Annotated in this window: 51 protein-coding genes and 1 other annotated feature (1 of these 52 only partly in view); of the genes, 38 read left to right on the top strand and 13 right to left on the bottom strand. The window is 53.4% G+C overall.

What is annotated here, in order from left to right; genetic code table 11:
* Positions 1-142: 142 nt before the first annotated feature.
* From E1757_RS16450 to E1757_RS16410, 9 genes are all read left to right on the top strand, one after another.
* Entirely contained in the window at positions 143-442 is a 300-nt protein-coding gene (locus tag E1757_RS16450; protein WP_133230006.1) for a YlmC/YmxH family sporulation protein, read from the top strand.
* 151 nt (positions 443-593) lie between these two features.
* Positions 594-1,457: a peptidoglycan editing factor PgeF gene (gene pgeF, locus E1757_RS16445; protein WP_133230004.1), complete on the top strand. Its 864-nt coding sequence runs from the start codon at positions 594-596 to the stop codon at positions 1,455-1,457.
* 14 nt (positions 1,458-1,471) lie between these two features.
* Positions 1,472-2,155 carry a YggS family pyridoxal phosphate-dependent enzyme gene (locus E1757_RS16440; RefSeq protein WP_133230002.1) on the top strand — a complete coding sequence of 228 codons (684 nt, stop codon included), beginning with the start codon at positions 1,472-1,474 and terminating at the stop codon, positions 2,153-2,155.
* A gap of 47 nt (positions 2,156-2,202) precedes the next feature.
* Positions 2,203-2,625 carry a cell division protein SepF gene (locus E1757_RS16435; protein ID WP_133230000.1) on the top strand — a complete coding sequence of 141 codons (423 nt, stop codon included), beginning with the start codon at positions 2,203-2,205 and terminating at the stop codon, positions 2,623-2,625.
* A 21-nt stretch (positions 2,626-2,646) separates the two neighbouring features.
* Entirely contained in the window at positions 2,647-2,928 is a 282-nt protein-coding gene (locus tag E1757_RS16430) for a YggT family protein (protein ID WP_425464846.1), read from the top strand.
* 9 nt (positions 2,929-2,937) lie between these two features.
* The gene (locus E1757_RS16425) at positions 2,938-3,720 is read left to right on the top strand and encodes a YlmH family RNA-binding protein (protein ID WP_133229998.1); all 783 of its coding nucleotides are present in this window, start codon (positions 2,938-2,940) and stop codon (positions 3,718-3,720) included.
* A gap of 126 nt (positions 3,721-3,846) precedes the next feature.
* Complete coding sequence (locus E1757_RS16420; RefSeq protein ID WP_133229996.1) at positions 3,847-4,326, top strand: DivIVA domain-containing protein; 480 nt, start codon at positions 3,847-3,849, stop codon at positions 4,324-4,326.
* A gap of 131 nt (positions 4,327-4,457) precedes the next feature.
* Positions 4,458-4,708, top strand: a binding site (T-box leader).
* A gap of 212 nt (positions 4,709-4,920) precedes the next feature.
* Positions 4,921-7,695 carry an isoleucine--tRNA ligase gene (ileS, locus tag E1757_RS16415; protein ID WP_133229994.1) on the top strand — a complete coding sequence of 925 codons (2,775 nt, stop codon included), beginning with the start codon at positions 4,921-4,923 and terminating at the stop codon, positions 7,693-7,695.
* A gap of 38 nt (positions 7,696-7,733) precedes the next feature.
* Positions 7,734-8,087 (top strand): DUF5665 domain-containing protein, encoded by a 354-nt coding sequence (locus E1757_RS16410; RefSeq protein WP_133229992.1) that lies wholly within the window; start codon positions 7,734-7,736, stop codon positions 8,085-8,087.
* Here the strand turns inward: E1757_RS16410 and E1757_RS16405 are convergent.
* Entirely contained in the window at positions 8,084-8,836 is a 753-nt protein-coding gene (locus E1757_RS16405) for a TraR/DksA C4-type zinc finger protein (protein WP_133229990.1), read from the bottom strand. The two genes, E1757_RS16410 and E1757_RS16405, sit on opposite strands and share 4 nt — an antisense overlap.
* 300 nt (positions 8,837-9,136) lie before the next feature.
* Here E1757_RS16405 and lspA point away from each other — a divergent pair, with 300 nt between their 5' ends.
* The 5 genes from lspA to E1757_RS35835 all read left to right on the top strand — a co-directional run bounded on the left by lspA (position 9,137) and on the right by E1757_RS35835 (position 13,119).
* The gene (gene lspA, locus E1757_RS16400; RefSeq protein ID WP_133229988.1) at positions 9,137-9,628 is read left to right on the top strand and encodes a signal peptidase II; all 492 of its coding nucleotides are present in this window, start codon (positions 9,137-9,139) and stop codon (positions 9,626-9,628) included.
* A gap of 4 nt (positions 9,629-9,632) precedes the next feature.
* Positions 9,633-10,580 (top strand): RluA family pseudouridine synthase, encoded by a 948-nt coding sequence (locus E1757_RS16395; RefSeq protein ID WP_133229986.1) that lies wholly within the window; start codon positions 9,633-9,635, stop codon positions 10,578-10,580.
* Between the two features lie 15 nt (positions 10,581-10,595).
* The gene (locus tag E1757_RS16390; RefSeq protein WP_181956656.1) at positions 10,596-11,750 is read left to right on the top strand and encodes an aminotransferase A; all 1,155 of its coding nucleotides are present in this window, start codon (positions 10,596-10,598) and stop codon (positions 11,748-11,750) included.
* 194 nt (positions 11,751-11,944) lie between these two features.
* Positions 11,945-12,961 carry a TIR domain-containing protein gene (locus E1757_RS16385; RefSeq protein WP_133229981.1) on the top strand — a complete coding sequence of 339 codons (1,017 nt, stop codon included), beginning with the start codon at positions 11,945-11,947 and terminating at the stop codon, positions 12,959-12,961.
* Positions 12,958-13,119: a hypothetical protein gene (locus E1757_RS35835; RefSeq protein ID WP_165972152.1), complete on the top strand. Its 162-nt coding sequence runs from the start codon at positions 12,958-12,960 to the stop codon at positions 13,117-13,119. The genes E1757_RS16385 and E1757_RS35835 overlap by 4 nt, the downstream gene beginning before the upstream one ends.
* Before the next feature lie 265 nt (positions 13,120-13,384).
* Here the strand turns inward: E1757_RS35835 and E1757_RS16380 are convergent, their stop codons facing one another.
* Both E1757_RS16380 and dapD read right to left on the bottom strand, forming a co-directional pair.
* A complete protein-coding gene (locus tag E1757_RS16380) occupies positions 13,385-14,545 on the bottom strand; it encodes an N-acetyldiaminopimelate deacetylase (protein ID WP_133229979.1) in 1,161 nt (386 codons plus the stop codon).
* 95 nt (positions 14,546-14,640) lie between these two features.
* The gene (dapD, locus tag E1757_RS16375; RefSeq protein ID WP_133229977.1) at positions 14,641-15,351 is read right to left on the bottom strand and encodes a 2,3,4,5-tetrahydropyridine-2,6-dicarboxylate N-acetyltransferase; all 711 of its coding nucleotides are present in this window, start codon (positions 15,349-15,351) and stop codon (positions 14,641-14,643) included.
* A 481-nt stretch (positions 15,352-15,832) separates the two neighbouring features.
* On the opposite strand from dapD, the gene pyrR reads away from it, so the two are divergent.
* From pyrR to helD, 8 genes are all read left to right on the top strand, one after another.
* Complete coding sequence (pyrR, locus tag E1757_RS16370; protein ID WP_181956655.1) at positions 15,833-16,408, top strand: bifunctional pyr operon transcriptional regulator/uracil phosphoribosyltransferase PyrR; 576 nt, start codon at positions 15,833-15,835, stop codon at positions 16,406-16,408.
* Positions 16,405-17,313 carry an aspartate carbamoyltransferase catalytic subunit gene (locus E1757_RS16365; RefSeq protein WP_133229975.1) on the top strand — a complete coding sequence of 303 codons (909 nt, stop codon included), beginning with the start codon at positions 16,405-16,407 and terminating at the stop codon, positions 17,311-17,313. Before pyrR ends, E1757_RS16365 begins: the two co-directional genes overlap by 4 nt.
* 41 nt (positions 17,314-17,354) lie before the next feature.
* Positions 17,355-18,641 (top strand): dihydroorotase, encoded by a 1,287-nt coding sequence (locus E1757_RS16360; protein WP_133229973.1) that lies wholly within the window; start codon positions 17,355-17,357, stop codon positions 18,639-18,641.
* Positions 18,642-18,790: 149 nt separating this feature from the next.
* Positions 18,791-19,978, top strand: coding sequence for a carbamoyl phosphate synthase small subunit (locus tag E1757_RS16355; protein WP_133229971.1), 1,188 nt, complete (start codon positions 18,791-18,793; stop codon positions 19,976-19,978).
* Entirely contained in the window at positions 19,965-23,180 is a 3,216-nt protein-coding gene (gene carB, locus E1757_RS16350; RefSeq protein WP_133229969.1) for a carbamoyl-phosphate synthase large subunit, read from the top strand. Before E1757_RS16355 ends, carB begins: the two co-directional genes overlap by 14 nt.
* A 257-nt stretch (positions 23,181-23,437) precedes the next feature.
* Positions 23,438-24,163, top strand: coding sequence for an orotidine-5'-phosphate decarboxylase (gene pyrF, locus E1757_RS16345; RefSeq protein WP_133229967.1), 726 nt, complete (start codon positions 23,438-23,440; stop codon positions 24,161-24,163).
* A 20-nt stretch (positions 24,164-24,183) separates the two neighbouring features.
* The gene (gene pyrE, locus E1757_RS16340) at positions 24,184-24,840 is read left to right on the top strand and encodes an orotate phosphoribosyltransferase (RefSeq protein ID WP_133229965.1); all 657 of its coding nucleotides are present in this window, start codon (positions 24,184-24,186) and stop codon (positions 24,838-24,840) included.
* 321 nt (positions 24,841-25,161) lie between these two features.
* Positions 25,162-27,519 carry an RNA polymerase recycling motor HelD gene (helD, locus tag E1757_RS16335; protein WP_133229963.1) on the top strand — a complete coding sequence of 786 codons (2,358 nt, stop codon included), beginning with the start codon at positions 25,162-25,164 and terminating at the stop codon, positions 27,517-27,519.
* On the opposite strand, the gene E1757_RS16330 is transcribed toward helD, so the two are convergent.
* The 7 genes from E1757_RS16330 to proB all read right to left on the bottom strand — a co-directional run bounded on the left by E1757_RS16330 (position 27,509) and on the right by proB (position 34,345).
* Positions 27,509-28,039, bottom strand: a complete 531-nt coding sequence (locus E1757_RS16330; RefSeq protein ID WP_133229961.1) for a GNAT family N-acetyltransferase — start codon at positions 28,037-28,039, stop codon at positions 27,509-27,511. The genes helD and E1757_RS16330 overlap by 11 nt on opposite strands.
* Positions 28,040-28,200: 161 nt before the next feature.
* On the bottom strand, positions 28,201-28,842 hold the full coding sequence (gene mtnB / locus E1757_RS16325; RefSeq protein ID WP_165972151.1) for a methylthioribulose 1-phosphate dehydratase: 642 nt from the start codon (positions 28,840-28,842) through the stop codon (positions 28,201-28,203).
* On the bottom strand, positions 28,839-29,498 hold the full coding sequence (locus E1757_RS16320; RefSeq protein WP_133229959.1) for a 2-hydroxy-3-keto-5-methylthiopentenyl-1-phosphate phosphatase: 660 nt from the start codon (positions 29,496-29,498) through the stop codon (positions 28,839-28,841). The genes mtnB and E1757_RS16320 overlap by 4 nt, the downstream gene beginning before the upstream one ends.
* The gene (locus tag E1757_RS16315) at positions 29,495-30,868 is read right to left on the bottom strand and encodes a 2,3-diketo-5-methylthiopentyl-1-phosphate enolase (protein ID WP_133229957.1); all 1,374 of its coding nucleotides are present in this window, start codon (positions 30,866-30,868) and stop codon (positions 29,495-29,497) included. Before E1757_RS16315 ends, E1757_RS16320 begins: the two co-directional genes overlap by 4 nt.
* 35 nt (positions 30,869-30,903) lie before the next feature.
* Positions 30,904-31,767 carry a pyrroline-5-carboxylate reductase gene (proC, locus tag E1757_RS16310; RefSeq protein WP_133229955.1) on the bottom strand — a complete coding sequence of 288 codons (864 nt, stop codon included), beginning with the start codon at positions 31,765-31,767 and terminating at the stop codon, positions 30,904-30,906.
* Between the two features lie 145 nt (positions 31,768-31,912).
* Positions 31,913-33,196 (bottom strand): glutamate-5-semialdehyde dehydrogenase, encoded by a 1,284-nt coding sequence (locus tag E1757_RS16305; RefSeq protein ID WP_133229953.1) that lies wholly within the window; start codon positions 33,194-33,196, stop codon positions 31,913-31,915.
* 27 nt (positions 33,197-33,223) lie between these two features.
* The gene (gene proB / locus E1757_RS16300; RefSeq protein WP_133229951.1) at positions 33,224-34,345 is read right to left on the bottom strand and encodes a glutamate 5-kinase; all 1,122 of its coding nucleotides are present in this window, start codon (positions 34,343-34,345) and stop codon (positions 33,224-33,226) included.
* A gap of 594 nt (positions 34,346-34,939) precedes the next feature.
* Between proB and E1757_RS16295 the strand changes: the two genes are divergently transcribed.
* From E1757_RS16295 to E1757_RS16270, 6 genes are all read left to right on the top strand, one after another.
* Complete coding sequence (locus E1757_RS16295; protein WP_133229949.1) at positions 34,940-35,668, top strand: amino acid ABC transporter ATP-binding protein; 729 nt, start codon at positions 34,940-34,942, stop codon at positions 35,666-35,668.
* Positions 35,669-35,711: 43 nt separating this feature from the next.
* On the top strand, positions 35,712-36,560 hold the full coding sequence (locus tag E1757_RS16290; RefSeq protein WP_133229947.1) for a transporter substrate-binding domain-containing protein: 849 nt from the start codon (positions 35,712-35,714) through the stop codon (positions 36,558-36,560).
* Between the two features lie 72 nt (positions 36,561-36,632).
* A complete protein-coding gene (locus tag E1757_RS16285) occupies positions 36,633-37,286 on the top strand; it encodes an amino acid ABC transporter permease (RefSeq protein ID WP_133229945.1) in 654 nt (217 codons plus the stop codon).
* An 11-nt stretch (positions 37,287-37,297) separates the two neighbouring features.
* Entirely contained in the window at positions 37,298-37,948 is a 651-nt protein-coding gene (locus tag E1757_RS16280) for an amino acid ABC transporter permease (RefSeq protein WP_133229933.1), read from the top strand.
* A 185-nt stretch (positions 37,949-38,133) separates the two neighbouring features.
* Positions 38,134-39,426, top strand: a complete 1,293-nt coding sequence (locus tag E1757_RS16275; protein WP_246079224.1) for an ATP-binding protein — start codon at positions 38,134-38,136, stop codon at positions 39,424-39,426.
* Between the two features lie 8 nt (positions 39,427-39,434).
* Complete coding sequence (locus E1757_RS16270; RefSeq protein ID WP_133229931.1) at positions 39,435-40,343, top strand: response regulator; 909 nt, start codon at positions 39,435-39,437, stop codon at positions 40,341-40,343.
* Positions 40,344-40,646: 303 nt separating this feature from the next.
* On the opposite strand, the gene E1757_RS16265 is transcribed toward E1757_RS16270, so the two are convergent.
* On the bottom strand, positions 40,647-41,852 hold the full coding sequence (locus E1757_RS16265) for a pyridoxal phosphate-dependent aminotransferase (protein ID WP_133229929.1): 1,206 nt from the start codon (positions 41,850-41,852) through the stop codon (positions 40,647-40,649).
* A 361-nt stretch (positions 41,853-42,213) separates the two neighbouring features.
* On the opposite strand from E1757_RS16265, the gene E1757_RS16260 reads away from it, so the two are divergent.
* Positions 42,214-43,011 (top strand): carbon-nitrogen family hydrolase, encoded by a 798-nt coding sequence (locus tag E1757_RS16260; RefSeq protein WP_133229927.1) that lies wholly within the window; start codon positions 42,214-42,216, stop codon positions 43,009-43,011.
* Between the two features lie 162 nt (positions 43,012-43,173).
* Here the strand turns inward: E1757_RS16260 and E1757_RS16255 are convergent, their stop codons facing one another.
* Entirely contained in the window at positions 43,174-44,076 is a 903-nt protein-coding gene (locus E1757_RS16255) for a LysR family transcriptional regulator (protein WP_133229925.1), read from the bottom strand.
* Between the two features lie 378 nt (positions 44,077-44,454).
* Here E1757_RS16255 and leuC point away from each other — a divergent pair, with 378 nt between their 5' ends.
* From leuC to E1757_RS16215, 8 genes are all read left to right on the top strand, one after another.
* Positions 44,455-45,873 (top strand): 3-isopropylmalate dehydratase large subunit, encoded by a 1,419-nt coding sequence (gene leuC, locus E1757_RS16250; RefSeq protein WP_133229923.1) that lies wholly within the window; start codon positions 44,455-44,457, stop codon positions 45,871-45,873.
* Positions 45,874-45,948: 75 nt separating this feature from the next.
* Positions 45,949-46,554 carry a 3-isopropylmalate dehydratase small subunit gene (gene leuD / locus E1757_RS16245; protein ID WP_133229921.1) on the top strand — a complete coding sequence of 202 codons (606 nt, stop codon included), beginning with the start codon at positions 45,949-45,951 and terminating at the stop codon, positions 46,552-46,554.
* Between the two features lie 541 nt (positions 46,555-47,095).
* Complete coding sequence (locus tag E1757_RS16240; RefSeq protein WP_133229919.1) at positions 47,096-48,421, top strand: extracellular solute-binding protein; 1,326 nt, start codon at positions 47,096-47,098, stop codon at positions 48,419-48,421.
* A 69-nt stretch (positions 48,422-48,490) separates the two neighbouring features.
* The gene (locus tag E1757_RS16235; protein WP_165972150.1) at positions 48,491-49,393 is read left to right on the top strand and encodes a carbohydrate ABC transporter permease; all 903 of its coding nucleotides are present in this window, start codon (positions 48,491-48,493) and stop codon (positions 49,391-49,393) included.
* The gene (locus tag E1757_RS16230; RefSeq protein WP_246079223.1) at positions 49,393-50,274 is read left to right on the top strand and encodes a carbohydrate ABC transporter permease; all 882 of its coding nucleotides are present in this window, start codon (positions 49,393-49,395) and stop codon (positions 50,272-50,274) included. The genes E1757_RS16235 and E1757_RS16230 overlap by 1 nt, the downstream gene beginning before the upstream one ends.
* Before the next feature lie 32 nt (positions 50,275-50,306).
* Positions 50,307-52,094, top strand: a complete 1,788-nt coding sequence (locus E1757_RS16225; protein ID WP_133229917.1) for a cache domain-containing sensor histidine kinase — start codon at positions 50,307-50,309, stop codon at positions 52,092-52,094.
* Positions 52,072-53,646, top strand: coding sequence for a response regulator transcription factor (locus tag E1757_RS16220; protein WP_133229915.1), 1,575 nt, complete (start codon positions 52,072-52,074; stop codon positions 53,644-53,646). The genes E1757_RS16225 and E1757_RS16220 overlap by 23 nt, the downstream gene beginning before the upstream one ends.
* Before the next feature lie 36 nt (positions 53,647-53,682).
* Positions 53,683-56,190, top strand: a complete 2,508-nt coding sequence (locus E1757_RS16215; protein ID WP_133229913.1) for a beta-mannosidase — start codon at positions 53,683-53,685, stop codon at positions 56,188-56,190.
* 90 nt (positions 56,191-56,280) lie between these two features.
* On the opposite strand, the gene E1757_RS16210 is transcribed toward E1757_RS16215, so the two are convergent.
* Complete coding sequence (locus E1757_RS16210; RefSeq protein ID WP_133229911.1) at positions 56,281-57,135, bottom strand: AraC family transcriptional regulator; 855 nt, start codon at positions 57,133-57,135, stop codon at positions 56,281-56,283.
* Positions 57,136-57,287: 152 nt separating this feature from the next.
* Between E1757_RS16210 and E1757_RS16205 the strand changes: the two genes are divergently transcribed.
* On the top strand, positions 57,288-57,671 hold the beginning of the coding sequence (locus tag E1757_RS16205; protein WP_133229909.1) for a sugar phosphate isomerase/epimerase family protein. Its footprint extends 390 nt past the window's final position; 384 of the gene's 774 nt are visible here — the first part of the coding sequence; the start codon lies at positions 57,288-57,290; the stop codon falls past the right edge of the window.

Genomic DNA, 57,671 nt, shown 5'->3' with positions numbered 1-57,671 from the left:
CGACCCGACATACAAGACCATTCCGCTGCTTGAAGCGATAGGTCTTTTTTTCATGCGTAGGGACATTTTGCCCAAGTCGCACATACATATAATAGTAGCAGTTCGGATCACAATCCAAACGGGAATACGTGGTGGTTGCAACGTGAAAATATCGGATTTTCAAACCAAGGACGTAATCAATATCGTGGATGGAAAAAAGCTCGGTCAAGTGAGCGATCTGGAGCTGGATCTTCGGAACGGCCGGATTGAATCGATTGTCGTCCCGAACGGCAGCCGTTTTTTCGGGATGTTCGGCGGCTCGACGGATGTGGTTATTCCTTGGCGGAATATCGTAAAAATCGGGATGGACGTTGTGCTGGTCAAAATTGACGATGTCCGCAGTTTCCGCCAGCAGGAGGAAATCGACCCGTCAAGCGAGTACAATCGACAGTTTCGCGGTTAATCCGTTTAACGAAAGCCGGGGCTACAGCGCACAGACGATGGCAGGCCGCCTATAGCGGTCTTTGCATCGTTGTGTGCTGTTTGCCGTTGTATCGTGTATACTGATAGAGAACGAGTAGGAGCGGGTAATGCTTAGAGGGGAGCGAACACATGTGGAACCGTTTGTATGGCAGGAAGAGCGCAACGGCTGCGGACTGTTTTTCATAAAGGGATGGATGGAGAAAGATTCCGGTATAACGGCCGGCTTCACGTCGCGCCACGGAGGGATAAGCGGACAGCCGTTCGGCAGCTTGAACTGCGGCCTGCACGTGCAGGACATTCCGGGTCATGTGATCGGCAACCGGGAGCTGTTGGCTCATGCGCTCCATACGCAGCTGCGCGACTGCACGTATGCGGAGCAGGTGCACGGCAAAGAGGTAGAGGTCGTTACGGAGGCGCATGTAGGCGCCGGCATTTATTCGCGGGAAAGCGCAATTCAGGCGAAGGATGCATTCGTAACGAACAAGATGGGAATATTTATTCATGCACTGTTTGCCGATTGTGTGCCGCTGTTTTTCTATGATCCGGCTCACAGAGCGGTCGGCTTGGCTCATGCCGGCTGGAGAGGGACGGTGCTTCAGATTGCCAGGGAGACGATTGAAACGATGCGGCGGCAATTCGGCTCGCGGCCGGAGCAGCTGCTCGCGGCCATCGGACCGTCGATTCAAGGATGCTGTTACGAGGTCGATGAGAAAGTAATTTCCAAAGTCCGCGAGGTGCTGAATGAGTTGGGGGCGGATCGGTCCTCGAATTCGGCAAACGGCGGCGGCTCGGTTTACACGGACATAGGCAACGGCAAATTTAAGTTAAGCTTGCAACATTTAAACCGACAAATTATGATAAAAGCAGGAATTATGCAAGCACATATCGAAATAAGTAGTTTATGCACCAGCTGTCGTACCGACCTGTTTTTCTCGCATCGCAAGGAAGGCGGAAGGACCGGCAGAATGGCTGCTTGGATCGGGTTGTATGAATAGAGGTGACGGGCATTTTGCTGCTAACGCATAATATACAGCATGTTGAGGACAAAGTATCGGAGGCGTGTGTTCGGGCCGGCCGCAGCCGCAGTGAAGTACAGGTCATTGCGGTCACCAAATATGTGTCGTTGGAAACGACAGGACAGGTGCTGCAGCAAGGGCTGCGCCATATCGGCGAAAATCGCTGGCAGGATGCCCAGGCGAAATGGGAAGCGTTCAAGGATCGGGGCACTTGGCATTTTATCGGTCATTTACAGACGAATAAGGTTAAGGACGTTATCGGGAAATTCGCCTATATCCATTCCCTGGACCGGCTTTCGCTGGCTGCAGAAATTGAGAAAAAAGCAGCTGCTCTGAATATTCAAGCCGAATGCTTCGTACAGGTCAACATTTCGGGCGAGGAGAGCAAATACGGCATGCGGCCGGAAGAGGTGCCCGCTTTTATGGAAACACTTCGGACGTTCAGTCATCTCCGGATCGTCGGATTAATGACGATGGCGCCATACGAGGCCGAACCGGAATCGACAAGGCCGGTGTTCCGCGGGCTTCGCCAGCTTCGGGACGAGCTGAACCGCAATCCGCTCCTGGGATACGAGATACCGCATTTGTCGATGGGCATGTCCAACGATTTCGAAGTGGCGATTGAAGAGGGAGCGACCTGGGTACGATTGGGATCCATTTTAGTCGGCAAAGAGTAACGCTACGATACCGGTTTCGCTGAAGCGAAATTTAAGGAGGAGATTACATGGGAATGATGAATAAGTTCATGAATTTCATAGGTATCCAAGAGGAAGAAGAAGTGATTGAGCGTGAACGGGTCGTGGACCAATCGGAGGAGCATGAAACCAATCCGGCCGAGCTGCGTAAAAACAAGGGAAACATCGTAAGCATCCATTCGCAAAAAAATGTGAGGGTGGTGCTGAATGAGCCGAAGTCTTACGAGGATACGCAGGAAATTGCCGACCATCTGCGTTCGCGCAGACCGGTTGTCGTGAATCTGCATTTGGTCCGTTCGGATCAGGCAACCAGGATCGTTGACTTTTTAAGCGGTACCGTGTATGCGCTCAACGGCTCCATTTCCAAAATCGGCCCCAACATTTTTCTGTGTACGCCGGATACGGTTGAAATTCATGGGGCCATCTCGGAAATAATAAATCACGAGGGATAGACTACCACACATGAGATCGAGGTGAATAGCTTGGTTTTAGGCACGATTTACGGTTATATCAATACGCTCATCGAAATTTATACATACATGCTGATTGCATACGTGCTGTTGTCTTGGCTTCCAAGCGCCCGGGACAGCTTCATCGGCGAAATATTAGGCAAGCTGTGCGAGCCGTATTTGTCCATATTCCGCCGGTTTATCCCGCCTATTGGCGGCATGATCGACATTTCTCCGATCGTAGCGTTGATTGCGCTTCGTTTTATCGGAGAAGGCATTCGTGCGGTGTTGGCTTTTTTTGTATAGGTGAGCACGTTGAGTACGGACAATATTTACAGCCACTTTCACCCCGATGAGCACCGGTTTGTCGATAAGGCGACCGAGTGGGTGGAGCGTGCGGAACAGCATGCGACCAAGCTGACCGATTTTTTGGATCCGCGCCAAGCATTTATTTTAACAACGTTGGTCAACCGGAGTGCGGATGTGCATATCCGCTGGGAAGGCGGTCATGACGAGGCCGAGCGTAAACGCGCCTTAATTGCGCCCGATTACCGCAGCTTGGACGATGAGGATATGGGAATCGCGCTGATCGCGGTGACATCATTGGACGATAAGCTGAAGGAGCTCGATCATGGCGATTACATGGGGTCCATTCTGGCGTTAGGTATGAAGAGGGAAAAGATCGGCGATATTCACGTAACGCCCAACGGCTGTCATTTTCTGGTTGCATCGGAAGTCGCCGATTATATGAGGCTGAATTTGCAGCAGGTGCATCGTGTTCATGTCCAGACCGAACAGCTGCCTATAGAACGATTGCAGGTTGCGGCGACGAAGCTGGAGGAGATTAACCTGTCGGTCGCTTCGCTCCGTTTGGACGGCATTGCGAGCGATGTGTATCATTTGAGCCGCGCCAAAATTTTAATTCCGATCAAGGCCGGACGCTGCAAAGTAAATTGGAAGCAGGAAGAAGACCCGAGCAAGCCGCTCAGCGTCGGCGATGTCGTTTCTATGCAGAGCTTCGGTCGGTTTAAAGTTCTGGATATTGAAGGGCTTACAAAAAAAGGAAGATATCGTGTGAAAATCGGCAAATATGCGTAGCTGCCGATTTTTTTTGTTATGCAATGCAGGAAATTGGAAGGAACTGTCGAAGTATAGCAATACGCGATGAGAGCGCTAATTATTGAACTTAATCGATTGGTTTTATCATATTCAGGAGGTGCAGCAATGCCTTTAACACCGTTGGATATACATAATAAAGAATTTGGCCGTTCGTTCAGGGGCTATGACGAGGACCAGGTTAACGAGTTTTTGGATTTGGTCATCAAGGACTACGAGGCGCTGATCCGGGAAAATAAAGATTTGCAAAACCAATTGGCAGCCATTCAGGAGCGCCTTGATCATTTTGCCAATATTGAGGAGACATTAAGCAAAACTATCATCGTCGCGCAGGAGGCGGCTGATGAGGTTAAAAACAATTCGAAGAAGGAAGCGCAGTTGATTATAAAGGAAGCGGAGAAAAATGCGGATCGTATCATCAACGAATCTTTAACGAAATCGCGCAAAATTGCCGTGGAGATCGAAGAGCTGAAAAAGCAGGCGTCCATTTACCGCACCCGGTTCCGTACGCTGCTGGAGGCTCAGCTGGAGCTGCTCAGCAAAGAAGACTGGAGCTCGTTGGAGCGGATGGAAATCGAGCAGACTTAATCGGCCTTGTCGAATACGGGCTTTGCCGGTTAGTTGACGCAGGTCTTCATTTTCGCTATACTCCTGTATAAGTGAGTCGACCGGTCCGGCAGGGCATGGAACATGGCTGCACATCAATTCAAGTAATCATATGGAAAGCGATGACTGGGACGAGTAATTTACGTACGCAGTGTCAGCGAGTCGGGGATCGGTGGAAGCCCGGCCATTGCAGTAAATGAAAATCACCCATGAGCGTCTCTTGAATAGCAGTAAAGAAGATCGGCTGATCCCGTTATCGATCGATGAGCGAAGGCTATACGTCCGGCCCCGATGCGCGTTTGCATCCGGCCTGCCGGTTTGTTGCCTTAATCAGGGTGGTACCGCGAGACTTCTCGTCCCTTTGGGGATGGGAAGTTTTTCTTGTTGCTAAGGAAATTATGCGCAGCCGTTTCTGTGGATAACCTGGGGCTCCCCCAAAAGCAAGGTCAAGAGCAGCTAGCCTCTTGAAGAAACCCGGTGGATACGGGTTAGCGGAATTCGCTTCAGGGCTTCTAATCAATTTTGGGGGGGCTTTGTTGTTTCCGGGTAATGAATATTTGAGGAGATGAACCGAAGATGGATTATGGAAAAACATTGAATCTGCTGCAAACGGAATTTCCGATGCGAGGCAACCTGCCTCAGGCTGAGCCGAAGCTGCAGCAGCATTGGGATGAAATCGATATTTATGCGAAAGTGCAGGAAAGCCGCAAGGGCAAGCCCAAATTTATATTGCATGACGGGCCTCCTTATGCGAACGGCGATATTCATATCGGCCATGCGTTGAACAAGGTGCTGAAGGACATTATCGTCCGGTTTAAAACGATGCAAGGCTACGACGCTCCTTACGTACCGGGCTGGGATACGCACGGGCTGCCGATCGAGCAAGCTATAGCGAACAGCGGCAAAGTCGACCGCAAAAAGATGAGCGTACACGAATTCCGCAAATATTGCGAGGAGTATGCGCTCCAATGGGTCGAGAAGCAAAAGTCGCAGTTCAAGCGGTTGGCCATTCGCGGCGATTGGAACCATCCTTATATTACGCTGCAGCCGAAATATGAGGCGCAGCAAATTCGCGTGTTCGGCGCGATGGTCAATAAAGGGTATATTTATAAAGGCTTGAAGCCGGTCTATTGGTCCCCGTCGTCGGAGAGCGCGCTTGCAGAAGCGGAAATCGAATATAAGGATAAAACCTCTTCGTCCATCTATGTCGCTTTTCCGGTAAAAGACGGCAAAGGCAAGCTGCCGGACGATGCGTCGATCATCATCTGGACGACGACGCCTTGGACATTGCCGGCCAACCTCGGCATCAGCGTCCATCCGGAATTCGATTATGCCGTTGTGCAAACGGATGGCCGCAAATATGTCGTTGCGCAAGGGCTGCTGGACAGTGTCAAGAACGAAATCGGCTGGACCGATGTCCAGGTATTGTCGCAAGTGAAAGGCAGCGAGCTGGAGCACATCTTGTGCAAGCATCCGTTCTACGATCGTACCTCGCTGGTCATGACGGGCGAGCATGTCACATTGGATGCGGGAACCGGCTGCGTGCATACAGCTCCCGGGCATGGCGAGGACGACTTTGCCATCGGTCAAAAATATGAGCTGGGCGTGCTGTGCCCGGTTGATGACCAGGGTCATTTTACAGCGGAAGCGCCCGGCTTTGAAGGCGTCTTTTATGAAAAAGGCAATAAAATGATCATCGACATGCTTCAGGAATCGGGCCATTTGCTTCAGGTAAGCACGATTCAGCATCAATACCCGCATGACTGGCGGACGAAGAAGCCGGTTATATACCGGGCAACCGAGCAATGGTTCGCTTCCGTAGACAAGTTCCGTCAGGAAATGCTGGAAGAAATTAAAAGGATCGACTGGACGCCGAACTGGGGCGAGGTACGTCTGCACAATATGATCGCCGACCGCGGCGACTGGTGTATTTCCCGTCAGCGCGTGTGGGGCGTGCCGATTCCGATTGTCTACTGCCGCAGCTGCAACGAGCCGCTCGTTAATAATGAAACGATCGAGCATGTGGCGCAAATTTTTGAAAAAGAAGGCTCGAACGCCTGGTTCCAAAAAGACGAGAGCGAGCTGCTGCCTAAGAATGCGATATGCGCCAAGTGCGGGCATACGCATTTCCGCAAAGAAACCGACATTATGGATGTTTGGTTCGATTCGGGATCCAGCCATGTGGCTGTTTTGGAAACCCGCGACGAGCTGCAGTGGCCGGCCGATCTGTATTTGGAAGGCTCCGACCAGTACCGCGGCTGGTTCAACTCCTCGCTCATTACAGGCGTGGCCGCTAAAGGCCAGGCGCCGTATAAAGGTATTTTAAGCCATGGCTTTACGCTTGACGGCGAAGGACGTAAGATGTCCAAATCGCTCGGCAACACGATCGATCCGAACAAAGTGTGCGATAAGCTGGGAGCCGACATTTTAAGGCTGTGGGTGTCGTCCGTGGATTACCAGCAGGATCATCGGATTTCCGATAACATTTTGACGCAAACAACCGAGGTTTACCGGAAAATCCGCAATACGCTCCGCTTCCTGCTGGGTAATTTGTACGATTTTAATCCGGCGGCAGACCGCGTCGCATATGACAGCATGGATGAACTGAACCGTTTTGCGCTTGTGCGGTTGAACCGGATGACGGATCGGGTACTGAAGGCATACGACGCTTATGAGTTCCATGTCGTGTACCAGGCTGTCCATCATTATTGTGCGGTGGAGCTGAGCTCGTTTTATTTGGATATATTGAAAGACCGGTTATATGCCGACGCTGCGAACGATCCGGCGCGGAAGGCAGCCCAAACCGTATTATATGACGCTCTCACGGCAATAACTAAATTGATTGCTCCAGTACTGCCGCATACGGCCGATGAGGTGTGGAAGTATATTCCGGGCGTTGAGCCGGACAGCGTGCAGCTGAGTGAATTGCCGGCGGTCGACAGCTCCTTGTTCAATGATCAGGCCGAACGGAAATGGGAACAATTTATCGATGTGCGCGACGAAGTGTTAAAAGCATTGGAGCAAGCGCGTAAAGATAAAATGATCGGAAACTCGCTTGGCGCCGCGGTTCATTTGTATCCGGATGCCGAAACTGCGGAGCTGCTGCAGAGCTTCCCGGCCTTGGATCAGCTATTCATCGTTTCGGCGGTTCAGATTCATGCGCCGGGCGCCGCTGTTCCAGCCGAAGCATCGCAACATAAAGGCATCGCTATACAGGTTGCGATTGCGGAAGGCGAGAAATGCGAACGCTGCTGGATCGTCACTCCCGAGGTTGGACATGACCATGAGCATCCGACCTTGTGCAAACGTTGTGCCGGTGTAATTAAGCTCGGAACCGCAGCGACATCATAATGGAAATTCCGGCGTAAGATTCCGTATCTTAAGCCGGAATGCATTCATTGAACGGGTGGAGGGATAGCGTGAAGGAGCAAAAGGACTTGACGGATGACCGGAAGCTGTTGAACAGCATTCACGAGCAAATAACCAAGATGGCTGTTGAGATGGAAAGAACGCAGATTGCCGATTACGTCCAGCTGCTGAACCGGCCAAGAAGATTGATTTGGGTCAATCTGTTGACAGGGCTGTCCAGAGGCGTGGGCATCGCGATCGGATTTACGATTTTTGCGACGACGATTTTATATTTTTTAAAAGCGCTTGGAGCGTTGAATCTGCCCATTATCGGCGATTATATTGCGGACATTGTAAGGCATGTGCAATACCAGCTCGAAGGCAGAACGTATTAGATGTAGTCGGATTCTGCATCGGGGTCGGGCTCAAGCAGACCTTCCCCCTCGCCGTTGTGCATATATTCCCGGTACGCGCGGTTGCGTACGACGGTTACATGCTGACCGTACATGTCGGTAGCCAAAAAGCTTTCAAACGGTTCGACATATCCGACCTGCTCGTCCGCCTCGATTTCCATATCGTTATAGTTGTCCGAGACGTTGGGATTTTCGGCCATCGCAGGCGTATTGGATGTGCCCCAGCTCTCGACAATTTGCCAGGCATCCTCGCCGTCGAATTGATTTTGCTCGGGCAGCTCATCCAGGCTGGTCCGGCCGAACGGAGGAGCCATGAGCTGTTCTTCGACAGGCCTGCGATCGGATGAATGCGGGTCGGGCACATGCTCTTTGCAGTACAGCGTTGTAGGCACGGCTTGCAGCCGCTCGTAAGGAATCGGGGCTCCGCATGTATCGCACAAGCCGTAGCCGCCCTTTTCGATACGCTGCAAAGCAACCGTAACGTCGGTAAGATGACGTTCCCGGTTTTCATTCAGGGCGATATCTTTGCTGCGCTCGAACATTTCCGTAGCGAGATCGGCAGGATGGTTATCGTAGGCGGACAATTCCCCGGTCTGTGTTCGTAAAGATTCATTGAGTCCGAACCGGTCGTTAGCTTCCAGCTGCTCCTCCAGCCATTGCTTTTCACTTTGCAAAACGGCTTGCAATTGTTGAAGCTGCTCTGAATTTAATGAATTTGGCTGATTCGTCATGGGAGGCCTCCTTATATAGATCGCATTGCTCCTATTTTTTACGAAAGCTTTGTTTTTTAGCTAGGAAAATCCTTGTATCGGGGAAAAAGGATGCTTACGAAGAAAGTTTTGCTCATGCGAAACAAAGCGTATGCTTACGAAGTCAGTTTTGCTAAAGCAAAACTAAGCGAATGCTTACGAAGAAAGTTTTGCTTATGCAAAACAAAGTGTATGCTTACGAAGTCAGTTTTGCTAAAGCAAAACTAAGCGTATGCTTACGAAGTCAGCTTTGCTAAAGCAAAGCTTGGAGGAGATGAAACATTGAGATATTACATCTATGCGCTGATCGTACTGCTGCTGGATCAGGCGACCAAATGGGCCATTGTCAACAATTTGATGCTCGGGGAGTCCCGGCCGGTGATCGGCGAGTTTTTTCAAATTACTTCACATCGGAACCGCGGCGCCGCCTTCGGCATTTTACAGGAACAGCGATGGTTTTTTATTGTCATTACCGTAGTGGTCGTTACCGGAATCGTTTGGTATTTGCGTAAAACGGTGAAGGACGGCCGCAGATTGCTGCCTTTTGCTTTGAGCTTGCTGCTGGGCGGCGCTTTGGGCAATTTTATCGATCGCGCGCTGTTTGGCGAAGTCGTGGACTTTCTGCAATTCCGCTTTCAATTCAACTGGTTAGGCACTCCTGTCGATTATACATACCCTATTTTCAATGTGGCGGATTCGGCGATTGTTGTCGGGGTGGCGTTAATCTTCATCGATTCGTTAATCAGCTGGAGAAAAGAGAAAAGAGGCGCTTAAACGAATGTCAGTTTCGGAACAAGAAAGCATGGACAATATCAAGGAATGGGTAGCCGAAAGCGAAGACCGCGGAGAGCGGATCGATAAATTTATTACCGAGGCTTTGGAGGAAGACGTTTCGCGCACGCAGGTGCAGCAGTGGATTAAAGACGGCAGTCTGACCGTAAACGATGCAGCCGTCAAATCAAATTACATGCTGGTCGAAGGCGACCGGCTCGTTCTGACCATCCCGGAGCCGGAACAACTTGATGTAGTGCCGGAGCCGATGCCGCTCGACATCGTCTACGAAGACTCCGATGTAATCGTCGTGAACAAGCCGCGGGGGCTTGTCGTCCATCCTGCGCCCGGACATTACAGCGGCACGCTGGTCAATGCGCTGATGTACCATTGCAAAGATTTGTCCGGTATTAACGGTGTGATGAGACCGGGCATCGTGCACCGGATCGATAAAGATACGTCGGGACTGCTGATGGCCGCCAAAAACGATAAGGCTCACGCCTCATTGGCCGCGCAATTGAAAGAGCATTCGGTCAACCGCAAATATGTAGCGGTCGTCCACGGCAATGTCGCGCATGAGCACGGCACGATCGATGCGCCGATCGGGCGCGATCCGCATGACCGCAAGCTGTATACGGTGACGGAGCGCAACAGCAAGCAAGCGGTGACGCATTTCGTAGTGCTGGAGCGCTACGGCGATTATACGCTGCTCGAGCTCAAGCTTGAAACCGGAAGGACGCATCAAATTCGCGTCCATATGAAATTCATCGGTCACCCGCTTGCCGGCGACCCGGCTTACGGTCCGTCACGCAGCAAAAGCGTGACCATTGAAGGGCAGGCGCTTCACGCCGCCGTGCTTGGGTTCAACCATCCCCGGACAGGCGAGCTGCTTCAGTTCGAAGCGCCGCTGCCGGAAGACATGCTGCATTTGCTGCATGTACTAAAAAATCGATAAGGATGGATGCAGAGGATGGAACATTTAGTGAATCCCAGCCTGAAAAATATTCAAATTTCAGGTATTCGTAAAATTTCCAATCTGGTCGCCACATACAAGGATGCGCTGACATTGACGATCGGACAGCCGGATTTCCCGACGCCCGAGCATATTATGCAGGCCGCCTATGCGGCAATTGATGCGCATAAAACAACATATACGCCGAATCCCGGCCTACTGGAGCTGCGCCAAGCCGCCGCGGCTTTTGTCGAAAGCAAATACAGCCTTCAATACCGGCCGGAATCGGAAGTCATCGTAACCTCGGGGGCAAGCCAAGCGCTGGATATTACACTGCGTACCGTATTGCAGGAGGGCAGCGAAGTCATACTGCCGGGCCCGATCTATCCGGGCTATGAGCCGTTGGTCCGTTTATGCGGAGGCGTGCCGGTTTATGCGGATACCCGGGCGAACGGCTTTAAGCTGACGGCCGAGCTGCTAGAACCGCATATTACCGAAAATACGCGCTGCATTATTTTATGCTATCCGTCAAATCCGACAGGCCGCGTATTAAGCCGTGAAGAGCTGGCCGATATTGCCCGGCTGCTGGAAAACAAATCGATATTCGTCATCTCCGATGAAATATACAGCGAACTTATTTATGGACAGCATCATGTTTCCTTGGCTTCATTCCCGTCCATGCGCGATAAAACGATCGTCATCAACGGTTTGTCCAAATCGCATTCGATGACCGGATGGCGCATAGGTTTTACATTCGCCCCGGCCGCGATTACCCAGCATATGGTCAAAGTACACCAGTACAATGTGACCTGCGCCAGCTCGATCAGCCAATACGCCGCTTTGGAGGCGTTGACGAACGGGGTTGACGATGCGCTTCCGATGAAGGAGGCTTATATACAGCGCCGGGATTATGTGTATGACCGACTGCTGCGTATGGGTTTCGAGCTGGAAAAGCCGGAAGGGGCGTTCTATTTATTCCCGTCCATCGAAAAGTTTAAGCTGTCCTCGATGGATTTCACAATGAGGCTGCTGGAGGAGCAGCGGGTTGCGGTCGTGCCGGGGGATGCATTTTCCAGCTTTGGCGAGGGATACATTCGTATATCCTACGCTTATTCCATGGATGTGCTTGAACAGGCTTGCGACCGTCTGGAAGCTTTTGTACGCAAGCTGTAAAAGTTAAAGTAAACACAACATCATGCATCGCAGCACAAAACGCGCTGGCTATTCAATTTGCCGCAAGCCGGGACGGCTTTGCAGGAAGGAATAGAGCAGCGCTTTTTTAATGATTGATAATCTGGTATGTCGTAAAAATGTTCCATTTTTAGTATAGTTATAGAAGGGCAAGTCCAGAGGGAGGGGGCAATCATGTGGAGAAACCAAGGCTTTTCATCGGATCGGCGAGAGAATCGATCGCATTGGTTTCGGCCATTCAGCAGCAGCTAAGCTATTACGCGGAGGTCACGCCATGGTCGGCCGGCGCTTTCCGGGCGAACCGGTATCCCATGGAAGATTTGGAGGAGCAGCTGGAGAGCAACGATTTTGCCGTATTCGTTTTTTCCGCCGATGATATCGTTTACATGCGGGACCAGGTTTATTTATCGCCGCGGGATAATACCGTATTCGAAATGGGAATGTTTTGGGGGCGCTTAAAGCGGGAACGCGTTTTTTTTGTGGTTCCGAATCTCGTTCCTCTGCATAGAAATGGTATTAACATTCATGAATTTCATATCCCTTCCGATTTGAACGGGCTGACGCTGCTGAAATACGAAATGCGTACCGATAAAAATAACGCGGCGGCGGTCAATGTCGCTTGTGCGGAAATCATCAGCCGGATTGAGGAGCTCGGCGTGTACAAAGATCCGGTGAGGCAGCTTGAAGCGGTAAAAGCGGAAATGAACCGGAAACAGCAAATTTTGCACTTTTTCATTGAATTTATCGATATGAACGTATCGGGCAAACCCGGCTTGTTCGACAAGCTGTACGAAGCGTTCCGCAACGCATTCGATCCTTCGGCCCTGCGCGGCTTTAAAGTCCGTGGCGTTTCCGTCTGGCACGTGGAAGGGAATGACGGTCTCCGGCAGGTCGCCGGCAATGTGGGCAAAGGCCGGTTTTATACGTTGGGAGCGAATGACGGCAAGCAGGAGGGCGAGCAGCGAATCGGGGTGCTGGACGCGTACTTGAACAGCAAGGTGCAATTTTTTCTGTATCGGCAGCATGTTGCTTATGAGTATTTACTGTGTTATCCTGTAGACAAGAAACTTGTGTTGACGGTCCATCTGACGGGTCCCTCGGTCGTTGCCGAGGACGATCTAAACCGGGTGTACGAGGATAATCAGGATTTGATGGGCACGGTCAACTATTTGTTTGGAGGGGATTCCATATGAGCAAGCTGTACTCCGATAAGAACAAACCGGATGGCCGCGCTGCCGCTGCGAAATCCGGCGTAGTCATTGCTCCGTCGGTCGTAGGAGGAGCGGACAAAGAATATACGATCGTTTTCGAGAAAGAAGCCGCCTACAAAAAGCCGTCTTTCGCAAGATAATCGGATTTGAACCGGCATTTTGCAATTATAATCGAATATAGCTGCAAGTATAGCCTCCAATTGGTGCGAAGCGTGGATTGGAGGCTTTTGGCATGCGTTATTGACATCACGCTTCCGGAGGGAGAAACATGGGAAAATAGAAAAAAAGCGGGGAAAACGTGACTTAATTTTTTCCCCGCGACATAGCGACAGGCGAAGCCGGCAAACCGGATGAAAGGCACAGCCGACGTGCCCTCAGTAGCCGGCTCCGCAATTTGTGCGTCTGTTACATTTGGGATTTCCAGGTTATATAGCGGCTGATCATATTTATCGCCAAATCGATCGCTTGCTCGTCCGGTTCGATTTTGGCATGATGCAGGCCATACGGCGTATCGACGCCGAGCCAGAACATGAAGCCCGGAATATCGGCAAGGAAGTATCCGAAATCTTCCCCGGTCATCGCCTCGGTGCATTCGATCAGCTTCACCGTGCCGCTTTGCTCCACCCAATCCATAAATTCGCGGGTCGTTTCCAGATGATTGAACACTTGACGGTAATTTGCGCCGTAGTCGATATCGATTTTGCAATTGAACGAGGTTTCCATCCCCGCCGTCAGCGACTCGATCCGCGACTTGACCAGCTGCATCGTCTCGGCGGAGAGCGAACGGATCGTGCCTTCGAGCCGCGCTTTCTCGGCGATAATATTTTGCTTCGTGCCGCCTTCGATTTTGCCGATGGTGATGACGGCGGAATCGAGCGGGTTGACGTTGCGGGAAATAATCGTTTGCAGCTGCGAAACGAGCTGACACGCCGCAATCACCATATCGTTGGCCAAATGCGGGAAAGCGGCATGTCCGCCTTTTCCGGTCAGGTCGATGAACAGCTCCGAGGTGTTCGCAAACAAAATTCCCGGCTTCGTAGCGACGGTGCCTACCGGATATTCGGGAGCGATATGGAGCGCGATGATTTGATCCGGCATCCAATCCCGCAGCTCTTCGCATGTCAGCATCGGCAGCGCGCCGCCCGGACCTTCCTCAGCCGGCTGAAAAATAAAAGTGATGTCGTCATTGATCGGATGGTTGGCGAAATGGGTCAGAATGCCGAGCCCGATCGCCATATGAACGTCATGTCCGCACGCATGCATATAGCCCTGATGGGCGGAGCGAAATTCGTAGCTCGTATCCTCGGAGATCGGCAGCCCGTCCATATCGGCGCGGTAGCCGAAACGGCGCTTCGGCGAAACGCCTTTCACATTGACGAAGATGCCCGTACGCCACGTGCGCACCTCCAGCCGTTCCTGGGGTAGCGACTGTACATAAGTCAACAAATACTGCTGGGTCTTGAATTCGGCAAAGCCCGGTTCGGGAATTTGGTGCAGCTCCCGGCGAATGGCGACAAACGGGCTTAATGCTTCCGAGCTGCCGTTACGATTGGCTGTTGATGCCATGGTCTAGCTCCTCTCATCAGAAACGGTATCGACACCGCAAAACCTTCGTCAAAAAGGCCCGGCGACATACGCCGGGCCTGCTTGCGACCGGTCCGTTACAGGGTGCGGAGGTCCATCAAAATTTCGGTTTTCGACTTTGTCTTGGCGTCGACGTTTTTGATCACGCGTGCAGGCGCTCCGGCGACAACCGTATATTCCGGCACATCCTGGGTGACGATGGCTCCAGCCGCGACAACGGAACCTTTGCCTACGCGCACGCCTTCAAGTATAACGGCATTGGCGCCGACCAATACGTCATCCTCGATGATGACCGGTTGGGCGGACGGAGGCTCGATAACGCCGGCAACAACGGAGCCTGCGCCGATATGGCACATGCTGCCGATTTGGGCGCGTCCGCCGACGACCACATTCATGTCGATCATCGTGCCCGAGCCGATGGAAGCTCCGATATTGATGGAAGCGCCCATCATGATGATCGCATTGTCGCCGATGGACACTTTGTCGCGGATAATGGAGCCTGGCTCGATGCGGGCATTGATGTTTTTCAGGTCAAGCGTAGGGATGGCTGAGTTTCTGCGGTCGTTTTCGACGACATAGTCTTCGACGCGGCTTTGATTTTCGTCCAATACGCGCTTCACTTCCGTCCATTCGCCGAACAGTACGCCGCTTTTTCCCGAAATGAACGACTGGATGGCTGCTCCGAAATCGATCGCTTCCAGATCGCCTTTTACATATACTTTCACCGGCGTTTTCTTGGTGCTGGTTTTAATAAAATTAATAATTTCTTCCGTGTTCATTTCTGCCATGCTCAATTCCAACTCCTTATGTAAATTGCCGCGTTCGGTAACCCGGACACAGGCGAAGCATTCTTTATTCTTTATAGCATAAAAGACATGTTCTAGCAATGTTATTGACTGACAGGCCTCGACACTACTATTGACATCGGTTGTCGAACATGGGATAATACTGCTAATCGAATAGCACCTTTAAAAACAGTCCAGAGAGGCTGGCAAGGTGAACGAATAGCTGAGAAACGGATGTACGGCGCAGCGGGTCTAATAACGGCCCAGTTTGTCCATACTCGGATCTCTGGTTAAGTCCGCAAACCTTGCTGAAAAGCAAGGTTTTTTCAGTTACAAGGAAAGTATAAGCTTTTATACTTTGCTTCGCACAACCTTGACAAACGCGCACGTCCCCTAAGGACGGCGAAGCCGTTTATCCTGGTGCCAAACGGGAATTTCGCAAGCTGCGAAAAAGCGATATCCAACCTAATGAAGCAGGAGGTCGATGACCTTGGTGCAGGATGTGGAACAGCATGAGCATGTGCTCATGGACGGAACGGGGATGCGGCGCGCATTAACCCGGATCGCCCACGAAATATTGGAGAAGAACAAAGGCTTTGAAAATTGTATGCTGATCGGTATACGAACCCGGGGAATTTATCTCGCAAACCGAATCGCCGAGCTGATTCTCGATATCGAGAATGTGCCGGCGCCTGTCGGCGAAATCGACGTAACCCGATACCGGGACGACCTGTCGGGCAAACAGGAGCAAAACCTGGGCCTGTCAGACGAGTCGGCGGCCATGGACATCCATAATAAGAAGCTGATTTTGTTCGATGACGTGCTCTATACCGGCAGAACGGTGCGGGCCGCGATGGACGCCTTGATGGATCTCGGCAGACCGCAGATGATTCAATTGGCCGTGCTGGTTGACCGGGGACACCGGGAGCTGCCGATACGCCCGGACTTCGTAGGTAAAAACATACCGACATCGCGGTTGGAAACGATCGAGGTGCTGCTGAACGAAGTGGATGGCGTCGATCAAGTCATGATAACGCAACAGAGGAGGCAGAACGGATGACACAGCTGCACGTCGCATCGGAAAAACATTTGCTGGGCACCAAAGGAATGAGCGCGCAAGAAATAACTTCAATATTGGATCGGGCCGCGTATTGGGAACAATATCCCGTAAAGCTGTCGAATCACTTGCAGGGCCGGTTTGTGGCCAATATGTTTTTTGAAAACAGCACGAGAACGCGGTTTTCCTTCGAGGTCGCGGAGAAACGGCTCGGCGCGGAGGTGCTGAATTTCGCGGCGGCGGTATCGAGCGTGCAAAAGGGCGAATCGATCTACGATACGGTCAAAACGTTGGAGTCGATGGGGATCGACGCCGGCGTCATCCGGATGAAGCCGAACGGGCTGCTGCCCGAGCTTGCCGAGAAAATCAAGGTGCCGCTGATTAACGCCGGCGACGGCAACAACGAGCATCCGACCCAGGCGCTGCTCGATCTGTATACGATGCGCAAGCAGTTCGGCGAGCTCCGGGGACTGAACGTATCGATCATCGGCGATATCAAGCACAGCCGTGTGGCACGCTCGAATCTATGGGCTCTGCAGGCTGTAGGCGCCAGGGTGAGCTTCTGCGCACCGGCCGGCATGCAGGCGCCGGAGCTGGCGGCTCATGCGCCTTATATCTCAATGGACGAGGCGGTCAAAGCGGACGTCGTCATGATGCTGCGGGTGCAGCTGGAACGCCATGAGGAGAGCATGTTCAAATCGCCTGAGGAATACCGCGAGGCGTACGGGCTGACGGTGAAGCGGGAAGCGGCGATGGCGCCGCATGCGATCATCATGCACCCGGCACCGGTGAACCGCGACGTCGAAATCGACGATGTGCTCGTGGAATGCGGGCGATCCAAAATTTTCGAGCAAATGAGCCACGGCGTGCCGATTCGAATGGCAGTCATTGAGCGGGCATTAAGCTAGTACCGAACCTTTCATACATTATATATTGCGGGGAGGCTATTATGGGGATTTGGATTTTAAACGCGCAGACGGTTGCTGCAGGCAACGAGCTGGTGAAACGGCATATATTTATGGAAGGCCGCACGATTGGAAGCATAGTGGAAGCGGACGGCACGCTGCCCGATACGGCAGGACATACGGTGATTGACGCCGCAGGCAAGCTGGTCACTCCGGGTCTGATCGATATGCACGTGCATTTGCGCGAGCCGGGCTTCGAACATAAAGAAACGATTGCGAGCGGTACCCGCTCGGCGGCGCGCGGCGGTTTTACGACGATCGCCTGCATGCCGAACACGCGGCCGGTTATCGATACGGTCGATACGGTAAAATACGTGCTCGATAAAGCCGAAACGGAGGGCATCGTGAGGGTGCTGCCTTACGGCTGCATCACGAAGAACGAGCTGGGCCGCGAGCTGGCGGATTTTGATGCTTTGAAGCAGGCCGGCGCGATCGGCTTTACGGATGACGGCGTCGGCGTGCAAAGCGCGCAGATGATGAAGGACGCCATGGCCAAAGCGGCATCCGTCGGATTGCCGATAATCGCCCACTGCGAAGACAATACGCTGGTGGAAGGGGCTTGGGCGAGCGAAGGAGAGTTTGCCCGCAAGCACGGGTTGAAGGCAATTCCGAACGAGTCGGAGGCGATCCATGTCGGCCGCGACGTGCTGCTGGCGGAAGCGACGGGCGTACACTACCATGTGTGCCATGTCAGCACCGAGCAGTCGGTTCGTCTGATCCGCCATGCGAAGCAGTTCGGCATCAATGTGACCGCGGAAGTATGCCCGCATCACCTGCTGCTGTCGGACGAGGATATTCCGGGCATGGATGCCAACTGGAAAATGAACCCGCCGCTCAGGACCCCGAAAGATGTACAGGCTTGCATCGAAGGCTTGCTGGACGGCACCATCGACATCCTGGTAACCGACCATGCGCCGCACAGTGAAGAGGAAAAGGCAAAAGGCGTCGACCTTGCGCCATTCGGTATTGTCGGCTTCGAGACGGCATTCCCGCTGTTGTACACCAAATTCGTAGCAACCGGTCAATGGACGCTGCAATTTTTGGTAAATAAAATGACTTCGCTGCCGGCTCAAGTGTTCGGCTTGGAGCTGGGGACGCTCGAACCGGGCAAAGAGGCGGATATTACGATTATCGACCTGGAAACGGAAAAAACGGTCAACCCTGCGGAATTCGCATCCAAAGGACGCAATACGCCGTTTGCCGGATGGAGCTTGAAAGGCTGGCCGACACATACGATCGCAGGCGGCAAGCTGGTCTGGTCGGAAGCGTAGGCTGCAGACTTTACACATATGTAGAGACTGTCATCTCCCAATCCTGTTCCGACGCACATCGACAGTCTCATATATTTGGCTATATACTTAGCTGAACCAACATTTTTGGCAATGAATCGGTTCTTCATATTGATAAGGAGTTGAATGGCATGCAGGCAAGATTATTATTGGAAGACGGTACGTTGTTCACCGGAAAAGCGTTCGGAAGCGAAGGCGATTCGGTGGGCGAGGTCGTTTTTAATACAGGGATTACAGGCTATCAAGAGGTACTTTCGGATCCTTCCTACTGCGGGCAGATCGTAACGATGACTTACCCGCTGATCGGGAACTACGGCATCGCGCGTGACGACTTCGAGTCCATTCGCCCTTATATTCACGGTTTCGTCGTACGCCAGCACGAGGCTGTGCCGAGCAACTGGAGAGCGGAATACTCCCTCGATAATCTGCTGAAGGAGTACGGTATCATCGGCATCAGCGACATCGACACACGGATGCTAACCCGCCGCATTCGCCACCACGGCGTTATGAAAGGGCTCTTGACGACGTCCGACAAGCGCGTCGAGGAGCTGCTCGAGCAGTTGAACGGCAGTGCTCTTATGAGCGATCAGGTAGCCCGCGTATCGACGCGAAGCGTGTTCAGCTCGCCGGGCTCCAAAGAACGTGTCGTGCTTGTCGATTTCGGCGCCAAAAGCGGGATTTTGCGCGATCTGACCAAGCGCGGCTGCGATGTGGTCGTCGTACCGCAAGACGCAACGGCCGACCAAATCCGCCGCCTTGCGCCGGACGGCATATTGCTGTCCAACGGCCCCGGGGACCCGAAGGATGTTCCGCATGCGGCGAAGATGATTTCCGAGCTGCTGGGCGAGTACCCGATTTTCGGAATCTGTCTCGGGCACCAGCTGTTTGCGCTCGCTTGCGGAGCGGATACGGAAAAGCTGAAATTCGGTCACCGCGGCGGCAATCATCCGGTAAAAGACTTGAAAAGCAACCGCTGCTACATTACTTCGCAAAACCACGGCTACACTGTCAAGGAAGATTCCATTGCGGGCACGGAGCTTGAAGTGACGCACATCAATAACAATGACAGTACGATCGAGGGCTTGAAGCATAAAACGTATCCGGCGTTTTCGGTGCAGTATCATCCGGAAGCGGCTCCGGGGCCATTCGACTCCAGCTACTTGTTCGACGATTTTATCGAGATGATTCAACAGCATAAGCAAAATAACCCGCAGCCGCCGAAACAGGCGCAAATTGCCGCAGCCGCCAAGCTTGCGGGCCTTGCAGACGGCGCTGCCGCGCCTGCATCGAAAGGAGAACTGCAATATGCCAAAAAATAACAGTCTGAAAAAAATTCTCGTGATCGGCTCCGGTCCGATTGTCATCGGGCAAGCGGCCGAGTTCGACTATGCAGGTACGCAAGCATGTCAAGCGTTGAAAGAAGAGGGCATGGAGGTCGTGCTGATCAACAGCAACCCGGCAACGATCATGACCGACACCAACATGGCCGATAAAGTATATATCGAACCGATTACACTGGATTTTGTTACGCAAATTATTCGCCAGGAGCGTCCAGACGGACTGCTGCCGACATTGGGCGGCCAAACGGGCTTGAACATGGCGGTCGAGCTGGCACGAGCAGGCGTGCTCGAGCGCGAAAACGTGAAGCTGCTCGGCACCCAGCTGACAGCGATCGAGAAAGCGGAGGACCGCGACCTGTTCCGCGATTTGATGAGAGAGCTGGAGCAGCCGGTGCCGGAGAGCGTCATCGTCACTACGGTGCAGGAAGCGGTCGATTTCGCCAATGAAATCGGCTATCCGATCATCGTGCGTCCGGCATATACGCTGGGCGGTACGGGCGGCGGCATCTGCGCGAGCGAAGAAGAGCTGCTGGAGACGGTAGCTTCCGGTATCCGCTACAGCCCGATCGGTCAATGTCTGATCGAGCGGAGCATCGCCGGCATGAAGGAAGTCGAGTATGAAGTCATGCGCGACGCTAACGACAACTGTATCGTTGTATGCAACATGGAGAACTTCGATCCGGTCGGCGTACATACGGGCGACAGCATCGTCGTCGCGCCTAGCCAGACGCTGTCGGACCGCGAGTATCAAATGCTGCGCTCCGCATCGCTGAAAATTATTCGCGCCTTGAACATCGAAGGCGGATGTAACGTACAGTTTGCGCTGGATCCGTTCAGCTACCAGTACTATGTCATTGAAGTGAACCCGCGCGTAAGCCGTTCCTCTGCGCTCGCCTCCAAAGCAACCGGCTATCCGATTGCCAAAATGGCGGCGAAAATCGCGATCGGCTACACGCTTGACGAGATTGTCAACCCGGTTACGGGTCAAACCTATGCATGCTTCGAGCCGACGCTGGATTACATCGTATCCAAAATCCCGCGCTGGCCGTTCGATAAATTTACGGCTGCCAACCGCAAGCTCGGCACCCAGATGAAAGCAACCGGCGAAGTGATGGCGATCGGCCGTACATTCGAAGAATCGATCCATAAAGCGATCCGTTCGCTGGAGATCGGCGTTCACCGCCTGTTCTTGAAGGAAACGGACCTGCTTGATAAAGAATCGCTGGAAACGCGCCTTGAGAAGCCGGACGATGAGCGGATGTTCCTGATCGCCGAGGCGTTCCGCCGCGGCTACACGCTGCAGCAGGTTCAGGATTTAACGAAGATCGACTGGTGGTTCCTGAGCAAGCTGGAAGGTCTGATTCAGTTCGAGGAACAGCTGCAGCAGCCGGAAATATCGGAGCAGCTGCTTCGCGAAGCGAAACGCAAAGGCTTTACAGACCGCGCGATTGCGGAAATTCGCACTGCGGCGAACCAGGGACTGAGCTTGACGCAGGAAGCGGATATTCGCGCGCTTCGCTTGAGTCTCGGACTGAAGCCCGTATATAAAATGGTTGACACCTGCGCCGCCGAATTTGAGGCGACAACGCCTTACTATTACTCCACATACGAAACCGAGGATGAAGTCAAGGAGACGACGAAGCAAAAAGTTGTCGTATTAGGCTCCGGCCCGATCCGGATCGGACAAGGGATCGAATTCGACTATTCCACGGTGCATGCGGTGTGGGCTATCCAGGCGGCAGGCTATGAAGCCGTCATCATCAATAACAACCCGGAGACGGTATCGACCGATTTCAACACGTCCGACCGTCTGTACTTCGAGCCGCTGTTCTTCGAGGACGTGATGAACGTCATCGAGCGGGAGCAGCCGATCGGCGTCATCGTGCAGTTCGGCGGACAAACCGCGATCAACCTGGCGGCGCCGCTGGCCAAAGCGGGCGTACGCATTCTCGGCACCGATCTGGAAAACATCGATGCGGCCGAGGACCGTAAAAAGTTCGAAGCTCTGCTGCGCAGTCTGAGCATCGCTCAGCCTCCGGGCGGAACGGTGACTTCCGTCGATCAAGCGGTCGGCATGGCGGCTAACTTCGGTTATCCGGTGCTCGTACGTCCTTCGTACGTGTTGGGCGGACGCGCAATGGAAATCGTCTACTCCGACGAAGAGCTGCTTAGCTATATGGAATATGCGGTCAAAATCAATCCGGAGCATCCGGTGCTGATCGACCGTTACATGCTCGGCAAAGAAGTCGAGGTTGACGCCATCTGCGACAAGGAGACCGTGCTCATTCCGGGCATCATGGAGCATGTGGAAAGAGCGGGCGTTCACTCCGGGGACTCCATCGCCGTATATCCTCCGCAGACGATATCGGAAGAAATCAAGCGGCAAATTATCGATATTACGGTTAAAATCGCCAGAGGGCTGCAGGTTGTAGGCTTGGTCAACATCCAGTTCGTCATTTATCAAAATCAAGCTTACGTGATTGAAGTCAATCCGCGCTCTTCGAGAACGGTGCCTTTCCTGAGCAAAGTGACGAAAGTACCGATGGCGAATGCGGCAACCCGCGTCATTATGGGCGAAAAGCTGGCCGATATGGGCTACCAAACCGGATTGTGGCCGGAAGACGAGCATGTATCCGTCAAAGTGCCGGTGTTCTCCTTCGCGAAGCTGCGCCGCGTGGATACGACGCTCGGACCGGAAATGAAATCGACCGGCGAAGTGATGGGGCGCGACGAAACGTTTGCCAAAGCTCTCTACAAAGGCCTGATCGGCTCCGGCATGAAAATTCCGCCAACCGGCTCGATTATCGCCACTGTAGCGGACAAAGACAAAGAAGAAGCGATTGAAATTTTGAGCGGCTTTTACAAAATGGGCTACAAAATTGTCGCCACCGGCGGCACCGCTAAAGCGCTGGAGGAAGCCGGCCTGCGCGTAACGACCGTGAACAAGCTGAGCGAAGGCTCGCCGAATATTCTCGATCTGATCCGCAACGGGGAGGCGCACTTTGTGGTCAATACATTGACCAAAGGCAAGACGCCCGAGCGCGACGGCTTCCGGATTCGCCGCGAAGCCGTCGAAAACGGCATCGTCTGCATGACCTCGCTCGATACGGTAAGAGCGCTCTGGCATATGCTGGAAGCGATCAATTTCCAATCCAGACCGATGCCTGCGCATCATGTATAACCAATAAACGGCAAGTTTGCGGCCGATAAGAAAACCTCTATCGCGGCCTTTCAAGATGAGCGACCGCGATTTAAATGTAGGTTTTCTTGAAATGATAGAAAGCTTCAGCTCCGCTGAAAACTTATACTTTCTATCATTATAAGATAAAGGCTGCACGCCGTTAGCCTTCATGGATTAGCACAGCCGCCTGTAACGACAGGAACGCTGTGCTAATCCTCTGATTGGGCATATACTAACCAAAACGGGGGCGGGAAGTCATGACCATTCAATCGGGTATTGCAGAACGAATTATGGTTGCGCTGGATTATGCGGAAGCGGCGGACGCGCGCAAACTGGTGGAATCGCTGAAAGGCATTCCGTGCTACATGAAGGTCGGGATGCAGTTGTTTTACAGTGCGGGTCCGGGCTTCGTCGCGGAGCTGAAAGAAAAAGGCTACAAAGTGTTCCTTGATTTGAAAATGCACGATATTCCGAATACGGTCAAAGGCGGCTCGGAGAGCGTAACGCGACTTGGCGTCGATATGTTTAACGTCCATGCCGCCGGAGGCAGAGCGATGATGGAAGCGGCGCTCGAAGGCGTAGACAAGGCTCTTGCCGGAGGAAGCGGCGTCAAGCCGCTGGTTATCGGCGTGACCCAGCTGACGAGCACGAGCCGCATCGTCATGAACAATGAGATTGGCATCGCCGGAGCCGTAGAGGATGCCGTAATACGCTATGCGAAGCTGGCGCAGGCAGCCGGCCTGCACGGCGTCGTCGCCTCGCCGCTGGAAGTAACGCAACTTAAAGCCGCCTGCGGTCCGGGCTTTGTGACGGTCACGCCCGGCATTCGGCCTGCCGGCGCAGCCATCGGCGATCAGTCGCGCGTCATGACGCCGCCAGAAGCATTCGCCCAAGGCACCGATTATGTCGTGATCGGACGTCCGATCACGGCAGCCGCCGAGCCGCGTGCCGCATTGGAGCAAATTATCGAGTCGATACATTAATTGCCAAAGGAGAGTTGTTCATGAGTTCTCAGACGATAACGACCAACCCGCAGCTTGCGGAAAAAATAGCGGCGGCGCTGCTGCAGATTCAAGCCGTCGCCCTGCGGCCGCAGCAGCCGTTTACATGGACCTCCGGCTTGAAATCGCCGATCTACTGCGATAACCGGTTGACGATTTCGTATCCGGAAATCCGCGAACTGATAGCCGAAGGCTTCGTGGCATTGATCCGCGACAATTTCCCGGATACCGAGGTGATCGCCGGGGCGGCGACAGGCGGAATTCCTCACGCCTCATGGGTAGCGCAGAAGCTCAATTTGCCGATGGTCTATGTACGCGATAAAGCAAAGGGCCACGGCAAAGAAAATTTGATCGAGGGTACGATCCGTCCGGGACAAAAGACAGTCGTCATCGAGGATCTGATCTCAACCGGCGGCAGCTCGCTGAAGGTGGCTCAGGCGGTCAACGATGCGGGAGCCGAAGCGCTGTCCGTGTTCGGCATTTTTTCGTACCAGTTTGACAAGGCGGCTGCCGCCTTCGGCGAAGCCGGAATTCCGTTCGAGACATTGACCAATTACAGCGTCCTGCTCGAAGTGGCTTTAAATCAGGGCAGCATCCAGAAGCAGGATCTGGAAGCACTGAAAGCATGGCGCTTGAATCCAAGCGAATACGGGAAATAAAACGCAAAGTTATGATGTACTTATGAAGACCTTAGACCTTGAGCGTTCGGGCGGAACGCTTAAGGTCTTTATTGTTGTTTAAGAAATTATGTATCATTGTTAACGGAATCAAGAATGGAGGGGGAGAAAATAAAAACACAAAAAACTTCCAGGTTGCATTAGGAAGCCGGGGATGTTAAAATGATATTTGGAGTTTAGAATTTTCCGATAAAAAGGGTATAACTTTCTAATTTAATTTTAGCACAAGACACACCCCGTTGTCAATTCGAAAGACGGATTTTTTATCGTGAACAGTTACTTTTCGGAAAAGAGGCGATTGGAATGGGCGTAACCGAACAACAATGGCGCTTAGAGCAAGCGCGCGTAGATGAAGTAACGGATAAAATCGAACAGCGCATTCAAGCGCTGGAACTGGAGACAGGCTCCGTTAAAACCGAGGTCGTTTCGATCCGCAAACATTTTTGGGACGACGTGACGATTAATTTAAGCACGCATGAGGATAAGATTGAATCTTATTGGAGCCTGAGGCAGCAGGCCGAGCTTTTGTCTGAGCGCGAACGCAGCTACCGCCACGCCGCAGAAGCGCTGAGCAAAATGAAGCGGCTGGTTCGTTCGCCTTATTTTGGGAGAATCGATTTTCAAGAGGACGGGGACCGGCGGGAGGAACGCATTTATCTCGGAATTGCCACCTTTTTGGATGAGGAGCAGGGAAGCTATCTGGTCTACGACTGGCGGGCGCCCATATCGAGCCTTTACTATGACTATGGACCGGGTGCTGCGGCTTATGTGACGCCGGCCGGCGATATTCACGGAACCGTTACGTTAAAACGGCAGTACGTCATCAGGGACGGCCATATCCGGCTCATGTTCGATACGGGAGTGACCATTGGCGACGAGCTGCTGCAGCAGGTGCTGAGTCAAAGCTCCGACGCGCAAATGCGGAGCATCGTGGCGACGATTCAGAGGGAGCAGAACCGGATCATCCGCAATGATCACAGCCGGATGTTGATCGTACAGGGAGCGGCGGGGAGCGGGAAAACATCGGCAGCGCTGCAGCGCGCCGCGTATTTGCTGTATAAGCACCGGGAAACGCTGAAGGCGGATCAAATGGTGCTGTTTTCGCCGAATCCGATGTTCAACAGCTATGTGTCGACCGTTCTTCCCGAGCTGGGTGAAGAAAATATGGAGCAGACGACGTTCCAGCAGTATTTGGAGAAGCGGCTTGGCAGACAGTTTCAACTGGAGGATCCGTTCAGCCAGATGGAATACGTGCTATCGGGGCCGGAAGCTGCGGGACCGGGATACGCGGCCAGAATGGAAGCGGTCCGTTATAAAGCTTCTACCGCTTTTTTACACGCTATCCAGACTTACAAACAGGAGCTGGAGCAAGCAGGAATGCTCTTTAAACCGATCCGGTTTAGGGGGCGGGCTGTCGTTTCGCGTGAGAAGATGATGGAAAAGTTTTATGCATACGATTCGTCCGTCCGTCTGCCTAACCGGATTGTGCTGCTGCGCGACTGGCTGCTGAACGAAATCGACGCGCTGGAGAAAACGGAATGGAAGCAGGAGTGGGTTGAGGAGCAGGCTGAATTGCTCGAGCCCGAGGATTACATGCGCTCCTACAAGCAGCTGCGCAAAGGAATGAAAGGGAAGGACGATTCATTCGACGATTTCGACAGGGAAAAGGAGTTGATCTGCCGATCGATCGTCCGTGAGGAGCTGAAGCCGCTTCGCAGCAAAATCCGTAAACTTTTTTTCGTTGATGCGCGCAAGCTATACATGCAGCTGTTCAGCGACGAAAAGCTGTTCGAGCGGCTTGCAGGCAGCGATGCGGTTCCCGCGTATTGGGCTGAAATATGCCGTGAAACATTAGCGAAGCTTGAGCGAAAAGAGCTTGCCTACGAGGATGCGACACCTTATTTATATTTGCAGGAGCTGATGCTCGGCTTTCAAACCAACACGTCGGTTAAACATGTGATGGTCGATGAAATTCAGGATTATTCGCCGTTTCAGCTTGAGTTTTTGAAAAAGCTGTTTCCTCGCGCCAAGATGACCGCACTGGGCGATTTGAACCAGGCGATTTACGCGCATGCACCGGTGTTGGAGGATGTCGGTACGATCATCGAGCTGTACGGGGCGGATCAGACCGAGCTGATCCGTTTGACGCGCAGCTACCGCTCGACCCGGCAGATCGTCGAATTTACGCGGGGAATGGTGCCGGGCGGCGAGACGATTGAACCGTTCAACCGGGATGGCGCGAAACCGACCGTTACGGTAATGCCGGACCGCGAGGGGCTGCCTGCGGCTGTGGCCTCCCGCATAGCGTCGCTGCGGGCCGAAGGCTGCGATTCGATCGCCATTATTTGCAAAACGGCGGCGGAAAGCGCGCAGGTGTACGACGAATTCAAGGAGCAATTTGAATTAAGTCTGATCACGCAATATACGCCGGATTTTGAAAGAGGCACGATGGTGATTCCTGCCTATTTGGCCAAGGGGGTCGAATTCGACGCCGTCATTATATACGACGCCGGCAAGCTCCGTTATTCTCGCGAAAACGAGCGCAAGCTGTTCTACACTGCCTGCACGCGGGCGATGCATCGGCTGCATTTATACGCAGCGGGCGACGTCAGCCCATTTATCGCGGAACAGCATCCGGATACGTACGAGTTTACCGGCTAAGCTCGATCCAAAATCGGCGTACGATTCCGCCGTCCGCTTCCGTGTACTCGGATTCAAATACGCCTCCGTGCTTCAGGATGGTCCGTTCGGAGCCGATGTTGCCGCTGTCGCAGCAGAGGAGCGCTTTCGAGATGCCGAGCCGGGCCGCTTGCTGCAGCGCAAGGCCAAGCAGAGCGGTCGCGTAGCCTTTGCGTCTTTCCGACGGCCGGATGCCATAGCCGATATGACCACCGCTGTTGAGCAGCTTGGGGTTCAGCCGGTGGCGGATGTTGACGGCGCCGACCACTTGGTGTCCGGCGTCGATCAACCAGTAAGTGGAGGCAGGAACCCACCCGTCAGGCAGCAGTTCTTCATTGCGCTCATCGGCCAAATGCTGCAGCATCGTCTGAAACGGATACGGAGCTTTGCAGATCACGAACGGAACCATCTTTTCCTTGCTTTCCAACCATTCTTCATAAAATGAAACATAAGCCTCGCGGTATGCGTCCGAAGGCTCGACAAGATCGACTTGAGCGTTCAATAAATTCACTCTCCCGGTAAAAGGTAAATTTCACCCATCGTACCACAGCAAGCTCGATTGATCCACTCTTTAGTAGCAAAAAATCCCCCTCCGCGTTCATGGGATCCCGCCTCTGACAGCAGCATGTCCGTGATCGGAAAGGGGGATTTTTCAATAAGGCGCTATTTCTTCAGCAGCTCCATCCGGTACACATATTCGAACAGATATTCGAAAGCTTCGAGATGCCGCTTCGCTTCGAACGCGTTGGCTCCCCAGGCGTAAATTCCGTGATTGCGCAGCATAATGCCCGGTATCCGCGGGACAATGGCTTTTTCCACCAGCACGGCGATCCGCGGTATTTCCGCATAGTTGGGAAGAATCGGGATTTCAATCTGCGCATCCTCTTCCCAAATATTAAAGCCCTTAATCAGCTCCACGCCCTGTACGGGAATCGATTGACGCTCCCAGAACAGTTCGGAAACTATATTGTTAAACACGGTATGCACATGAAAAATCGCTCCGCAGCCCGTTGCACGATATATTTCGCAATGAATCAAGGTTTCGGCGGACGGCTTTAAGCCGGTCGTCTCGGTAGGCTTGCCCTGTGCGTCGACTAATAAAAAGTCGGAGGGGGTGTTGACGGATTTGTCTTTTCCGCTGGATGTGATTGCGAATGTAAATTGTTCGGGCGAGAAGTCGCCTACACGGATGGACAGATTGCCGCTCGTTGCCGGAAACCAGCCTCTTGCGGCCAAAGTTGTTTTAATTTCGGTCAGCTCGGCAAATGCCTGCTGCTTTTCTTCCAAACGAAGCGCTGAAATCATGATTCGTTTTCCTCCAGACGTCGAAGTACATCGTGAAAATTGTCGAAGGGGTAATAGTGCAATCCGAGATTTTGGCACAAGCCGATTAAATGGGAGCGTGCGAAAACCGTATCCGCCAGCTTGGCCCCTTCAAAATCGGTTACGCTGTCCCCGATCAAAATGCGTTCGTATTGCTCCTTCGGATAGCCGCGGATGATAGCCGTTTTGCACATCCCGCAATCGTTGCCGCAATGCTCGTCACAAGCGTGCGGCCATAAAATTTGAATGTGACTGCCGCTGAAATCGCTGCCGTTGCAATATATATGGCTGGCCGGTATCGGAAAGGCCGACAAGACGGGATAAACGAAAAAGTCGATCCCGCCGCTCGTCACGAGAAATGTGATATGCCGCGTTCGGCAATAGTCCAAAAGCTCGGCGAAGCCGTCCCGTATCGTCACATTTTGGATCGCATAATCGATCACTTCCTGCTTGCGTGAGGTCGGCAGCAGAGCGAACATTCGTCCGACTCCTTCACGGATCGAAATCGTCTTGGAAATGACCTGATCGACGAGACGGTCCCAGCCTTCGGGTTTAAAATGCTTCATAATGGCGACGATGTTGTCATTAACGGTAATGGTGCCGTCAAAGTCGCAGAAGATGATCCGTTCGCGCTTCATCCCTTGCTCCCCCATGCTTGAATGGCGGCCTGAAGCTCAGAATGGCCGTTCGCGGCGTAATCCTGCAAAGGAATGCCCGACTTGCTAGCATCGATGGCTTGCCGGAACGCTTGTCCGCCCGCTATCGTGCCCATCGGATGGCCATGAATGCCTCCGCCTGCGTTAACGACTGTCTGATCGCCGAAATCTTTCAAAATGAGCGGAACGAGGCCGGGATGGATGCCCGCGGACGGGACGGGAAAGCTTGTTTTGAGCGGCAGAACAGGCGCTGCGGCCGCGCTGCGGCCGGATGTGCCCGCCGGCGTCCCGACTGAATCCGACGCGACAGCTGACGTACCCGCCGGAGCACCGGTCTGAACGTTGTTCGCGCTGCTCGATCCGCTGTATACGTAGCTTTCAGCAGCTTCGGTTAACAGCACTTCTTTGATCGCCATGTTTTCTTCGCGCGGCATCACGACGGAGCCGTAGGGCGAAGGGAACAGCACGAGATCGGCGCCGGCCAGCCGCATCAGCTTGCCGAGCAGCACATTGGCGGCAATGCCATGGTAGGCCGATGGATAGAAGGCGCCCGCCAGGGCGGGATGGGCCATAATCGGCACCTTAATATCCGGATGGCGGCTTAGCTCGCTTAATACGTCAAATCCGTAGGCCAGCACATTGAACAGCAGCGCGTTGGCGCCGTGTGCGATCGCCTTGCGGGCATGATCCAGCAGACCGAAGGTCGGTCCCGTCAGGTTGACGGCGTACAGCAGCTCCTGTCCAGTTTCGCGCTTCGCCTGTTCGGCTGCCTGCAGGCAGGCTTCAACCCGCTTTTCGATCGGAGTCAGCGGGTTTTCGAATAAGATTTCGTCATCTTTGATCAGATCGACGCCGCCTGCGGCCTGCAAATAAAATTGCTCGCGCAGCGCGGCAAGATCGTGTCCGATGACCGATTTGAAAATACTCATCAGAAGCGGGCGGTCGTGAACGCCGAGAAGGTTGCGCACCCCGGCGATCCCGAATTTCGGTCCTGGAAAGCCGGAAATAAATTGCGGCGAAAACGACAGGTCGATCAGCTTGATACGCCCATCCATCGACAGCTTGCCGAAGACGGTGACGAGCAGCGCCGGAATATCGCGGCTGAAATTGGCGTCCGGGTAAGCGATCGTAATATCGGCGTAACGATCCGAGGCGGTTTTCTCCGGGCCTGAGGGCTCATGGACGGTGACCGAGAGAACCTTGCCCAGGTGGCGTTCCATCTCCGCTTTTTTCGCCTCGGGGAGGTCGGTCCAGCTGCCCACGGTCAAGCCGACGGCGATGCCGAGCGCCTTTTTATCAAAATCCGCTTTCTCATCGTAGCAGCGATAAGTTGCTGCACAGTAGGAATTCATCTCTGGGTTCACCTGCTCCTATTGGTTTGGTGCGTCTAGCGGTTTGCCGCCTGCGCGCTGATCGCCTGCCCGAGCTCGCCTGCCCGTTCGGCAGCCCGCAGAACGGCCTGGGTAACGCCGGCAGCAAAGTCGAAACGGTCCAGCGTCTCTAATGCGGCCTGTGTCGTACCGTTCGGCGACGTCACCTTGCGGCGCAGCTCGGCCGGCTCTTCACCGGTCAGCTCGACCATTTTGGCCGCGCCGAGCACGGTTTGCACCGTCAGCTGTCTGGCGGCTTCGGGCGTAAGACCGCCCCGGATGCCGCCCTCGATCATGGCCTCCATCATGTAATAGATGTAGGCCGGACCGCTGCCGGACACGCCGGTGACGATGTCCAACCGGGCTTCCTCGACGACGGCGGCAATGCCGGTCGAGGCAAACATCGCACTAGCCAGCTCCCGCTGGTCGGCCGATACGGCCGCGGTAAAGGCAATGCCGGTCGCGCCAAGACCGATCGAGCTCGAGGTATTCGGCATCGTACGCGCAATCGGCTGGTCGGACCGTCCGAGTATGTCCTCGATCGTTGCGGCGGACAGGCCGGCGATCACGGAGACCAGCAGTTGATTGCGCTTCAGTTGCGGGCTCAATGCTTTTAAGCCCTCGATCGCGTCTTTCGGCTTGAAGGCGACGATGACGACATCCGCCTGCGCAATCGCAAGGTTTCTGGCTTCGGCTTCAACCGCATAGCGGATGCCGTAGCGCTGCTGCAAATCATGCAGGCGGGCTGCGTCCTGGCGGTTCAGCATCGTAATACGTTCAGGATTTCCATCCTTCAGCGAGGTCAGACCGCGGACGATGGCTTCGGCCATCGAGCCGGCGCCGACAAACGTAAAGGCCGCGTTGGATAACGTGATGGACATGGCGGACTACCTCCTCTTAAAATATGGGTAATTTGCGCTTGCTTCGCACAGCCCTGACAAACGCGCTCGTCCCTCTTAAGGACGACGAAGTCGTTGATTTTTGCGATCATGGCGGTTGGCGAACGGTTGCGGCCTCAGCGGCACATTATCCCCGGATTTGTCCGTTTCCCCGGACGACGTATTTGGTCGATGTCAGGGCGGGAAGTCCCATCGGTCCGCGGGCATGCAGCTTCTGGGTGCTGATGCCGATTTCCGCGCCAAAGCCGAATTCGAAGCCGTCGGTGAAGCGGGTGGACACATTATGATAGACGGCTGCGGCATCGACCTCCTGCAGGAAACGGACGGCATTCGCCTCGTCCTCGGTCACGATGCATTCCGAATGGAGCGTGCTGTGATGGCGTATATGTTCCAGAGCTTCATCCAGTCCGCTGACGATCCGGATATTGAGAATGTAATCGTTGTACTCGGTATCCCAATCCTCGCCGGCTGCCGGCTTGATCGCAGGAACCAGCTTCTGCGCTTCAGCGCAGCCGCGCAGCTCGACGTTAAGCGCGGTGAACTGATCGGCGATCGCGGCCAGGTGGGCGGCGGCAAAGCGTTCATGAATAATGAGCGTCTCCATCGAGTTGCAGACGGACGGTCTTTGCACCTTGGCGTTGATTGCTATTTTCAACGCCATCTCGTAATCGGCGGATGCGTCCACATAAGTATGGCAGACGCCGGCTCCCGTTTCAATGACGGGAACTGTTGCGTTGTTGACGACATTTTGAATCAATGAGCGGCCGCCGCGCGGGATCAGCACGTCTAGCAGTCCGTTCAGCGTCAGCATCTCGTCGACGGAGGAGCGGCTCGGATCGGTCACTAGTTGAAGCGCGTCGGCCGGCACATCCGACTTCGCAAGCGCTGCGTGCAGCACCTCGATAATGCGTTCGTTGGACGAAAGGGCGGAGGAGCCTCCGCGCAAAACGACGGCATTGCCGGTTTTCAGGCATAGAGCCGCGGCATCGACGGTTACGTTCGGGCGGGCTTCATAGATGATGCCGATGACGCCGAGCGGAACGCGCAGCTTGCGGATGTGCAGACCGTTCGGACGGGTAATTTCCTCCAGCGTATCGCCGATCGGATCGGGCAGCTCGACGACCTGCCGCAGTCCTTCGGCCATGGCGGCAATCCGCTGCTCGTTCAGCGCGAGCCGATCCAGCAGCGACTGAGCGATGCCGGATTCTTGGCCGCGCTGCAAATCTTTCGCATTCGCCAGCATGATCGAGGGCGCTTCGGCGACCAGTGCATCTGCCATCAGAAGCAGCGCTTTATTTTTTTGCTCGCTCGTGAGCAGGCTGAGGCGCGGAGCCGCCTGTTTGGCCAGGGTCGACTTCAGCACAACCTCGCTTGAAGCGGCATTGGTTTGGTTGAGAGTATCCGTGTTCATTTTATATGCCTCCTTATTGCAACATAATTACTCGCTAAGCTGTTTGGCGGCGGTCAGCGTAATCCATTCATCGCGATGGATAACCTCGATCCGCTGCACCTCGATCCGCTTCTGCACTTCCTCGGTGCCGAGACCGGCGACAGCCTGCAGCTGCCAGGTCGAATAATTGACGACACCGCGGCCGATCGTCTGGTCGTCGCTGTTGACCACTTCAACGACATCGCCGGGGTGAAAGTCGCCGCTCACTGCCGTAACGCCTGCGGGCAGCAGGCTGCGCCCGCCCGCCACAAGCGCCGTCTCGGCGCCGTGATCGACTGTAACGCGGCCTACCGGGAACGAATGGAAGCCGAGCCACTGCTTTTTCATCGGAAGATTATGCTCGCTTGTAATAAAATAGGTGCCTTTTCCCGTATTGTTGACGGCCAGCTCAAGATCGCCGTCCTCGACGACCCGGCCGACGAAGACGGGCACGCCGCCGCGCATCGCGATGCGCGCGGCTTCGATTTTCGAGCGCATGCCGCCTGTGCCGACTGACGAGCCCGAACCGCCGGCAATGCGGTATATGTTCTCGTCGATCTCGGCGACGCGTTCAATACGCCGGGCTTCGGCGTTTTTGCGCGGGTCCTCGGTGTATAGACCGTCGGTATCGGTCAGGATCAGCAGACGCCGCGCGCGGACCAAATTGGCTACCAAGGCGGATAACATATCGTTATCTCCGAACTTCAGCTCATCGACCACGACCGTATCGTTTTCGTTAATGATCGGGATGATGCGGCGGCGCAGCAGCTCCTCGATCGTCATCGAAGCGTTATGAACCCGCTTGCGGTTGGAGAAATCCGAGCGGGTCAGCAATATTTGCGCGACGCCCAGCCGGTGGGCGGCAAAAGCTTCATGATAAGCCTGCATCAGCAGCGCTTGCCCGACGGAAGCGGCCGCCTGCTTCTCGTGCAGGCTTTTTGGCCGCAGGACGTAGCCCATTTCCCGGAACCCGGCGGCGACAGCGCCGGATGTAACGAGCAGCACTTGATAGCCTTGCTGATGAAGCCTGGACAGCTCGGATGCAAAAAATATGATTTTACTGCGGTTCAGCCCGCCCTCGTCCGAGGTTAAGGAGCTGCTCCCGATTTTGACAACTATCGTTTGCTGCATGATGAGCTTCACTTCTTTCCGACGATAAATATTTCTGCGAATCTGAGAAGAATTGCGGCTATGAAAATACAAAAAGCTCTCGTCCTCTAAGGACGAAAGCTTGAACTTCCGCGGTACCACCTTAATTGATGATCAGATCATCCATCTTCATAAGCCTTTGGTAACAGCAAGGCAGCCGTCCAGCTCTTCACTGGCCGTTCCGGGGCGGGTTCGGCAAGGCTTCACGGTAAATTCTTGCAGCCGGCGGAATTTACTCTCTGCGCGCGAAGGGTCTTCCTACTAGTCCCATCATAACGTTTGGTTTTTTCTAGCATAGCATGTTGTTGACCGTCTTGTAAAGACCGGGCAGCCTTAGCCCAGGTCCAAACCGACAATGCGTACGATGAGCGCATGGGGACAAGCTAGGTGAAAAAAATTTAAATATTTTGTAAAAAAAATATAAGGACTTCATGTAGGATTGCGTAAGATTTGGTAGGAGGGAGTTACAATAAAGCACATCGGATGTCATTAATCATTACACATATCTCCGACAGCCGCTAAAAGCCTATTACAAACGCTGGCCGGACAAGCTTTATCTGGTAGAGGGGGGGTTCTATGATTACGTTTGAGCAAGTGGAGAAGCATTACGGAGAGTTTCATGTGCTGAAAAATATTAGCCTGGAGATCGGCCAAGGCGAGGTGGTAGTCGTCATTGGCCCGTCAGGTTCGGGAAAAAGTACGCTGCTCCGCTGCATCAATCGCTTGGAAACAATAACGAGCGGGGATTTGACGGTTAACGAAGCGAAGGTAAGCGACAGCAAGACCGACATCAACAAGCTCCGCCGGAACATCGGCATGGTATTCCAGCATTTTAATCTGTATCCGCATATGAAGGTCATTGACAACATTACGCTGGCTCCGATGAAAGTGCTCGGCATCCCCAAGGCGGAGGCCGAGGAAACCGCCATGTATTACTTGAAAAAAGTAGGCATTGAAGATAAGGCGGATCGTTTCCCGTCCCAACTGTCGGGCGGTCAGCAGCAGCGCGTGGCGATCGCCAGAGGACTTGCCATGAAGCCGCAAATTATGCTGTTCGACGAGCCTACATCGGCCCTTGATCCGGAAATGGTCGGCGAAGTGCTGGACGTCATGAAGGCGCTGGCTCGGGAAGGGATGACGATGGTCGTCGTCACGCATGAAATGGGCTTTGCCAAGGAAGTGGCCGATCGCGTGGTCTTTATGGACAAGGGTCAAATCCTGGAAGTGTCGCCTCCGCTGCAGTTTTTCTCGAATCCTCGGGAAGAGCGGGCGCGCTTGTTTCTCAACCGTGTGCTGAACCATTAACCTGTGTTTTAAAAACTTGACGATATGAGGGGAGTTTGGAGTTATGAAAACGAATAAATGGTTGACGACGGGCATTTCGATTATCGCGTTATCCGCAATGATATTGTCCGCCTGCGGAACGAAGGATGGCGGCAGCGCAAACGGCGGCTCCGGCGGAGCGAAGCCGGCCGCATCGGCATCGGTGCTGGACGATATTAAAAGCCGCGGCAAGCTGGTCGTCGGCGTGAAGTACGATACGAAGCTGTTCGGCCTGAAGGACCCGGCAAGCGGCAAGGTGGAAGGCTTCGACGTCGATATCGCCAAGGCGCTCGCCAAGCAAATTGTCGGCGACGAGAACAAGCTGGAGCTGAAGGAAGTTACGTCCAAAACGCGCATTCCGATGCTCGATAACAAAGAAATCGATATGATTATCGCCACGATGACGGTAAACGAGGAACGAAAGAAGCAGGTCGATTTCTCCGACATTTACTTCAAAGCCGGACAATCGCTGCTCGTCAAAAAAGGCAGCCCGATCAAAAGCATCGCCGACGTGAAAAAAGGCACGAAGGTGCTTGCCGTCAAAGGCTCGACCTCGGTGGACAACGTCAAGAAGCAGGCGCCGGACGCAACGGTGCTCGAATTTGACAACTATCAGGACGCCTTTAGCGCGCTGAAGGCGGGCCAAGGCGATACCTTGACGACGGACAACGCGATATTGTACGGTATGGCCGCTCAAGACCCGGGCTTCGAAGTCGTAGGCGATCCGTTTACGGACGAGCCGTACGGCATCGCGATCAAGAAGGGCGAATCCGCGCTGCTGGAGAAAGTGAACGAAGCGCTTAAAACATTGCAGTCCAGCGGAGAATACAACAAAATTTACGAGAAATGGATCGGCAAAGCGCCGATCAAATAAGTTTAGGAAAAGAGAAGATGGGAGACCCTCCGTCGCCCATCTTCTCACGTTTAGAACAAAGGGGGATGAATGATGCCCAACATTGAGATATTTACCGATCATTTCGACATCTATATGAAGGGCTTTGGCAACACGATTTTGTCCAGCGCGATCGCGCTCCTGGGGAGCTTTCTGCTCGGCACGCTCATTGCCGTTTTCCGCATTACGCCTGTAAAGCCGCTGCAATGGTTCGGGACCGCGTATGTCGAGTTTATTCGCAACATCCCGCTGCTGCTGGTCGTCTTTATTTTCTTTTACGGCTTGCCGTCGGTCGGTGTGACCTTGAGCGGATTCGTGTGCGGAACCGTCGGACTGATGGTGTACACGGCCGCCTTTGTCGCGGAGGCGATTCGCGCGGGGATCATGGCCGTTCCCAAAGGGCAGACAGAGGCCGCCAGGGCTTCGGGTCTTAATTATACGCAGACGATGCGGCATGTCGTCCTGCCGCAAGCGGTCAAAATCGTAATTCCGCCGCTCAGCAACCAATTCATCAATCTGGTGAAAAACTCGTCCATCCTCGGCGCATTCGCCGGACTGGATCTAATGTATTACGGCGATCAGGTAGCCAGCAAGACGTACGCTACGTTCGATACGTATATTTTTGTCGCTGTGCTTTATTTGGTGCTGACCCTTCCTTTAAGCTACATGGCATTACATTTTGAACGCAAACTGGCGAAAGCCGGGTAGGAGGGGGAGCTATGGATATTGTCAACGCATTTTCGGGACATAACGTCGTTTTCATCCTGGAAGGTTTTCTCGTCACGCTGAAGGTGGCGTTTTTCGCCATCGTACTCAGCTTTATTATCGGCTGTATCGTCGGGACGCTCCGTTATACCCGGATGCCGGTCGTTTCGCCAGTTCTCGCCGTCCTCGTCGAGCTCATCCGCAACCTGCCGCTGCTGCTGATCATCTTTTTCACCCGGTTCGCTCTGCCGGATATCGGCATCAAGCTCGGCGTCGAAAACTCGGCGATCGTCGGGCTGGCCGTGTTCGAAGCGGCGATGATTTCCGAAATCGTCCGCAGCGGACTTGCGTCGATCGACAAGGGCCAGATTGAAGCCGCCCGGTCCTCGGGGCTCGGTTATACCCGGACGTTATGGCATATCGTGCTACCGCAAGGGCTGCGCCGGATGATGCCGCCGATGGTGAGCCAATTTATTTCGCTGCTGAAGGATACTTCGTTGGCCATCGTCATTTCGTTGCCAGATCTGATGCATAATGCGAAAATCGTCATCGGTCAAAGCTATAATTACACGATTCCGATTCTTGCGCTTGTGGCCCTGCTTTATTTTGCGGTCAATTATGCGCTATCGCTGGCGGCGAGACGAATGGAGAACAAGCTGACGTAAGCGAGCCCGCGAAAATCATTATTCCTGAACAAACAAGCTGACCCCATGGTAGTGCGGGGGTTGGCTTTTTCGCCAATGATCGGTCAAGTTCATATTTTTTGGAAAGTAAAGTAAAATAAAGGTGCCGGCTTATGAGACAATTGCCGGGTATGTGAGCTAAATTGCGCGCTGCAGGAGGTTAAGCGATGGGATGGATGCAGAACCGTTTCAAGAGTCAGGGCGCGCAAATCATGATTATCGCGTTGTTTGTGGCCATTGCCGGAGAATTTAAAATTACGCCTTTCAGCGGCGAACTGTTTCGCATCGGGCTTGGCAGCAGTACGTTTTTGCTGCTGTTGCTGCTGATGCGGCAATTGCCCTATATCAAGACGGGAATTGCGGTCGGTATCGCCGTGCTGCTGTTCCGCACTTTGCTCGATACGGCTTCGTCGGATCACCTGATGCTGCTGGAGAGCATGCGCAAGCACTTCTCCGCCATGCTGTATTATATTGTGTTTGCGATCGGGATGAGCCTGATCCGGGAACGGCTGCACGAGTTCCATCCGCTTCTGCTGGGAGCATGCAGCTCGGTTGTCGATTTTATGTCGAACGAAATGGAGCTGATCGCCCGCAGCACGCTATTTCATCTGCCCTATTATCAACCGGCGCAGTGGCTGCTTATTTCGGTCACGGCGGTCGTTCGCTGTTATTTCACGGTCGGTTTGTACAGCAGCATTACGGTCAACCAGATGCGCATTGTACACGCCGAGCAGCAAAAACGGATGGAGCAGATGCTCATGATCAACAGCGGGCTGTACGGAGAGGTGTTCTACCTGAAAAAGTCGATGCGCGCCATCGAGCAAATTACCGTCCAAAGCTACGACCTGTACTGCAGGTTGAACATGCTGCCGGAATATAAGGATTACAGCCGGTCCATTCTGGAAATCACCCAGCAAATTCATGAGGTCAAGAAAGATTCCCAACGCATATTGGCGGGATTGCTAAAGCTTACCGACAAGGAAACCGCTTCCGAAATGATGCTTTCCGAAATCGTCCAGTTCGTTCTGAAATCGAATCAGGAGTACAGCCGGATGCTGCATAAGGATGTCCATATGGAGCAGGAGATGCGGGTCAATTATTCGACCGCTCATTCCATACCTCTCCTGACTGTGCTCAACAATCTGGTCTCCAATGCGGTGGAAGCCATAGAGCTTGAGGGCACGATCCGCATCCAGGTGTACGGGATGTTAAGCGAGACGGTGTTTATCGTAACCGATTCGGGGACGGGCATTTCGGAGCTTGATAAAGAGATGGTGTTCGAGCCCGGATTTACAACGAAGTTCAGCCAAGAAGGCATTGCGGCGACAGGCATCGGTCTCTCCCACGTACGGGACATCGTGCAGTCCTTCAAGGGTTCCATTCAATTGAAGGGCGGCAAGCTTGCCGGCGAGACGACTTTTGTAGTCGCACTTCCGACCAATGCTTTAAAAAAGGAGTAAGATGGACGATGCTTTCATATGCAATAGTTGACGACGATGCGGTGAGCAGGCGAATGCTGCAATCGATAATCGAAAATCGCGGACTCGGCGAGGTCGTGACGACGGCCGGAAGCGGAACCGAAGGCGTCAGAGTGGTGCTTGATGCCGCTCCCGACGTTGTGCTTATCGATCTTCTGATGCCGGATCAGGACGGTATTGAAACGATCGTTCAGCTAAAGCGTGACGGTTACAAGGGCAAGTACGTCATGATCTCGCAAATCGAAAATAAAGAGATGATAGGAAGAGCGTACCAGGCGGGAATTGAATTTTACATTCATAAACCGATCAACCGGGTCGAAGTGGAGGCGGTCCTGTCCAAAGTGGGCGAGCAGTGGAAAATCGGCCGCTATCTTCAGGAAATCAAACAATCGCTTGCCAAGCTGGATGTGCTGGGAGGGGATGCGGGAAGCAGCCGCAAAAAACCGAGCGCACGCGAAATCGTCCAGCCCATATTGATGGACATGGGTATTATCGGAGACAGCGGGAGCCGGGACATCATCGAGATCATCGAGTATTTGGCGCAATATCATAAGGTGGAGGCGCTGCCGCCCTTGAAAGATTTATACGAGGTCGCCGCAGCCCGGGCGCGCGAGTCGAAGCAGGATGGCGCAGATCTCGAGAAGGAAGGGAAGGCCGTGGAGCAACGGATTCGCCGTACTGTGATGTCCGCGCTCACTCATCTGGCCAGCATCGGTCTCACGGATTACGGGAACCCGAAGTTCGAGCATTATGCTACGCTGTATTTCGATTTCCAGGACATCCGTCTGAAAATGAAGGAGATTGACGAGAACCGGATGCAAGATAATAAGGGGAAAGTAAACATAAAGAAGTTTTTGCAGGTGCTGTATTTGCAGACGATGGATAAATTGCGGGATTAAGTTTCCGCGGAGCACATTCATCACAAAAAAATAACAGGCGGGCCTATCCCGGCTTTTGACAAGGATGGCCCGCACGTATTCCATGTATCCGTCTTGCAGCGCAGAGACAGCCTGCAGTGTGCAGAACGCCCCCGATCGCATTTTCCTTTCCGGCATCCAAACCGCCCGCAAGGCTTTGAACAGATCTTCGTTTCCCGGCCGTCTCTCGAACCATGCATATGCGACACCGCGCATGGTCGGGCGCCGCGGTCGGCGGAGGAGCCGCCGACCCGCATGCCGGTTCAGCGGCTTGCAAGCGCGTCATCAGCCGAACAGGCGCAGCTTGTCGATCCGCGCCACCGCTTCCTTCAGCCTTTCTTCCGGAGCGAGCAGGCCGAGCCGGACGTAGCCTTCGCCGCTTTCGCCGAACCCGATGCCCGGCGCGACGACGATTTTCGCTTCCTCCAGCAGCAGATCTGCGAGCGAGGCCGAGGTGTGTCCCTTCGGAACAGGCAGCCAGGTGAAAAACGAGCCCTGCGACTTTTTCGCCTTCCAGCCGATTTGGTCCAGCGACGTGTACAGCGCGTTGCGGCGATTTTCATACGTGGCAAGCAGCTGCGCGACGCAGTCCTGCGGGCCGGTCAGCGCCGCCGCTGCGGCCGCCTGAATGCCGCCGAACAGGCTGCAGTAGTAATGGTCCTGAATCAGGTTGATCAGCCGTACGACCTCTGCATTGCCCAGCGCGAAGCCGACGCGCCAGCCGGCCATATTATACGTCTTGGACATGGTATAAAACTCGATGCCGACCTCTTTGGCACCCGGCTGCTGCAGGAAGCTGACCGGCTTTTGGCCGTCGAACCCGAGCGCGCCGTAGGCGAAATCGCTTGCGACGACGATGCCGTGCTTTTCGGCAAAACGGACCGTATCCTCGTAAAAGGAAGCCGGAGCCGCAGCGCCTGTCGGATTGTTCGGATAATTGACGAACATCAGCTTCGCCTTGGCCAAATCGTCGGCGGACAGCGCGCTGTAGTCGGGCAGGAAAGCGTTCGACTCGCGGAGCGGCATAAACGCCATCCGCGCCCCGGCCAGCGCTACGCCGGACCAATAGTCGGGATAACCGGGATCCGGCACGAGGCATACGTCGCCCGGGTTCAACAGGCACTGGCTGATTTCAACCAGGCCGGTCTTACCGCCGAACAAAATCGCCACTTCCGTTTCCGGGTCCAGATCGACGCCGTAATCCTCTTTATAGCGCTGGGCGATAGCCTGCTTCAAAAATAGAAATCCGTTAAACGGAGCGTAGCGGTGGTATATAGGATTTTCGGCCGCTTCCTGCAGCGTTTTGACAATATGCGGGGGCGTAGGCTGATCCGGATTGCCTTGTCCCAGATTGATCACGTCGTGCCCGGCGGAGATTTGCTCCGTCGCCCTGCGAACCAGGGTGGCGAAAAATTGGGTCGGAAGCTCCTGCATCCGTTCCGCCGGCTTGACCTGGAAAGTCGATGGGCGGGAAGTAAAGGCTGAACTCATGTATCGTCACACTCCAAAATATAATGCATTATCGTTTTATTGTTTCAAATGACTAGAAATAATGTAACACGAATCGAAAAGACTGTATAGCGGATAGGGATAATTGCTTTTCAGACGGCTCGCCGCTTGCCTGATTTGCTGAATGAAAGCTCGGAAATTGCTCCGGAGCTTCTCGCCACTGAAAATGTCGGTTCGCCTAACGTTTTCACAGCTAACGGACTCCAGGAGACTGTCGATTAAAGGTCGGGAACAGGCTTTGGAGATGACTTCGAAGCTCAAACACGTTGCGCCTAAGGATTGAAGTTGCAGGCCGCATCGTCTATGATGGAACAAAGACCGATATAAAGAAGGGTGAAAGGGCATGTCGAATAAAAAATGGAATGTGGCTTTGCTGCAGATGGATATCGCGATCGGTGAGCCTGAATCGAATTTCTCGAAGCTGGAGACGATGCTGGAGCAGGCAGTAACAGGAGGGACCAAACCCGACGTGATCGTATTTCCGGAGATGTGGAATACCGGCTACGCGTTGGAGCGCATTCATGAGCTGGCCGATGCGGACGGACAGCGGACACGCGAGCTGCTGTCGGCATTCAGCCGCAAGCACGGCGTCAACCTGATCGGCGGCTCGATTGCCGAGAAGAAGGGCGGCGACATTTACAACACGATATATGCTTTCAACCGGGAAGGCCGCGAGGCTGCGGACTATTCCAAAATTCATTTATTCCGTCTGATGGACGAGGAGAAGTATTTAAAGGAAGGTACGACCGTCGGTCAGCTGAAGGTGGATGACGTACCGGCGGGCATGATGATTTGCTACGACATCCGGTTTCCTGAGCTGTCGCGCAAGCTTGCGCTTGGCGGAGCGCAAATTTTGTTCGTACCGGCCGAATGGCCGAATCCGCGGCTGCATCATTGGCGGACGCTGCTCATGGCGCGCGCGATCGAAAATCAAATGTTCGTCGTCTCCTGCAACCGGGTCGGCATCAGCGGGACAACGGAGTTTTTCGGGCATTCGATGATTATCGACCCGTGGGGCGAGGTGCTGGCGGAAGGCGGCGAAACGGAGCAAATTGTACGTGCGGAAATCGACATGGGGCTCGTAGCCGAAGTACGCAGCCGCATTCCGATTTTTGAGGACCGCAGGCCGGGCTTGTATTAGCGGCGGAAAAGTGCCGGCGTTGGCCCAGCCGTGCCCGGCATCGAACATAGCAGAAAGGCAGCCCTGCAAAGGAGCTGCCCTTCTGCTATACGTGAGGCGGCGGCCGATTCGGCAATTCGCCGCCGGTATCACCGTGAACGCGCCGGTGCCGTTCACTTCAAGTCAACCGCCTTCCACGACTTCGCGGAAGGTAGTCATAAACGCTTCTACCGCTTTGGACAAATACCGTCCTTTGCGGTAGGCGATGACAAGCGTGCGCGTCGGCCGGCCCGACAGCGGCAAGTAGCGGGGCGCAAGCCGGCTCCAGCCGCCGCGCGATACCATATGCGGCACGAAGGCGATGCCCATGCCGGCGGCGACGAGCGACTGCACCGTTTCGATGTTGCTGCTCTCGAACACGATGCCCGGTGTAAAGCCGGCTTTTTGGCACAGCTTCAGCGTAATTTGCCGGAACCCCTGTCCCTTTTTTAATGCGATAAACGGCTCATCCTTCAGCTCGCTCAAATCGACCGGAACCGGAGACTTCTCGGCGGTCTGGGCCAACCGGTGAAGCGGAGGGACGGCCAACAAAATTTCTTCTTCTATTAATGGTACGTACGTTAACGACTCTTCCTGAAGCGGCAGCGACAGCAGCGAAATGTCGATTTGGCCGCTGGCCGTCATATGCTCGAGATTCGCGGTCGTTTCTTCCATCAGCATGATTTCGATTTCCGGATAGCTTGCCTGGAATACTGGCAGGACGAGCGGCAGCACATGCGCGCCTGTTATCGGCAAACTGCCGACGACCAGCTTCCCTTTGCGCATTTGCGATATATCTTCCATCTCGCGCTTCAGCTGCTCGACCATATCGAGAATCGCTTGCGCTTTTTCCATGAACAGCTGCCCGGCATGCGTGACTTCAACCGAATTGGTCGTCCGTTGAAACAGCAGTACACCGATTTCCTTCTCCAGCTTCGAGAGCTGCTGGCTGAGTGAAGGCTGGGCGATATGCAGCTTCTCGGCGGCGCGGGAAAAGTTTTTTTCAAGCGCGATTTGCAGCGCGTACTGCAGTTGTCTCAGCTCCATGGGCGGACGGTCAACTCCTTTGCAGGCTGATGCGGCGCAGCGGATAAAAGCAATTTTATAGCTGCAGCCTATCAAGCTTGTTTATATTATATACGGAAAACGTATGGCTTACAGCTTGGGATATTTTTTAAGCTGCCAGTTATAAGCATGAATACTTGTTTTGCATAATTTTGATAATCGCGCTCGGACCTTTATGGACGGAAAACTTTTAACATCCTCGTTGGCGGCGGTTATTCGATCTGGACAGGCCAAATGGTTTTAATTATAGAAAAAAACTATCAATCTTATAGATATTATATCTTGGTTCAATGAATAAAGAAATGCTAGTATAATAGCAGAGATGAACTGATTCGCATTCATGATAATGAGGTGAAACTGATGGCAAAAACAATGTTCGAAAAAATTTGGGACAATCACGTGATTCATCAGGAAGCGGGCAAGCCGAGCATCATTTACATCGATCTGCACCTGGTTCACGAAGTAACGTCCCCGCAGGCGTTTGAAGGTCTTCGCTTGAGCGGCCGCAAGGTGCGCCGCCCGGAGCTGACTTATGCGACAATGGACCACAACGTGCCTACGAAGGACCGTTACAACATTACGGACCCTATTTCCAAGCAGCAGATCGACACTCTTTCGCAAAACTGCAAAGATTTCGGCGTCAAGCTGTTTGACCTCGACAACATCGATCAAGGCGTTGTTCACGTTATGGGACCTGAAATCGGTTTGACCCATCCGGGCAAAACGATCGTGTGCGGCGACAGCCATACGTCAACGCACGGCGCGTTCGGCGCATTGGCATTCGGTATCGGCACGAGCGAGGTTGAGCATGTATTGGCGACCCAATGCTTGCAGCAGTCCAAAGCCAAAACATTGGAAGTGCGCATCAACGGCAAGCTGAACCCTGGCGTAACCGCAAAGGACTTGATCCTCGGCGTTATTGCCCAATACGGCACCGATTTTGCAACCGGCTATGTCATTGAATATACGGGCGAAGCGATCCGCAACCTGTCCATGGAAGAGCGGATGACCGTTTGCAACATGTCGATTGAAGGCGGAGCAAGAGCGGGTCTGATCGCGCCGGACGAGAAAACGTTCGAATATTTGCGCGGCCGCGAATATGTGCCTCAAGGCGCAGCATTCGATCAAGCGGTAGCGGAATGGAAGAAGCTGACGACGGATGCCGGCGCGCAGTATGACCGTGTGGTTGAATTCGACGCAGACAGCTTGATCCCGCAAGTAACCTGGGGAACAAGCCCTGGTATGGGCGCGAACGTGACGTCGCTTGTTCCTGATCCGCAAAGCTTTGCAACCGAGAATGAAAGAAAAGCCGCTGAAAAAGCGATCGAATACATGGGCTTGACTCCTGGCACGCCTATGACGGAAGTTAAAATTGATTATGTCTTTATCGGTTCCTGTACGAACGGACGTATCGAGGATCTTCGCGCCGCGGCGGCAGTCGCTCAAGGCCATCAAGTATCCCCGAACGTAACGGCGATTGTCGTTCCGGGCTCCGGCCGCGTCAAAATTCAAGCGGAAAAAGAAGGCCTGGATCAAATTTTCATCGAAGCGGGCTTTGAATGGCGCGATGCCGGCTGCAGCATGTGTCTGGCGATGAATCCGGACGTATTGAAGCCGGGACAACGCTGCGCATCGACCTCCAACCGGAACTTCGAAGGCCGCCAAGGACGCGACGGACGTACTCACCTCGTATCCCCGGCTATGGCTGCAGCTGCTGCCATCGAAGGACATTTCGTTGATGTGCGCGACTGGAACTTCAAAGTAAAGCAGCAAGCGTAATCTAAATTACTTTACGTGCGGCTAGCGCTCCGGCATACCGGGGTGGGCTGTCACTTATGTGAGGAGACGAACGACATGGAAGCTTTTAAAAAGCATACCGGCCTTGTAGGACCGGTAGACCGCGTAAACGTAGATACCGATGCGATTATTCCGAAGCAATTTCTGAAACGGATCGAGCGTACCGGCTTTGGCCAGTTTTTGTTCTTTGAATGGCGCTTCGATAACCAGGGCAACGTCATTCCCGAGTTTTCGCTGAACCAGCCGCGCTATCAAGGCGCTTCCGTTCTGATTTCCCGTGCGAACTTCGGCTGCGGCTCTTCCCGCGAGCATGCGCCATGGGCGATTCAGGATTACGGCTTCAAAGTTGTTATCGCACCTTCTTATGCGGATATTTTCTACAACAACTGCTTCAAGAACGGCATTTTGCCGATCAAGCTGAGCGAGGAGCAGGTAGAGCAATTGTTCCAGCGTACGGCGAAGCAGGAAGGCTACAAGCTGACGGTCGATTTGGAAAACAACAAAATCACCGACGATCAAGGCTTGAGCATCGACTTTGAGCTGGATGAGCATCGCCGCCAGTTCCTTCTGCAAGGGTTGGACGATATCGGCTTGACGCTGCAGCACAACGATGCGATCGCGGCTTACGAAGAAGCTCATAAAGCGCGTTTGGCTTATAACTAAAATAAATTACATTGCTGTCCGAGTATTATACTCGGGCAGTTTTTTTAACTGCTTCTGCAATGAAGAAGAATGGAGCCGAAGTAGTCTGGGACTTCGATAGGATGGATGATGGAGACTCGGAAGTGCCCAAGCAATTCGCATGTGAAGCTTGCGGCGGAGCCATATACCCGGAATACGACAAAGGTGCGCATGGTTATGATTACCGGATCGAAGACCGGTTAGTAAAAAAAGAGGTAGCAGAAGACACAAGAGTAGAACAGTAAGAGGGTATGGATGTGGAGGTGGAAAGTTTACGGGCCGTCTTTGAAGTCGTGTTCCCCCTGCCTGGTCTAATCGAAGGAACACGACTTCAACAACGGCTGTAACCCCGCATCTATCCCTCCCAACGCTCAAACGTATATCCTACACCAAGGACGCCGCAAGGCGTTTTATTATGCCCCCATCCGATATTTTTCTACCCTGCTCCTTATGAAATTCCCCTTACTGAAAAGAATGGATACTTATAGAATGGGGATAGAAACGAAAGGGGAGAGTAATCAGTATGAAAAAAATAACGAAAGCAAGTTTAGCGATGGTAGCTGCTGCGACTATGCTTGCGGGCTGCGGAAGCGGCCAACAGGCCGATGATAAAGGAACGGCCGCAGGCGGCTCGAAAGATAAAGTGAAGCTTTCCGTATGGCATAACTGGACAGGCCAGGATGCGAAAGCGATTGCGATGAGAAAAATTTTGGACGACTTCCAGGCTGCCCATCCGGAAGTGACGCTTGAAGTCGAGGGTCTTCCGACGGACGGCTTGAAAACCCGGCTGCGCACCGTAGCCGCAGCCGATGAAATGCCGGACATGTTCGTCATGTGGCCGGACGCGATGACGAAGGAATTCGTAAACGGCAAGCTGCTTCAGCCGGTCGATGAATTTTTGAACAGCAAGCCGGAGTGGAAAAACAACTTTATTCCGAACGCGTTGGACGGCTTCACCGTGGACGGTAAAACATATTCCGTGCCAATGAATTTGGCGCCGACCTCGTTCATTTATTACAATCAGGCGATTTTCGATAAATACAACGTGAAAGTGCCGAAAACATGGGACGAGCTGAAAACGGCGATCGATACGTTCAACAAAAACAATGTTATCCCGGTTGCCCTCGGCAACAAAGCGAACTGGGTTGCGCAATCCACTATCTTCAGTACGATTGGCGATCGTGTTACCGGCACCGATTGGTTCTTGAAGGCTGCGGCGCAGGACGGGGCCAAATTCACGGATCCCGAGTTCGTCAAAGCGTTGACCGTGCTTCAGGATTTGGGCAAATCGAAAGCGTTCCAGGACGGCTTCAACAGCATTGACGAAAACCAGATGATACAGCTTTACACGCAAGGCAAAGCGGCCATGATTATCGATGGCGGCTGGGCGATGGCGAACCTGGTGAAAACCGCGCCTGAACAAATTCTCGGTACGACGCATATTTCCATACTGCCCCCGGTTGACGGAGGTAAAGGCGAGCCGCAAACGACTGCGGGTGTCGTAGGTACGGGAATGGGAATCAGCAAAAAAGTAGCCGGCGCGCAAAAAGATGCGGCGATGGAGCTGCTCTACGCATTGTCCGGTCCCGAAGGACAAAAAGCGACGCTCGACAGCAGCACATTGGTCAGCTATAAAATCGATATTGATAAGTCCAAAGCCCATCCGCTGTTCATTGAGCTGAACGAGCTGATGAAGAATGTGAAAATTACACCGGTATATGATTCCAAGCTGAGCTCGGCTGCAGTCGAAGTAGTCAACAACGGGCTGCAAGAGCTTCTGATGGGCGGCAACCCTGAAGCGATTGCCAAAAAAATTCAAGACGCACAGGCGGGTGCAATCGGTAAATAAACCGGGTCATCCCGATCCAGCCAGCCCTCCCTCCAAGGAGGGCTGATTAGTTGAAAAGGAAGTGAGATTATGATAAATACATTGAATGTGCGCCGGTTCGTTATCTTTGGCCTGCTTCCGGCTGTGGTGATCTATACCTTGTTCGTATTCGTGCCCGTCATCTGGTCCGCCTACTACGGTTTTTTTGATTGGAAGGGAATCGGCGAAGCGAAATTTATAGGCTTGAAAAACTATTTGGAGGTCATAAACGACCCGGTATTTTGGAGAGCATTGAAAAACAACGTTATTTTTGTCTTGGCTTCTGTGCTTGGACAAGTTCCGTTGGCCTTGGTGCTTGCTATCGTGCTGTATAAAAGCAATTGGCTCCAGCGGTTTTTGCGCTCCGCGATTTTTATGCCGATGGTGCTGTCCTCGGTCATTATCGGGATGATCTGGCAGTACATTTACCATCCGCAAATCGGTATTTTAAACTTTTTATTGGATGCTCTAGGTTTGGGAAGCTGGAAGCTGCAGTGGCTGTCGGACGATAAGATCGCGATCTTTTCGCTGATTCCTCCGCTCTTGTGGAGCTTTGTCGGCTTATATCTGATTATATTTATTTCGGCGCTTCAAAACATTCCGGGGGAAATTCACGATGCGGCATTGATCGACGGCGCCAGCGGCGCGAGAAAGCTCGTTTCGATTACATTGCCGATGATCTGGAGCACGGTGCAGGTTGCGATCATTTTATGTATATCGGGCAGTCTGAAATCATTTGACCTGGTGTACGTCATGACCAAGGGCGGTCCGGCACATTCGACCGAGCTGTTGGCAACGTATATGTACAACTCCACCTTTTCATCGTACCGTTACGGATACGGAAGCGCGATTTCGACGTCCATTATTTTGATCAGCCTGCTCTTTATCGGTACCAGCCAATGGCTGACAAGCCGCAAATCGAAACAGGAAGCAAAAGGAGGAGGGCACGCCTAATGAGCAGCGTAATGGTACAGAAAACATCGGTGTCCCCGTCTAAATCCGGGAGCGGAGCGGCAAAGAAATGGAAAAGCGCGATTTTTTGGACGCTGCTGACGGTTTACGGTCTGCTCACGTTATATCCGTTGTTCTGGCTTGTGGTCAGCGCATTTAAAACGAATCTCGAGTTTATGAACAGTCCGTTCGGTCTTCCGGAGGTTTGGCAGCTGGATAACTTTGTCCGGGCCTGGAAATCTTCGAAAATGGGAATTGCTTTCTCAAATTCCGTTATCGTGTCCATCGTATCTCTTGTTTTTACATTATTTATTTCGGCGTTGGCATCGTTTGTCATTGCGCGTTTGAGATTCAGGTTCAAGGGCTGGGTGCTGGGCTTCTTCGTTGTCGGAATGCTTATTCCCATTCATAGTACGCTGGTGCCGTTGTTTATTTTGATGAAGCAAATGTCCATACTGAATACGTACTGGGCATTGATTCTCCCTTATACGGCCTTTGCTTTGCCTACGGCGATTTTCGTGCTGACCGCCTATTTAACGTCGGTGCCGAAGGAGATTGAGGAGGCGGCGTTTATTGACGGGACCGGGCTTTGGGGCGTATTTTGGCGCATCATGCTTCCGATTTCGCTGCCTGCGCTGTCAACGGTCACCATATTGAGCTTTTTGCATTCATGGAATGATTTTTCGTTTGCCTTGGTGTTTATTAGCAAGTCGACCTTAAAAACGCTCCCGCTTGCCATCGCGACATTTGCGGACGGCTATCAGACGGATTACGGCTTGACATTGGCCGCTATGACGATTGCGGTTATTCCTACGATAGTCGTATATTTGGCTTTCCAGGAACAGGTAATGAAAGGGATGACCGCGGGAGCGGTGAAAGGGTAAAAAGACTTGCAAGCAATGGAGGATGGTTTTCGATGTGGCGATGGATGGGACTTTCCCTTGGACGGAAGCTGTCTTTCATCATGCTTGTAACTACGCTGATCCCCTTGGTATTCCTCGGGGGTTTTGCGTATAGGATCTCATCCAATCTGACGGAAGCGAAGATGGAGCAAGGGGGCATCGATACGCTGCGGCAAATGGATGCCAACCTCCGCTTTATCCTTCAGGACGTCGAAAATTTGTCGATCACATTGATCGGACATGGCGATATCCAACAGTACGTAAGCCGCGCGGATTCAAATGTGGCCGATCAGACACGGATCATAGCTCTTATGGCCAATTTGGTCAGCTCCAAGGACTATATTTCGAACGTTACGATTTACCCGGCGAATGACAATCCGGTATTATCGACGGCAACGATTTACAGCTCGAATCTGGACAACCTCGTCCGTATTCGCGATGTGAAGGCGAAGCTGTGGACCGAATTGTACACGGTGGATGCGTATAACGGGATGGCGAATGTGCTCTCTTTTATTCGTCCGCTTCGCAGCGTCAACAATTACCAAACGATGGGCTGGCTTTCCATCTCGGTGAATGAGCGTGCGATTTCCCGTTATTGGTCCCAGCCGAAGCTGGGAGACGGCCGGGGCGAGGTAGCCTTGCTGAACGAAAAGGGCAATGTCGTGTCGGCAACCGACAGCAAATGGCTCGGCCAATCGTTTGAAGCGTTGTATCCCGGCGCGTTGGCAAATATGACACGGAACGAATTCGGGACGACAACATACGGGACGAAAAGCGACGATAAAAAATCGATGCTATATTATAACGAACCGCTCGTCGGCTGGTCGCTCGTCGGGGTTATTCCATTCGAGCTGTACAGCGCGCAAAACCGGTATATTTTACAGCTCACAGCCATTGCTGTCCTGGTCTCGATCCTTGCGACAGTAGGGATTGTGTTTTTCGTCGTTTACCGGGTGACGAACCCGCTGCGCGCGCTGGCGCGGCTGTTGTCCAAGGTCGACCCGGAAAAGCCGCTGCCGCATTACTCGACCGGAACCTCCGACGAAATAGGGAAGCTGGCGGAAAGCTATAATATGCTCGGCTCGCATATCGAGAAGCTGAAGCAGCAGGTCATCCGCAACGAGGTCAGGAAGAAGGAGGCCGACATGCGGGCGCTGCAGGCGCAGATCAACCCCCATTTTTTGTACAACACGCTTTCTTCGATTCATTGGATCGCTTTGTTGACGGAAGAGAAGCGGATTGCCGATATGGTCGGGGCGTTAAGCGATTTTTTGCGGTTCAGCCTGAATAAAGGGAAAGAATTTTGCCCCGTACATCAGGAGCTGGCACATATTAAAAACTATGCTCAGGTCCAGTCGATCCGTTTTCCCGATAAATTCGACGTGGACATTGTCGTCGACCCGGAGCTGCACGATAAATTAATGTTGAAGCTGCTGCTCCAGCCGTTGGTGGAAAATGCGATGATTCACGGTGTTCAGAAAAAAGACGGCAAAGGTATGATTGCCGTGTACGTGGAGCCCAAAGGCGATCGGATGAGCTTCCTGGTGCTGGATGACGGCATTGGAATGTCGGAGGAACAGCTTGCCGCGATCAGAAACAGCTTGCAGGAGCGTGAGGACGAGCAGAGTTTCCCGGATACCGCCAGCTATGGATTAAGAAATGTCAATGAACGTCTAAAGCTGCACTATGGGCCCGACGCAGGCCTGGTGATTGATAGCAAGCCGCACGCCGGAACGCGTGTTTCCTTTACGATCCCGATGCTGGAAGGAGGAGGAAGCCATGAAAATCATGATCGTCGATGATGAAGTGATCATACGTACCGGTCTCGCCAAAGTGATCCGGTGGGAGGAACTGGGCCTCGAGCTGCTGGAGCCTGCCGAATCCGCTGAAAAAGCTTTGGAGCGGCTTGCGGCGGAGCGGCCGAACATTTTATTGACCGACATTCGGATGACCGGCAAAACGGGGCTCCAGCTTGCCGATGAAGCCAAACTGCTTATCCCCGAGCTGGAAGTGATCATATTGTCCGGCTACGACGACTTCTCTTACGCTCAACAGGCGATCCGCCAGGAGGTTAGCGATTATTTGCTTAAAACGAGCCGGCCGGAGGATATCGTCAAGGCGGTATTGAAGGCGAAACAGCGGGTGGAGGAGAAATGGGCGGCACGCAGCCAGGATCATTTCAGGCAGAAGGAAGCGGTCAACCGGATTTTTGAACGATGGGTGATCAACGGTGATACCGAAGCGGTCGATCCGGAGCTGCTCCCCGACTACTTTTCCAGGCTTCTATGGGATGGCGATAAGGATCATTACTTTCAAATTGTAATCGTAACGGCAGAAGGTTGGGACGATTCACCCGTTTCAGGGTCATTGCTCCATTTTGCGGTGGAAAATATGCTGCATGATCTGCTGAGCTGCGAGACGCTGCTGGAGAAAAGAAGAATCGTCGTGGCGCTGTCGTCAAGCCGCGGCGCGGAGGAGACCGTAAGCCAGCTGCGGTCGGTTTTCCAAAAAATCGAACGTTTACTGACTTGCAGCCTGTTCGCCGCTCTGGGCAAGCGCGTCAAGAACAAGGAGGAGCTGCACGACTCGTACGTGTCCGCGGATGCGGCTTTCGGGTATAAAGCGTTGATTTCGGACAGTCTGTGCGATTACGCGGACATCGTACAGCGCAAAGGCGGCAAAACGGTTTGCACGCATGAAGAAGAGCTGGAGCTGTCGTCGATTTTGCTGGAGGATGACCCGGTAGCGCTGAAAAGCTGGGTCGCCCGTCTCATTCAGGAGCAGTTGGATGATCCGCAGATGACCCGGGAATCGCTGGAAGCTTTGATTCATTCAGCCGCCGTAGCCGCACGCCGATGGTTGAACAGAGTGCTCGCGGCGACCGGACGGGGCCAGACCGTTGAGGAAAGCATCGAAACCGGACATTTGCAGCTCCATCCGATCGTTCTGCCGAAGGACGCATTGTTTCAAAGGCTGTACGCGATCATGAAGCTGTATCATAACCGGCTGGCCGAGAGCCGGGCGACGCATGCGCAAAAGGCGATGGCTTATATCGAAGAGCATCTCGGGCACGATGTCGGTCTCCAGCAGGTAGCCAAGCACGTTCATTTGCACCCGAACCATTTAAGCGAAGTATTCAAAAAGGAAACAGGCTTGAATTTCGGCGATTACGTGACGAGGCAAAAAATAAGGCGTGCGATGGAAATTTTGAAGGTATCTCCGGCGAAGGTCAGCGAGGTTGCTTCGAGCGTCGGTTACGAGGATGTCAAATATTTCAGCCAGCTGTTTAAAAAGTATACCGGAAAAACACCGAGCGAATATCGGGAGGATGCCGCTCAGGGTGCAGGACAATGATGAAATTTTAAATTTTGGGCGGGGAGCGGAAGCAGGATGGAACTGAAAAGCTTATGGAGAATCCAACATTTTGACGCAGGTCAGGTTAGGCCGCAGGAGCTGGCGTTTCCGGGATTGGACGACCGGTTCTGGATTACGGCGAAGGTGCCGGGGGATGTGCATTCCGCGTTAATCGAGAGGAACATTATCGAAAACCCGTATTTCGGGCATAACGATGCCAAATGCCGCTGGATCGAGCAAAAGGAGTGGTGGTACAGAACCTCGTTTGACTACGCGATACCGGAAGGCGGCGACGAGCGGCATGAGCTTGTTTTCGAAGGGCTCGATACGTTTGCCACCGTATATTTGAACGGGTTGGAGATCGGGAGTACGGATAATGCGTTAATGGCCCATTCTTTCGATGTGACCAAAGTGATTCGCCACGGGTGGAACAGCATTGCGGTCAAGTTCGATCCTCTCTATCTTCACAATAAAAATAAAGAGCAGTTTCAATGGTCTTCTTATACGAAGGAGCGGCCATGGCTCCGTAAAGCGGCGATGAACTTCGGCTGGGATTGGGGCCCGCGGATGGTGACGGTCGGCATCTGGGGCAAGGTTCGCGTCGAACGTTATCGATCGGCCAAGCTGGACAGCGTGTACGGCCGCACATTGACGGTTGGCTCCGACGAAGCTGCGGTCCGCGTGGAATTGGATGTCGTCTCTTACCGAAAAGGGCTCGCGAAACAATGCATCGTCAGGCTTCTCGACCGTGAAGGTCAAATTGCAGCGGAAGCCCGCCGGTCTGTCGACGGCAAAAACGCAGCAGTCGATCTGTCGGTAGCGTCGCCGAAGCTTTGGTGGACGCATGATTTGGGCGAGCCGTATTTGTACGAGCTTCAGGTCGAGCTGCTTGCGGATGGCAAGCAGGTGGACAGCTATGCGAAGCCGTTCGGCATCCGGACGATCGAGCTGCAGTTGAAGGATGCGGACGGGAACCATGCGTTTGCGTTTATATTAAACGGCGTCAAGCTGTTCGCCAAAGGCTCCAACTGGATTCCGGCGGATAACTTCATCGGCGCGATTACGGATGAGCGGTATAAAGATTTGATCGATTTATCCGTTGAGGCGAATATGAACATGCTTCGTATTTGGGCGGGCGGCATTTACGAAACGGACGTGTTTTATGATGAATGCGACCGCCGCGGCGTGCTGGTGTGGCAGGATTTCGCTTTTGCCAATGCGCTGTTTCCGGATTTTAACAAAAATTTTATGGACAACGTGCGCAAAGAAGTGGAGTACAACGTCAAACGGCTGCGCAATCACGCTTCGCTTGCGCTTTGGTGCGGCAACAACGAGATCGACTGGCTGTATGATATGAAATCTTCCGAGGGAAGCATCACAACGCCTTTTTATGGCGAAGCCATCTATCACGAGCTGATTCCCGGGGTGCTTGATGAGCTGGACGTAAGCCGTCCTTATTGGCCTTCCTCGCCGTTTGGCGGCAACGATGCCAATGATCCCGATATCGGCGACCGCCATAACTGGCAAGTATGGCATGGCTCCGTTTATCCGCGCAAATTCGGGGACAAGCCGATACTGGACTACAGCATTCAAGGCGTGACGTTCAAAAATTATAAAAAAGATTTCACGCTGTTCAGCTCCGAATTCGGCATGCATGCTTCCGCTAACCGGTATACGCTGGAAAAAAACATTCCGGACGGTCAGTTTTATTGGGGAAGCGTCGAAATGGCATACCGCAACAAAGATACGAATCATCAAAAAGGGATTTTGCTGATGGAAGGCTTTACCGGCATCCCGAACAATATCGAGGAATACATGAACTTTTCCATGCTGACGCAGGCCGAGGGCTTGAAATACGGAATCGAGCATTACCGCCGCAACAAGAAGCGGACGAGCGGCTCGCTTGTCTGGCAGCATAACGACAGCTGGCCGGGTACGAGCTGGTCGTTGATCGACTATGAGCTGCTGCCGAAGGCGTCGTACTATTATGCGAAAAAGTTTTATCATCCGCTGCTGCTGACAATCGATCATGAGCCGGGGCAGCCGCTGCAAGTATGGGTGGTGAATGATCGCACGGAAAGCTATGAGGGCGAGGTGAGCCTGTCCGTCTGCGACTTTGCCGGAAACGAGCTGTACCGCCGTACGTTCTCCGCGCCGGTTCCGGCGGGCGGAGCCATTCAATTGGGCAGCCTGCCGGAGGCGGACGTGCTGAACGGCCGGGCGCCGGAGGAGGTTTTCGTGAAGCTGACGGCGCAAGGCTTCGCAGCGCCGGATAACAGCTATTACCTGCGCGATCCCAAAGATTTGCGGATGCCGGCGGCTTCGCTCAAGGCCGAAGCGGACGAGAGCGCCCAAACCGTGACGATTACGGCAGAGGGCAGCCATGCCCGGCTTGTCAAAATCGATTTGCCGCAGGGCAATATCCGGTTCAGCGATAATTTCTTCGATCTGCAGCCGGGCGAGTCGGCCGTCGTGCACATCCGCGATCCGCGGGGAATTCCGGTATCGCTTGACGGTTTGAAAGTTTCGGCGATGAATATATAATAGGCGTGGATGAAAAAACCAGCTCCCTTGCATATAAGGCGAGCTGGTTTTTTGAGATTCAACCCGCAAAAAGCCCGCATCGATTCAACCTCAGACAAGCGAGTTGTCGACATGCTCCATGTCAATGTACGGCTGCCGCCGCACCCCGCCTTCCTGCCGCAGCCGGTACTGCTTGGGCGAAATGCCGTATTTGTCGCGGAACACGCGATGAAAATACGAATAGCTGGCGAAGCCGGACGTTTCGGCTATTTGCTCCAGGCTCATCCCGGTATAATTCATCCGCTCGATCGCAGTGGACAGCCGAATTTCCATCGCATATTGAATGATCGTCTTGCCGAAGCACTCCTTGAACAAATGAACCGAGCGGGAGACGCTTAATCCGACATGCCCGGCGACGTCCTCAACCTTGAGAGACAGGAAGGCGTGCTCCTCGATAAAGCTTTTCATCCGCGAAGCGAGAAACGAGCTGCCATGCAGAGTACGCGTCTCGGAAATGGCGCGGTCGATGTGCAGACAGAGGGCGCGGAGCAAATAATCCGACAGCTCTTTGTTCTCTTCTTCGAACCTCCGCTTTTCCAAAATAATTTGCCGCCACAAAGTTAGCAGTCGTTCATATGCGGCAATTCGGACCTTTTGCGGCTTTTTCCCTTTTTTCCACCAGGCGTCCAACCAATTCCCCATGCAAAAGATGTAATAATCGCCGCTCGAAACGAGCGTTTGGTTCAGCTTGTTCGTATGCGCGTCGACACGAAGCTCGTAAGGGTCTCCCGGCTGAATCAGCAGCAGGTCGCCCTGCTCGATGGTATGCGTAACGCCTCTGACCAGCACCTGCGAGCTTCCTTCGGTTTGCAGACGAAATAAATAGGAGGGAACGCCCTCTTTATGGATGTTTTGAAACGGCTGTGAATGATACGAGTAGCCGCAAGTTAAAATGGCGGACGACATATTCAACAGCTCCTTTTTGCAGCGTTGTCCGTCAAGCGGGATATTTTTCTAGCCAAATAGTTCATGTTTTGACCACATCGTTCATAGCTATTATAAGGCATGTCTGATTAAAATAGTATCAAATACATCATTTCGATGGAGGTACTGGATCAATGAGAAGAATGGGGATTGGTTTGCAGCTTTATACTGTGCGCGACGATATGGCCAAAGATTTTCGCGGGACGCTTCGGCGCGTGGCTGAAATGGGTTATGAGGGCGTAGAGTTTGCCGGTTACGGCGGCTTGTCGGCAGAAGAGCTGAAGGACCTGCTGCAGGAATTAAACCTGAAAGCGATCGGCGCTCATGTAAGCCTTGCCAATATGAAAGCTGATCTGAACAAAGAAATCGCCTATTTGCAGACGATTGGCGCGCCTTATTTGATCTGTCCTTACATCGCTGCGGAGGATCGCCAAGACGTGGAGGCTTGGAAAAGCCTGTTCGCTTATTTCGCTCAAGCCGGACAGCAGGTGAAGGATCAGGGGCTGCAATTCGCTTAT

This window comes from Paenibacillus piri, from assembly GCF_004354045.1.
Lineage (GTDB): Bacteria > Bacillota > Bacilli > Paenibacillales > NBRC-103111 > Paenibacillus_S > Paenibacillus_S piri.
Note: the sequence above shows the minus strand (reverse complement) of the source record. Positions and strands in the feature narration are given on the sequence as shown.

Excerpts from the sequence above, each read along its gene's own strand:
- E1757_RS16260 (WP_133229927.1), top strand. The coding sequence starts at position 42,214 with ATGTCGAATAAAAAATGGAATGTGGCTTTGCTGCAGATGGATATCGCG.
- E1757_RS16395 (WP_133229986.1), top strand. The coding sequence starts at position 9,633 with ATGTCAGTTTCGGAACAAGAAAGCATGGACAATATCAAGGAATGGGTA.
- E1757_RS16365 (WP_133229975.1), top strand. The coding sequence starts at position 16,405 with ATGACACAGCTGCACGTCGCATCGGAAAAACATTTGCTGGGCACCAAA.
- E1757_RS16410 (WP_133229992.1), top strand. The coding sequence starts at position 7,734 with ATGCATTCATTGAACGGGTGGAGGGATAGCGTGAAGGAGCAAAAGGAC.
- E1757_RS16290 (WP_133229947.1), top strand. The coding sequence starts at position 35,712 with ATGAAAACGAATAAATGGTTGACGACGGGCATTTCGATTATCGCGTTA.
- E1757_RS16265 (WP_133229929.1), bottom strand. The coding sequence starts at position 41,852 with ATGAGTTCAGCCTTTACTTCCCGCCCATCGACTTTCCAGGTCAAGCCG.
- E1757_RS16215 (WP_133229913.1), top strand. The coding sequence starts at position 53,683 with ATGGAACTGAAAAGCTTATGGAGAATCCAACATTTTGACGCAGGTCAG.
- carB (WP_133229969.1), top strand. The coding sequence starts at position 19,965 with ATGCCAAAAAATAACAGTCTGAAAAAAATTCTCGTGATCGGCTCCGGT.
- E1757_RS16225 (WP_133229917.1), top strand. The coding sequence starts at position 50,307 with ATGTGGCGATGGATGGGACTTTCCCTTGGACGGAAGCTGTCTTTCATC.
- E1757_RS16220 (WP_133229915.1), top strand. The coding sequence starts at position 52,072 with ATGAAAATCATGATCGTCGATGATGAAGTGATCATACGTACCGGTCTC.
- dapD (WP_133229977.1), bottom strand. The coding sequence starts at position 15,351 with ATGGCAGAAATGAACACGGAAGAAATTATTAATTTTATTAAAACCAGC.
- pyrF (WP_133229967.1), top strand. The coding sequence starts at position 23,438 with ATGACCATTCAATCGGGTATTGCAGAACGAATTATGGTTGCGCTGGAT.
- helD (WP_133229963.1), top strand. The coding sequence starts at position 25,162 with ATGGGCGTAACCGAACAACAATGGCGCTTAGAGCAAGCGCGCGTAGAT.
- E1757_RS16275 (WP_246079224.1), top strand. The coding sequence starts at position 38,134 with ATGGGATGGATGCAGAACCGTTTCAAGAGTCAGGGCGCGCAAATCATG.
- E1757_RS16235 (WP_165972150.1), top strand. The coding sequence starts at position 48,491 with ATGATAAATACATTGAATGTGCGCCGGTTCGTTATCTTTGGCCTGCTT.
- E1757_RS16420 (WP_133229996.1), top strand. The coding sequence starts at position 3,847 with ATGCCTTTAACACCGTTGGATATACATAATAAAGAATTTGGCCGTTCG.
- ileS (WP_133229994.1), top strand. The coding sequence starts at position 4,921 with ATGGATTATGGAAAAACATTGAATCTGCTGCAAACGGAATTTCCGATG.
- E1757_RS16435 (WP_133230000.1), top strand. The coding sequence starts at position 2,203 with ATGGGAATGATGAATAAGTTCATGAATTTCATAGGTATCCAAGAGGAA.
- leuD (WP_133229921.1), top strand. The coding sequence starts at position 45,949 with ATGGAAGCTTTTAAAAAGCATACCGGCCTTGTAGGACCGGTAGACCGC.
- E1757_RS16210 (WP_133229911.1), bottom strand. The coding sequence starts at position 57,135 with ATGTCGTCCGCCATTTTAACTTGCGGCTACTCGTATCATTCACAGCCG.
- E1757_RS16355 (WP_133229971.1), top strand. The coding sequence starts at position 18,791 with ATGCAGGCAAGATTATTATTGGAAGACGGTACGTTGTTCACCGGAAAA.
- E1757_RS16230 (WP_246079223.1), top strand. The coding sequence starts at position 49,393 with ATGAGCAGCGTAATGGTACAGAAAACATCGGTGTCCCCGTCTAAATCC.
- E1757_RS16285 (WP_133229945.1), top strand. The coding sequence starts at position 36,633 with ATGCCCAACATTGAGATATTTACCGATCATTTCGACATCTATATGAAG.
- E1757_RS16315 (WP_133229957.1), bottom strand. The coding sequence starts at position 30,868 with ATGAATTCCTACTGTGCAGCAACTTATCGCTGCTACGATGAGAAAGCG.
- proC (WP_133229955.1), bottom strand. The coding sequence starts at position 31,767 with ATGTCCATCACGTTATCCAACGCGGCCTTTACGTTTGTCGGCGCCGGC.
- E1757_RS16380 (WP_133229979.1), bottom strand. The coding sequence starts at position 14,545 with ATGGCATCAACAGCCAATCGTAACGGCAGCTCGGAAGCATTAAGCCCG.
- E1757_RS16270 (WP_133229931.1), top strand. The coding sequence starts at position 39,435 with ATGCTTTCATATGCAATAGTTGACGACGATGCGGTGAGCAGGCGAATG.
- E1757_RS16295 (WP_133229949.1), top strand. The coding sequence starts at position 34,940 with ATGATTACGTTTGAGCAAGTGGAGAAGCATTACGGAGAGTTTCATGTG.
- mtnB (WP_165972151.1), bottom strand. The coding sequence starts at position 28,842 with ATGATTTCAGCGCTTCGTTTGGAAGAAAAGCAGCAGGCATTTGCCGAG.
- E1757_RS16240 (WP_133229919.1), top strand. The coding sequence starts at position 47,096 with ATGAAAAAAATAACGAAAGCAAGTTTAGCGATGGTAGCTGCTGCGACT.
- E1757_RS16305 (WP_133229953.1), bottom strand. The coding sequence starts at position 33,196 with ATGAACACGGATACTCTCAACCAAACCAATGCCGCTTCAAGCGAGGTT.
- pyrE (WP_133229965.1), top strand. The coding sequence starts at position 24,184 with ATGAGTTCTCAGACGATAACGACCAACCCGCAGCTTGCGGAAAAAATA.
- proB (WP_133229951.1), bottom strand. The coding sequence starts at position 34,345 with ATGCAGCAAACGATAGTTGTCAAAATCGGGAGCAGCTCCTTAACCTCG.
- E1757_RS16280 (WP_133229933.1), top strand. The coding sequence starts at position 37,298 with ATGGATATTGTCAACGCATTTTCGGGACATAACGTCGTTTTCATCCTG.
- E1757_RS16405 (WP_133229990.1), bottom strand. The coding sequence starts at position 8,836 with ATGACGAATCAGCCAAATTCATTAAATTCAGAGCAGCTTCAACAATTG.
- E1757_RS16320 (WP_133229959.1), bottom strand. The coding sequence starts at position 29,498 with ATGAAGCGCGAACGGATCATCTTCTGCGACTTTGACGGCACCATTACC.
- E1757_RS35835 (WP_165972152.1), top strand. The coding sequence starts at position 12,958 with ATGAGCAAGCTGTACTCCGATAAGAACAAACCGGATGGCCGCGCTGCC.
- E1757_RS16255 (WP_133229925.1), bottom strand. The coding sequence starts at position 44,076 with ATGGAGCTGAGACAACTGCAGTACGCGCTGCAAATCGCGCTTGAAAAA.
- E1757_RS16360 (WP_133229973.1), top strand. The coding sequence starts at position 17,355 with ATGGGGATTTGGATTTTAAACGCGCAGACGGTTGCTGCAGGCAACGAG.
- pyrR (WP_181956655.1), top strand. The coding sequence starts at position 15,833 with ATGACCTTGGTGCAGGATGTGGAACAGCATGAGCATGTGCTCATGGAC.
- leuC (WP_133229923.1), top strand. The coding sequence starts at position 44,455 with ATGGCAAAAACAATGTTCGAAAAAATTTGGGACAATCACGTGATTCAT.
- E1757_RS16390 (WP_181956656.1), top strand. The coding sequence starts at position 10,596 with ATGGAACATTTAGTGAATCCCAGCCTGAAAAATATTCAAATTTCAGGT.